This window comes from Bradyrhizobium sp. SRL28, from assembly GCF_018596315.1.
Lineage (GTDB): Bacteria > Pseudomonadota > Alphaproteobacteria > Rhizobiales > Xanthobacteraceae > Bradyrhizobium.
On the sequence record NZ_JAHEAG010000018.1, the window covers coordinates 1 to 52,434 of the forward strand.

Annotated in this window: 66 protein-coding genes and 1 pseudogene (1 of these 67 only partly in view); 38 read left to right on the plus strand and 29 right to left on the minus strand. The window is 62.6% G+C overall.

Annotated elements, in window-relative coordinates; all coding sequences use genetic code 11:
- Positions 1-19 precede the first annotated feature (19 nt).
- Positions 20-799 carry a cobalamin-binding protein gene (locus tag KIP88_RS27730; RefSeq protein WP_214491428.1) on the minus strand — a complete coding sequence of 260 codons (780 nt, stop codon included), beginning with the start codon at positions 797-799 and terminating at the stop codon, positions 20-22.
- A gap of 103 nt (positions 800-902) precedes the next feature.
- On the opposite strand from KIP88_RS27730, the gene KIP88_RS27735 reads away from it, so the two are divergent.
- A complete protein-coding gene (locus KIP88_RS27735; protein ID WP_214491245.1) occupies positions 903-1,301 on the plus strand; it encodes a PaaI family thioesterase in 399 nt (132 codons plus the stop codon).
- A 2-nt stretch (positions 1,302-1,303) separates the two neighbouring features.
- Here KIP88_RS27735 and KIP88_RS27740 read toward each other — a convergent pair whose 3' ends face one another.
- The 3 genes from KIP88_RS27740 to KIP88_RS27750 all read right to left on the minus strand — a co-directional run bounded on the left by KIP88_RS27740 (position 1,304) and on the right by KIP88_RS27750 (position 4,512).
- Positions 1,304-2,353 carry a phenylacetaldoxime dehydratase family protein gene (locus KIP88_RS27740; protein ID WP_214491246.1) on the minus strand — a complete coding sequence of 350 codons (1,050 nt, stop codon included), beginning with the start codon at positions 2,351-2,353 and terminating at the stop codon, positions 1,304-1,306.
- Positions 2,354-2,381: 28 nt separating this feature from the next.
- Positions 2,382-3,395 carry a carbon-nitrogen hydrolase family protein gene (locus tag KIP88_RS27745; RefSeq protein ID WP_214491247.1) on the minus strand — a complete coding sequence of 338 codons (1,014 nt, stop codon included), beginning with the start codon at positions 3,393-3,395 and terminating at the stop codon, positions 2,382-2,384.
- Positions 3,396-3,558: 163 nt separating this feature from the next.
- Complete coding sequence (locus KIP88_RS27750; protein WP_308163652.1) at positions 3,559-4,512, minus strand: helix-turn-helix domain-containing protein; 954 nt, start codon at positions 4,510-4,512, stop codon at positions 3,559-3,561.
- 250 nt (positions 4,513-4,762) lie between these two features.
- Here KIP88_RS27750 and KIP88_RS27755 point away from each other — a divergent pair, with 250 nt between their 5' ends.
- Positions 4,763-5,383, plus strand: a complete 621-nt coding sequence (locus KIP88_RS27755; protein ID WP_214491248.1) for a GNAT family N-acetyltransferase — start codon at positions 4,763-4,765, stop codon at positions 5,381-5,383.
- Between the two features lie 178 nt (positions 5,384-5,561).
- Here KIP88_RS27755 and KIP88_RS27760 read toward each other — a convergent pair whose 3' ends face one another.
- The 3 genes from KIP88_RS27760 to KIP88_RS27770 all read right to left on the minus strand — a co-directional run bounded on the left by KIP88_RS27760 (position 5,562) and on the right by KIP88_RS27770 (position 6,958).
- Positions 5,562-5,864 carry a hypothetical protein gene (locus KIP88_RS27760; protein ID WP_214491249.1) on the minus strand — a complete coding sequence of 101 codons (303 nt, stop codon included), beginning with the start codon at positions 5,862-5,864 and terminating at the stop codon, positions 5,562-5,564.
- 86 nt (positions 5,865-5,950) lie between these two features.
- A complete protein-coding gene (locus KIP88_RS27765; protein ID WP_214491250.1) occupies positions 5,951-6,250 on the minus strand; it encodes a putative quinol monooxygenase in 300 nt (99 codons plus the stop codon).
- A 21-nt stretch (positions 6,251-6,271) separates the two neighbouring features.
- Complete coding sequence (locus KIP88_RS27770; protein WP_214491251.1) at positions 6,272-6,958, minus strand: DUF2161 domain-containing phosphodiesterase; 687 nt, start codon at positions 6,956-6,958, stop codon at positions 6,272-6,274.
- 193 nt (positions 6,959-7,151) lie between these two features.
- On the opposite strand from KIP88_RS27770, the gene KIP88_RS27775 reads away from it, so the two are divergent.
- Positions 7,152-7,865: a hypothetical protein gene (locus KIP88_RS27775; protein WP_214491252.1), complete on the plus strand. Its 714-nt coding sequence runs from the start codon at positions 7,152-7,154 to the stop codon at positions 7,863-7,865.
- Here KIP88_RS27775 and fabG read toward each other — a convergent pair.
- Positions 7,862-8,542: a 3-oxoacyl-ACP reductase FabG gene (fabG, locus tag KIP88_RS27780; protein ID WP_214491253.1), complete on the minus strand. Its 681-nt coding sequence runs from the start codon at positions 8,540-8,542 to the stop codon at positions 7,862-7,864. The two genes, KIP88_RS27775 and fabG, sit on opposite strands and share 4 nt — an antisense overlap.
- A 233-nt stretch (positions 8,543-8,775) precedes the next feature.
- On the opposite strand from fabG, the gene KIP88_RS27785 reads away from it, so the two are divergent.
- Together KIP88_RS27785 and KIP88_RS27790 are read left to right on the plus strand one after the other, a co-directional pair.
- Positions 8,776-8,976, plus strand: coding sequence for a hypothetical protein (locus KIP88_RS27785; protein ID WP_214491254.1), 201 nt, complete (start codon positions 8,776-8,778; stop codon positions 8,974-8,976).
- 67 nt (positions 8,977-9,043) lie between these two features.
- The gene (locus KIP88_RS27790) at positions 9,044-9,730 is read left to right on the plus strand and encodes a hypothetical protein (RefSeq protein ID WP_214491255.1); all 687 of its coding nucleotides are present in this window, start codon (positions 9,044-9,046) and stop codon (positions 9,728-9,730) included.
- A 14-nt stretch (positions 9,731-9,744) separates the two neighbouring features.
- Here KIP88_RS27790 and KIP88_RS27795 read toward each other — a convergent pair whose 3' ends face one another.
- Positions 9,745-10,491, minus strand: coding sequence for a tyrosine-protein phosphatase (locus KIP88_RS27795; RefSeq protein WP_214491256.1), 747 nt, complete (start codon positions 10,489-10,491; stop codon positions 9,745-9,747).
- A 92-nt stretch (positions 10,492-10,583) separates the two neighbouring features.
- On the opposite strand from KIP88_RS27795, the gene KIP88_RS27800 reads away from it, so the two are divergent.
- Positions 10,584-10,901 (plus strand): MliC family protein, encoded by a 318-nt coding sequence (locus tag KIP88_RS27800; protein ID WP_214491257.1) that lies wholly within the window; start codon positions 10,584-10,586, stop codon positions 10,899-10,901.
- A gap of 92 nt (positions 10,902-10,993) precedes the next feature.
- Here KIP88_RS27800 and KIP88_RS27805 read toward each other — a convergent pair whose 3' ends face one another.
- Positions 10,994-11,191 carry a DUF2735 domain-containing protein gene (locus KIP88_RS27805; protein ID WP_214491258.1) on the minus strand — a complete coding sequence of 66 codons (198 nt, stop codon included), beginning with the start codon at positions 11,189-11,191 and terminating at the stop codon, positions 10,994-10,996.
- Between the two features lie 571 nt (positions 11,192-11,762).
- Between KIP88_RS27805 and KIP88_RS27810 the strand changes: the two genes are divergently transcribed.
- The 3 genes from KIP88_RS27810 to KIP88_RS27820 all read left to right on the plus strand — a co-directional run bounded on the left by KIP88_RS27810 (position 11,763) and on the right by KIP88_RS27820 (position 14,392).
- Positions 11,763-12,800: a glutamine synthetase beta-grasp domain-containing protein gene (locus tag KIP88_RS27810; RefSeq protein ID WP_214491259.1), complete on the plus strand. Its 1,038-nt coding sequence runs from the start codon at positions 11,763-11,765 to the stop codon at positions 12,798-12,800.
- Between the two features lie 195 nt (positions 12,801-12,995).
- Positions 12,996-13,700, plus strand: coding sequence for a GrlR family regulatory protein (locus KIP88_RS27815; protein WP_214491260.1), 705 nt, complete (start codon positions 12,996-12,998; stop codon positions 13,698-13,700).
- A gap of 5 nt (positions 13,701-13,705) precedes the next feature.
- Positions 13,706-14,392: a substrate-binding domain-containing protein gene (locus KIP88_RS27820; RefSeq protein WP_214491261.1), complete on the plus strand. Its 687-nt coding sequence runs from the start codon at positions 13,706-13,708 to the stop codon at positions 14,390-14,392.
- Positions 14,393-14,395: 3 nt separating this feature from the next.
- Here KIP88_RS27820 and KIP88_RS27825 read toward each other — a convergent pair whose 3' ends face one another.
- The gene (locus tag KIP88_RS27825) at positions 14,396-14,839 is read right to left on the minus strand and encodes a DMT family transporter (RefSeq protein ID WP_308163653.1); all 444 of its coding nucleotides are present in this window, start codon (positions 14,837-14,839) and stop codon (positions 14,396-14,398) included.
- A 14-nt stretch (positions 14,840-14,853) separates the two neighbouring features.
- Between KIP88_RS27825 and KIP88_RS27830 the strand changes: the two genes are divergently transcribed.
- Complete coding sequence (locus tag KIP88_RS27830) at positions 14,854-15,126, plus strand: hypothetical protein (RefSeq protein ID WP_214491438.1); 273 nt, start codon at positions 14,854-14,856, stop codon at positions 15,124-15,126.
- A gap of 82 nt (positions 15,127-15,208) precedes the next feature.
- Complete coding sequence (locus KIP88_RS27835; RefSeq protein ID WP_214491263.1) at positions 15,209-15,913, plus strand: hypothetical protein; 705 nt, start codon at positions 15,209-15,211, stop codon at positions 15,911-15,913.
- Here KIP88_RS27835 and KIP88_RS27840 read toward each other — a convergent pair.
- The 3 genes from KIP88_RS27840 to KIP88_RS27850 form a co-directional block, all read right to left on the minus strand.
- Positions 15,910-16,113: a hypothetical protein gene (locus KIP88_RS27840; RefSeq protein ID WP_214491264.1), complete on the minus strand. Its 204-nt coding sequence runs from the start codon at positions 16,111-16,113 to the stop codon at positions 15,910-15,912. The genes KIP88_RS27835 and KIP88_RS27840 overlap by 4 nt on opposite strands.
- Positions 16,110-17,213, minus strand: coding sequence for a PepSY-associated TM helix domain-containing protein (locus KIP88_RS27845; protein ID WP_308163654.1), 1,104 nt, complete (start codon positions 17,211-17,213; stop codon positions 16,110-16,112). The genes KIP88_RS27840 and KIP88_RS27845 overlap by 4 nt, the downstream gene beginning before the upstream one ends.
- A gap of 62 nt (positions 17,214-17,275) precedes the next feature.
- Positions 17,276-19,525, minus strand: a complete 2,250-nt coding sequence (locus KIP88_RS27850; RefSeq protein ID WP_214491430.1) for a TonB-dependent siderophore receptor — start codon at positions 19,523-19,525, stop codon at positions 17,276-17,278.
- Between the two features lie 344 nt (positions 19,526-19,869).
- Between KIP88_RS27850 and KIP88_RS27855 the strand changes: the two genes are divergently transcribed.
- The 3 genes from KIP88_RS27855 to KIP88_RS27865 all read left to right on the plus strand — a co-directional run bounded on the left by KIP88_RS27855 (position 19,870) and on the right by KIP88_RS27865 (position 22,902).
- On the plus strand, positions 19,870-20,745 hold the full coding sequence (locus KIP88_RS27855; protein ID WP_214491265.1) for a S1C family serine protease: 876 nt from the start codon (positions 19,870-19,872) through the stop codon (positions 20,743-20,745).
- A complete protein-coding gene (locus KIP88_RS27860; RefSeq protein WP_214491266.1) occupies positions 20,742-21,119 on the plus strand; it encodes a response regulator transcription factor in 378 nt (125 codons plus the stop codon). The genes KIP88_RS27855 and KIP88_RS27860 overlap by 4 nt, the downstream gene beginning before the upstream one ends.
- Positions 21,120-21,279: 160 nt before the next feature.
- Positions 21,280-22,902, plus strand: coding sequence for an ABC-F family ATP-binding cassette domain-containing protein (locus KIP88_RS27865; RefSeq protein WP_214491267.1), 1,623 nt, complete (start codon positions 21,280-21,282; stop codon positions 22,900-22,902).
- Between the two features lie 93 nt (positions 22,903-22,995).
- Here KIP88_RS27865 and KIP88_RS27870 read toward each other — a convergent pair whose 3' ends face one another.
- Positions 22,996-23,970: a glycerophosphodiester phosphodiesterase family protein gene (locus KIP88_RS27870; protein WP_214491268.1), complete on the minus strand. Its 975-nt coding sequence runs from the start codon at positions 23,968-23,970 to the stop codon at positions 22,996-22,998.
- 161 nt (positions 23,971-24,131) lie between these two features.
- Between KIP88_RS27870 and KIP88_RS27875 the strand changes: the two are divergent.
- A pseudogene (locus tag KIP88_RS27875) lies at positions 24,132-24,278 on the plus strand (MBL fold metallo-hydrolase); the annotation flags it as partial.
- A gap of 369 nt (positions 24,279-24,647) precedes the next feature.
- Here KIP88_RS27875 and KIP88_RS27885 read toward each other — a convergent pair.
- The gene (locus KIP88_RS27885) at positions 24,648-26,732 is read right to left on the minus strand and encodes a methyl-accepting chemotaxis protein (RefSeq protein ID WP_214491269.1); all 2,085 of its coding nucleotides are present in this window, start codon (positions 26,730-26,732) and stop codon (positions 24,648-24,650) included.
- A 161-nt stretch (positions 26,733-26,893) separates the two neighbouring features.
- Here KIP88_RS27885 and KIP88_RS27890 point away from each other — a divergent pair, with 161 nt between their 5' ends.
- Positions 26,894-27,643, plus strand: coding sequence for an SDR family oxidoreductase (locus KIP88_RS27890; protein WP_214491270.1), 750 nt, complete (start codon positions 26,894-26,896; stop codon positions 27,641-27,643).
- A gap of 858 nt (positions 27,644-28,501) precedes the next feature.
- Here the strand turns inward: KIP88_RS27890 and KIP88_RS27895 are convergent.
- A complete protein-coding gene (locus KIP88_RS27895; RefSeq protein WP_214491271.1) occupies positions 28,502-28,756 on the minus strand; it encodes a hypothetical protein in 255 nt (84 codons plus the stop codon).
- A 216-nt stretch (positions 28,757-28,972) separates the two neighbouring features.
- On the opposite strand from KIP88_RS27895, the gene KIP88_RS27900 reads away from it, so the two are divergent.
- Positions 28,973-29,212, plus strand: coding sequence for a hypothetical protein (locus tag KIP88_RS27900; RefSeq protein ID WP_214491272.1), 240 nt, complete (start codon positions 28,973-28,975; stop codon positions 29,210-29,212).
- 20 nt (positions 29,213-29,232) lie between these two features.
- On the opposite strand, the gene KIP88_RS27905 is transcribed toward KIP88_RS27900, so the two are convergent.
- Complete coding sequence (locus KIP88_RS27905; RefSeq protein ID WP_214491273.1) at positions 29,233-29,667, minus strand: hypothetical protein; 435 nt, start codon at positions 29,665-29,667, stop codon at positions 29,233-29,235.
- A 433-nt stretch (positions 29,668-30,100) separates the two neighbouring features.
- Here KIP88_RS27905 and KIP88_RS27910 point away from each other — a divergent pair, with 433 nt between their 5' ends.
- From KIP88_RS27910 to KIP88_RS27920, 3 genes are all read left to right on the plus strand, one after another.
- Positions 30,101-30,301 (plus strand): hypothetical protein, encoded by a 201-nt coding sequence (locus KIP88_RS27910; protein ID WP_214491274.1) that lies wholly within the window; start codon positions 30,101-30,103, stop codon positions 30,299-30,301.
- A gap of 35 nt (positions 30,302-30,336) precedes the next feature.
- On the plus strand, positions 30,337-31,296 hold the full coding sequence (locus tag KIP88_RS27915) for an aliphatic sulfonate ABC transporter substrate-binding protein (RefSeq protein ID WP_214491275.1): 960 nt from the start codon (positions 30,337-30,339) through the stop codon (positions 31,294-31,296).
- A 159-nt stretch (positions 31,297-31,455) separates the two neighbouring features.
- Positions 31,456-32,241: an SDR family NAD(P)-dependent oxidoreductase gene (locus tag KIP88_RS27920; RefSeq protein WP_214491276.1), complete on the plus strand. Its 786-nt coding sequence runs from the start codon at positions 31,456-31,458 to the stop codon at positions 32,239-32,241.
- A 111-nt stretch (positions 32,242-32,352) separates the two neighbouring features.
- On the opposite strand, the gene KIP88_RS27925 is transcribed toward KIP88_RS27920, so the two are convergent.
- Positions 32,353-33,039: a Crp/Fnr family transcriptional regulator gene (locus KIP88_RS27925; RefSeq protein WP_308163655.1), complete on the minus strand. Its 687-nt coding sequence runs from the start codon at positions 33,037-33,039 to the stop codon at positions 32,353-32,355.
- A 666-nt stretch (positions 33,040-33,705) separates the two neighbouring features.
- Between KIP88_RS27925 and KIP88_RS27930 the strand changes: the two genes are divergently transcribed.
- From KIP88_RS27930 to KIP88_RS27940, 3 genes are all read left to right on the plus strand, one after another.
- Positions 33,706-33,897: a hypothetical protein gene (locus KIP88_RS27930; RefSeq protein ID WP_214491277.1), complete on the plus strand. Its 192-nt coding sequence runs from the start codon at positions 33,706-33,708 to the stop codon at positions 33,895-33,897.
- Between the two features lie 26 nt (positions 33,898-33,923).
- Complete coding sequence (locus KIP88_RS27935) at positions 33,924-35,042, plus strand: sensor histidine kinase (RefSeq protein WP_214491278.1); 1,119 nt, start codon at positions 33,924-33,926, stop codon at positions 35,040-35,042.
- Positions 35,043-35,392: 350 nt separating this feature from the next.
- Complete coding sequence (locus KIP88_RS27940; protein WP_214491279.1) at positions 35,393-35,605, plus strand: hypothetical protein; 213 nt, start codon at positions 35,393-35,395, stop codon at positions 35,603-35,605.
- Here the strand turns inward: KIP88_RS27940 and KIP88_RS27945 are convergent.
- The 3 genes from KIP88_RS27945 to KIP88_RS27955 all read right to left on the minus strand — a co-directional run bounded on the left by KIP88_RS27945 (position 35,582) and on the right by KIP88_RS27955 (position 36,785).
- Positions 35,582-35,926, minus strand: a complete 345-nt coding sequence (locus KIP88_RS27945; protein ID WP_214491280.1) for a response regulator — start codon at positions 35,924-35,926, stop codon at positions 35,582-35,584. The genes KIP88_RS27940 and KIP88_RS27945 overlap by 24 nt on opposite strands.
- A 457-nt stretch (positions 35,927-36,383) precedes the next feature.
- Complete coding sequence (locus KIP88_RS27950) at positions 36,384-36,542, minus strand: hypothetical protein (RefSeq protein ID WP_214491281.1); 159 nt, start codon at positions 36,540-36,542, stop codon at positions 36,384-36,386.
- Positions 36,543-36,551: 9 nt separating this feature from the next.
- Positions 36,552-36,785: a hypothetical protein gene (locus tag KIP88_RS27955; protein ID WP_214491282.1), complete on the minus strand. Its 234-nt coding sequence runs from the start codon at positions 36,783-36,785 to the stop codon at positions 36,552-36,554.
- 247 nt (positions 36,786-37,032) lie between these two features.
- Here KIP88_RS27955 and KIP88_RS27960 point away from each other — a divergent pair, with 247 nt between their 5' ends.
- The gene (locus KIP88_RS27960; RefSeq protein WP_214491432.1) at positions 37,033-37,218 is read left to right on the plus strand and encodes a hypothetical protein; all 186 of its coding nucleotides are present in this window, start codon (positions 37,033-37,035) and stop codon (positions 37,216-37,218) included.
- A 105-nt stretch (positions 37,219-37,323) separates the two neighbouring features.
- On the opposite strand, the gene KIP88_RS27965 is transcribed toward KIP88_RS27960, so the two are convergent.
- The 3 genes from KIP88_RS27965 to KIP88_RS27975 all read right to left on the minus strand — a co-directional run bounded on the left by KIP88_RS27965 (position 37,324) and on the right by KIP88_RS27975 (position 38,954).
- On the minus strand, positions 37,324-38,319 hold the full coding sequence (locus KIP88_RS27965; RefSeq protein WP_214491283.1) for a hypothetical protein: 996 nt from the start codon (positions 38,317-38,319) through the stop codon (positions 37,324-37,326).
- 209 nt (positions 38,320-38,528) lie between these two features.
- Entirely contained in the window at positions 38,529-38,711 is a 183-nt protein-coding gene (locus KIP88_RS27970) for a hypothetical protein (RefSeq protein WP_214491439.1), read from the minus strand.
- 9 nt (positions 38,712-38,720) lie between these two features.
- Positions 38,721-38,954 (minus strand): hypothetical protein, encoded by a 234-nt coding sequence (locus tag KIP88_RS27975; protein ID WP_214491284.1) that lies wholly within the window; start codon positions 38,952-38,954, stop codon positions 38,721-38,723.
- Between the two features lie 329 nt (positions 38,955-39,283).
- Here KIP88_RS27975 and KIP88_RS27980 point away from each other — a divergent pair, with 329 nt between their 5' ends.
- From KIP88_RS27980 to KIP88_RS27995, 4 genes are all read left to right on the plus strand, one after another.
- Positions 39,284-39,622 (plus strand): hypothetical protein, encoded by a 339-nt coding sequence (locus KIP88_RS27980; protein WP_214491285.1) that lies wholly within the window; start codon positions 39,284-39,286, stop codon positions 39,620-39,622.
- A 214-nt stretch (positions 39,623-39,836) separates the two neighbouring features.
- Entirely contained in the window at positions 39,837-40,427 is a 591-nt protein-coding gene (locus tag KIP88_RS27985; RefSeq protein WP_214491286.1) for an NADPH-dependent FMN reductase, read from the plus strand.
- Between the two features lie 160 nt (positions 40,428-40,587).
- Positions 40,588-40,944, plus strand: a complete 357-nt coding sequence (locus KIP88_RS27990; protein ID WP_214491288.1) for a hypothetical protein — start codon at positions 40,588-40,590, stop codon at positions 40,942-40,944.
- A 123-nt stretch (positions 40,945-41,067) separates the two neighbouring features.
- Complete coding sequence (locus tag KIP88_RS27995) at positions 41,068-41,250, plus strand: hypothetical protein (protein ID WP_214491290.1); 183 nt, start codon at positions 41,068-41,070, stop codon at positions 41,248-41,250.
- Positions 41,251-41,334: 84 nt separating this feature from the next.
- On the opposite strand, the gene KIP88_RS28000 is transcribed toward KIP88_RS27995, so the two are convergent.
- Positions 41,335-42,240 (minus strand): ketopantoate reductase family protein, encoded by a 906-nt coding sequence (locus tag KIP88_RS28000; RefSeq protein ID WP_214491292.1) that lies wholly within the window; start codon positions 42,238-42,240, stop codon positions 41,335-41,337.
- A gap of 323 nt (positions 42,241-42,563) precedes the next feature.
- On the opposite strand from KIP88_RS28000, the gene KIP88_RS28005 reads away from it, so the two are divergent.
- The 5 genes from KIP88_RS28005 (at position 42,564) to KIP88_RS28025 (ending at position 46,372) form a co-directional block, all read left to right on the plus strand.
- Positions 42,564-42,836 carry a hypothetical protein gene (locus KIP88_RS28005; protein ID WP_214491294.1) on the plus strand — a complete coding sequence of 91 codons (273 nt, stop codon included), beginning with the start codon at positions 42,564-42,566 and terminating at the stop codon, positions 42,834-42,836.
- A 176-nt stretch (positions 42,837-43,012) separates the two neighbouring features.
- Positions 43,013-44,419, plus strand: a complete 1,407-nt coding sequence (locus tag KIP88_RS28010) for an adenylate/guanylate cyclase domain-containing protein (protein WP_214491296.1) — start codon at positions 43,013-43,015, stop codon at positions 44,417-44,419.
- Between the two features lie 490 nt (positions 44,420-44,909).
- Entirely contained in the window at positions 44,910-45,251 is a 342-nt protein-coding gene (locus tag KIP88_RS28015) for a septal ring lytic transglycosylase RlpA family protein (protein ID WP_308163656.1), read from the plus strand.
- A 231-nt stretch (positions 45,252-45,482) separates the two neighbouring features.
- Positions 45,483-45,848 carry an MbcA/ParS/Xre antitoxin family protein gene (locus tag KIP88_RS28020; RefSeq protein WP_214491433.1) on the plus strand — a complete coding sequence of 122 codons (366 nt, stop codon included), beginning with the start codon at positions 45,483-45,485 and terminating at the stop codon, positions 45,846-45,848.
- Positions 45,845-46,372, plus strand: coding sequence for an RES family NAD+ phosphorylase (locus KIP88_RS28025; protein ID WP_214491300.1), 528 nt, complete (start codon positions 45,845-45,847; stop codon positions 46,370-46,372). The genes KIP88_RS28020 and KIP88_RS28025 overlap by 4 nt, the downstream gene beginning before the upstream one ends.
- A 25-nt stretch (positions 46,373-46,397) precedes the next feature.
- Here KIP88_RS28025 and hisC read toward each other — a convergent pair whose 3' ends face one another.
- Positions 46,398-47,462 carry a histidinol-phosphate transaminase gene (gene hisC, locus KIP88_RS28030; RefSeq protein WP_214491301.1) on the minus strand — a complete coding sequence of 355 codons (1,065 nt, stop codon included), beginning with the start codon at positions 47,460-47,462 and terminating at the stop codon, positions 46,398-46,400.
- Positions 47,463-47,553: 91 nt separating this feature from the next.
- A complete protein-coding gene (pdxY, locus tag KIP88_RS28035; RefSeq protein WP_214491303.1) occupies positions 47,554-48,402 on the minus strand; it encodes a pyridoxal kinase PdxY in 849 nt (282 codons plus the stop codon).
- Positions 48,403-48,511: 109 nt separating this feature from the next.
- Between pdxY and KIP88_RS28040 the strand changes: the two genes are divergently transcribed.
- Positions 48,512-48,781 (plus strand): DUF2312 domain-containing protein, encoded by a 270-nt coding sequence (locus tag KIP88_RS28040; protein ID WP_214491304.1) that lies wholly within the window; start codon positions 48,512-48,514, stop codon positions 48,779-48,781.
- A gap of 183 nt (positions 48,782-48,964) precedes the next feature.
- Here the strand turns inward: KIP88_RS28040 and KIP88_RS28045 are convergent, their stop codons facing one another.
- On the minus strand, positions 48,965-49,309 hold the full coding sequence (locus KIP88_RS28045; protein WP_214491306.1) for a tRNA-binding protein: 345 nt from the start codon (positions 49,307-49,309) through the stop codon (positions 48,965-48,967).
- Between the two features lie 174 nt (positions 49,310-49,483).
- Here KIP88_RS28045 and KIP88_RS28050 point away from each other — a divergent pair, with 174 nt between their 5' ends.
- The 4 genes from KIP88_RS28050 to KIP88_RS28065 all read left to right on the plus strand — a co-directional run.
- Positions 49,484-50,137, plus strand: a complete 654-nt coding sequence (locus KIP88_RS28050) for an FMN-binding negative transcriptional regulator (protein WP_214491308.1) — start codon at positions 49,484-49,486, stop codon at positions 50,135-50,137.
- Positions 50,138-50,340: 203 nt separating this feature from the next.
- On the plus strand, positions 50,341-51,051 hold the full coding sequence (locus KIP88_RS28055; protein WP_374226523.1) for an ROK family protein: 711 nt from the start codon (positions 50,341-50,343) through the stop codon (positions 51,049-51,051).
- Between the two features lie 125 nt (positions 51,052-51,176).
- Positions 51,177-52,112, plus strand: coding sequence for an oxygenase MpaB family protein (locus tag KIP88_RS28060; RefSeq protein WP_214491434.1), 936 nt, complete (start codon positions 51,177-51,179; stop codon positions 52,110-52,112).
- 257 nt (positions 52,113-52,369) lie between these two features.
- Positions 52,370-52,434, plus strand: partial view of a tripartite tricarboxylate transporter substrate binding protein gene (locus KIP88_RS28065; RefSeq protein WP_214491311.1) — the start only. The gene runs 937 nt beyond the window's last position; 65 of the gene's 1,002 nt are visible here — the first part of the coding sequence; its start codon is at positions 52,370-52,372; its stop codon lies beyond the right edge, outside the window.

Consider the following 52,434-nt stretch of genomic DNA (forward strand, 5'->3'; position numbering starts at 1 on the left):
GCGGAGAGTTCGCGGCCGGTCACCCCCACAACGCTTTCACGATCGCATCAATCCCATCGGTCAGCGCCGCCGGTCCCGGCTGCAGGATGACCGTCGACTTGATCTCCACAATGCGATTGGCGCGCACCGCCGGAATTTCGCTCCAGCCCGGGCGCTGCCGGATGCGATCGGGCACCACCTTCTTGCCGCACCAGGAGGCGAGGATCACATCGGGCGCGGCATCGCGCACCACATCCGGCGCAATGATGCGGTCCTTGGCTGCCTGCTGAAACCGCAGCTTTGGAAGCGCGTCCTCGCCGCCAGCGATCTCGATCAGTTCGGACACCCAGCCGATGCCGGAGATCAGTGGATCGTCCCATTCCTCGAAATAGACTTTTGGCTTGGGCGAGGGCCGGGGCGTTGCCGCGATGCGCGCAAGACGTTCTTCAAAGCTCCGAGCCAGCTGATCGGCGCGCTCGGCGGCGCCGACAATGGCGCCCAGCGTGCGGATCATCGCGAAAATGCCCGCGATGTCGCGCTGATTGAAGACGTGGATAGCGACGCCCGCGCGCACCAGATCGGCGACGATGCCGGCTTGCAGATCGGAGAAGGCGAGCACGAGATCGGGCTCGAGCGCGAGAATTTTCGGGATGTCCGCGGAGATGAAGGCGGAAACCCGCGGCTTCTCGCGGCGGACTCCCGGTGGACGTACGGCATAGCCGGAGACGCCGACGATGCGGTCCTGCTCGCCGAGCAGGTACAGCGTCTCGACGGTCTCTTCGGTCAGGCAGACGATCCGGCGGGGTGGGAACTGGCGCATGTCGCCGGTATGCCGAATTCCGGCCCGCACAGAGGTCATTGCCTGATTTACCGGGGCCATCCATTCTGTCTGAGAAATCGCTTCAAGAAGAACCGGAGGACGAATGACGCCGCTCGAAAAAATCCAGTCGATGAAGATGCCGTTTGCCGAGCTGAAGGGCGTGACCTTCACCGAAGCCGGAATGGATCGGGTGGTGGCCAAGATGCTGGTGCGGCCGGATCTCTGCACGCTGCGGAACACAATTCATGGCGGCGCGATCATGGCATTCGCGGATTCGGTCGGCGCTGCGGCGACCGTCATCAACCTGCCTGCGGACGCCAAGGGCACTACCACGATCGAGAGCAAGACCAATTTCATCGGCGGCGCCAAGGAAGGGTCGACGGTAATCGCCACCGCGACCCCGGTGCACCGGGGGCGCCGCACCCAGGTCTGGCAGACCCGGCTGGAGACCGAGGACGGCAAGCTGGTCGCAGTCGTTACGCAAACGCAGATGGTGCTGTAGCTTCAGGCGGCGTCCACCGTCTGCACGGCGTTCAGCATTCCGGTTTGCGGATGACAATCCACATATTCGAAAAGCTGTTCGTCGGCGCGGGCGACGGTGACCTCGTGGTAGAGCCGCAGTTTCGCGGCCGGCCCGAGCGTCGACAAATATTTCATGGCGGCGCCGAATATCCTGACATGGGTCGGGTGCGATTCAGCCCAGCGTTCCAGCGCCGACAGGCTCTTCCACCAGCTCATGCCGTAGGATTTTTCGGTCGCCGCGCCGTCGGGGTCGACGACGGTCATGTAGCGGTTGGCGTAGCAGCCGATCGAACGTCCCTGGTCGCGCAGGAAGTCCATGCCTTCGCGCAGCACCGGCTCGACATCGCCGAGGTACATCTTGCGTTCGGCGGCTTCGGTGTCGCCCCAGTCCTGACCCGAGCGGATCAGGCAGACATTGTCATGCGGGATGATGCGGATGCGCGCCCCGTCGCGGATCGCGCGGGCGGCGCCTGAAGGCGCCATCTCGCTGGTCTGGGACAACGGGATGCGGTCGCGCATGCCACCCCAATAGGCGTGCTCCAAAACCTCGCCGCTCATGCCGTCGGCGAGAACCGCGACACCTTCGGGTCTTCCGAGGGATGAGAACAGCGTCTCATAGCCTTCCACGGACGGGTAAAGTGCCTCGATGAAGGTTCCGAACCCGCCGTTGGTCCGCTGCTCGCCGGTCCAATGCTCGCGCGCGGCCGGAAACCAGCGATCGAATTTTTGCCGGTCGTCCCAATAGGCCACCGTGACGACGTTGGTGAAACCGGCCTCGTCGACATAGCTCGCGCGGTCCCAATGCGTTGGGCCGTCAGCCGTTGCGAAATCCGACGCGAGCCGCGCCAACGCCTGTTCCGCGGCGGCCGGGGGCGCGCCGCGGGATTGGAGGCCGAAATAGGCCATCACCACCCGCGTCACGCTTGGCTTGTGCCGCGCCACGAAGGACGGATAAGGCGGCGCATAATCGTCGCCGACCCGGCGGTGACGCGTTCGTGCGGTTCGCAGATGCTCGGGGATCGCGGATTCCATCGGCCTGCTCCTTCGGAATTGAAGCGCGTCAGGCCTGCAGCCTGATTTCGCTCATGACCTCGGCATCGACGGGAAGCGAGAAATGTTCGACGCGGTTGGCGCGCGTGGTGTTGAGCAACAGCCGCGTGACGTCCGGCCGCGAATAATGCCCGGCCGGGTCGGCGGCATTCTTCGCCACCCCGATCATGCCGAGATCGATATCGGCATACAGAATGCCTTCCTGGTCGGGTGGGAGCTTATCGGCAAGCGAACTGCCGTCCGGCCCGTAGATCACGGCGTGGCCGCCGCCGGTATGCAGGAAGGCGTGCTTTTCGGGGGAGTCGCAGAGCTCGTCGATCATCGCCTGCGAGACGACCGCGCAGGGGCCGAGGAAGAAGCACGAGCCTTCGACCGCATAGACCTTGCTGGCGGCGTTGTTGACCTCATGGCCGAGCGCATGCGCGAACGGGTCGTACAGCGAAAAACTCGGCCAGGCGCCGACATGCACCTGTTCGTTCTGGGCGTACATCGCGTATTTCGACAGCGGCTGCAGGTGCTCCCAGCAGCACAGCGCGCCGATCCGTCCGACGTCGGCGCGATCGTGGACCGCAAGATCGCTGCCGTCGCCTTCGCCGAACACGGTGCGTTCGGCATGGGTCGGACGCAGTTTCCGGCGCTTGGCGATGGTTTCGCCGTCGGGGCCGATCAGCCACTGCGCGATGTAGAGACTGCCGCCGTCGCGTTCGGATAGCCCGAGCACGGCGGTCAGCTTGGCGCGCTTCACGGCGTTGCGGATCTTTTCCGCCTGCGGGCTGTCGAAGGCGAGGGAATTGTCGAAATTGCGCTGCACAAAGCCGCGGCCGATCGCCCAGGCGGGGGCGCCGAGCCAGATCTGCCACGGGTATCCGGGAATGAAGGTTTCGGGAAACGCGATCAGCTTGGCGCCTTTCACGGAAGCTTCCTCGATCAGCGCGATGGTCTTGTCCACGGTTGCATCGAGATCGAGAAAAACCGGCGCCGCCTGAACCACCGCCACCTTGTATTTCTGATGAACCAGACCCATCGCACCATTCCTTTCGCATTGGAGGCCGACACTCGCTGATCCCGAGCCTACAGCCATGGCAACGCGCGCCGCTTGTCTGCAGCGGAACGAAAACTTGTCTTAACGCGCAGATAGACGCCGGATGCCTGGGACGTGGCAGGAAGGAGATGCCGGCGGGAAGGCGTTATTGGCGCGGCTGCTCGCGCCATTCGCGCGGCGAGACGCCGAACCGCTGCTTGAAGATGCGGCTAAAATGGGCGAGGTCGTTAAAGCCCCATGCGAAGGCGATCTCACCGATGTGCCGGGCCTGGTAGGCAGGGTCGCCAAGATCGCGCTTGCAGCGCTCCAGCCGCTGCATCTGCACGTAACCGCGGAACGAGGTCTGCTCGGCGGCCATCAGATCGCTGGCGTAACGTGGCGAGATTCCTGTCGCCGCCGCGGCGCGCGGCAGCGATAGCTCGGGATCGGCGAGATGCGTCAGGATATGATTCTTGAGGCGATAGAGCAGCGCCGATCGGTGGACCGACTGGTCCGGCAAGCGCGAGTGCAGCCTGTCGGCCAGCGTCATCGCGAGCAGGTCAAGCACCTGGTCGAGCAGGCGGCTTGCGGCTGCGGGATCGATCAGCTCGATCGTCCTGCTCACATTGCGCGCGAAATCATAGGTCAGCCGTTCGAGCGGACGATCGCCTGTAAATGCAGTCGCAGTTAAGCTGTCGAACGAGCCGACGCGCTGTTGCAGCAGCTTGCGCGGCATCTGGAAGATGGTCTGCGAAAAACTGTCGTCGAAGCGCAATTCGTAGGGGCGCGTGGTGTCGTAAAGGACGAATTGTCCGGCGGAGACGATCGCCTCGCGGCCATCCTGGTAGACGCCGTTTACGCCGTGGTTGCCCAGCGCCATCAGCACGTAATCTTCGCTGGCGCGGGCTATTCGCGATGGCGTGCGGAAGACGCGCTGTGCTGTGGAATCGACCTGCGTGAGCGCTACCGGCCCGATTCTGGATTGCGACACCGCGCCCCAGAACGCGCCCCGCATGTCCGATTTGCAGTCAAGGCCGACGAAAGTGTCGCAGACGATGTCCTGCCACACCGCAAGCCGGCGCTCCGGAAGGCACGAACTCGTGTCGAGCACGACAGCCACGACGGACCTCCACGAACCATCCGAATGTGTCGCCTAAAGCCAGAAATAAGCAATCCCCGTGCCCAGTCTGCGCCGGGCGGCCAACCTTAACAATTGGTTAATGAATGTGCCGCTAAGTCGCTGCAATTACTGCCATTATTTAAGGCAGCATACGGACAATCCGGGCTTGAATTTCATGTTGCGATGCACAATATAGGTGGTCTAGGGATTCGACGCCTCCTCGAGGGCTTCTCTCAGAGGAGTTTTGGATATGTACCTCACCCATATTGCGGCCGCGCTCGCCAATAGTAGCGTGCGCACGCTGAGCCAGCAGGAAGAATTGCCGCTGTTGCGCGATCACCTGCTGCGGCTCGACCGCACCAGCCGCCATGACCGCTTCCATGGCTTCATGGACGACAGCTTCATCGAGCGCTACGCCGAGAAATGCGCCAATGACGGCACGACCATCATCGCCTTCTTTGAAAACGGCGTGGTTCGGGGTGCGGCGGAGCTGCATCCGCCGGACCAGTCACCGGATTCGCTCCCCGAGATCGCCTTCAGCGTCGAATCGTCGGTGCGCCGCCGGGGCGTCGGCAGCATTCTCTTCAGAAAACTGATCACGGAGGCGCGCGCCAAGGGTTACAAGAGCCTGCGGATCACCACCGGCGCGCAGAACGAGGCGATGCGGGCGCTTGCCAACAAGTTCGGCGCGCAGCTTGTGTTCCGCCACGGCGAATCCACCGGCACCATCGACCTGACGAAACAGGATCAGACGGAGCTTGCAACCACCTGGGCGGACAGCACGCTGAATGCCGCGCGCACGGTCGCGAATATGAACCGTGCCTATTGGCGGATGCTGCTTCGGATGTATGGCGGGAGCCGCGCCGCCTGAGCAGCGCGTTCAATCATGCCAATTCGCTGATCCAGCGAATTGCCCAAAACCTTTAGAGCCCGGTTCTGATTGAATCAGAACCGGGCTCTAGTCTTTTGTTTTGACGCGTTTTTACGCGAAACGGTCTCCACGCCGGATCAAGTCCGCGGCAGGCTTTCGCTCAAAAACGCTATGGGCTTCAGGTGCCGGTGCGCTTGTCGTTGCCGAACCGCCTGATAACGCGGCGCTCGACCACGACGGCGCGCTGGGCGCCTTGCTCGCCTGCGATGATGCGGGTGGCCGATCGCGCTACCGCGCGGCCGGTCTTCTTCACTTCAGCCAGCACTTCCTCGTAGGGCAGTCCCATCAGCGCGGAAGCGATTTCCGCCTGCTGCTGCTGATCATCGGTGATCCCCACCGCGGCGAAGATTGCCTCTTCCAGCGTCGGCGGATCCCGCCGGACGCGTCGTGTGCCGTATTTCGTGTTCCAGTCTTCGCTCATAGGGGCCTCGCATCTGATGCGGAGATACCTAAGTGCCCTCATGTTGCATTGCAATATGAATTTCACATGTCATTACAGCCATGCATCTACAATTTCTCCAGCCTGGTAGCGTCGTACAGTTCGATGGTCGTGGCCTGATCGGCGAGCTTTTGCAGCGATCGGACGAAATCGCGCGAGGCGGGGACGGCAAAATGGGCCAATAGTGCGGCGCGATCGGCCCATTGCTCGAAAAACACCAGCCGCAACGGATTTTCGCAATCGACATGCACGGCATGCGAGATGCAGCCGGGCTCGGTGCGCGAACGACGGACGTGCTCGAGGCTCAATCGGCGGACTTCGTCAAAACTGTCCGCGCGCGCGGTCACGCTGCCGGTCACCACGATCATGATATCCTCCCGTTCTCGCCGTCATGGCGCGGGATTGCCGGCGGCGGTCAGATCCAACGGCTGCTGCGGCCAGCGTTTCAGCGCGGCATGTCCGGCATCGGTCAGCACATAGATGCCGCGCTCGGCGCGGTCGAACCAGCCATAGACATTATGCAGCAGGATTTTTCCGGCGTCGGGAATTTCGATCCGCAAATCCTTCACACGTCGCGGCCCGCCTGACAGCGCCGAGGCGCAGGCCAGCGCCTGTTGCCGGTAAGCCGTCATGATCGGCGCGCGCGTCGAGCCGCCCATCGCAGGATCGCCCTTACGCTTCTGATGCTCCGCGACCAGCCGTGACCGCTTTTTTGGATTGCGCCGCGGGGCTGCCGTCGCAGGCTGGACGATCACCTCGACATCGCCCGTGTTGGTGACGGCGAGCATGCCGAAACCAAGGTGGCGGCAGAGATTGCGATAGCGCGCGTCGCTTTCGCGGCCCTTGCCGCGGGCAGACAGTTTGGCCGCGAGCCAGACCTCGTCGGCCGCGCCGGCGCGATCGACCGCCTGCAGAATCAGTTCCAGGTTGAAGGCAAGCTTCAGTTCGCCGATCACCACGATCGGCGGATCGTCGCCGCTCAACGCCACCAGATCGCAGCCCCCGACCTCGCCCTTGACGGTGAAGCCGAGCTTTTCGAGGAAGCGTTTGACGGGAAGATAAAGCGCGGTTTCCAAATTTCGCTCCAGCGGCGGACGCAGCCGCGACTCAATCCCGCGGGACTCTAGCCGAATTCCGGCAAAGCGTTTGATTGGATAGCACGGCAGCGGCTATTGTCGGAGCGGGGACAAGGCCAACGGCAATTGAGGGAACCTGCGATCGATCGTTCGCGGGGCACTGGTATTTGCCAATTTCCGGAGTGAGCAGGGCGTGCTGCAGGGGTTATACAAATTCCGTTTCACGACGGAGCGCGGGGAAGGTTCCGGCGTGATGTTCGCCACCGCGGGCGGCGGGCTCTACGGCGGCGATTCCGGGTCTTCATTCGTTGGCCATTTCACCGAGGCCGACGGCATCATCTCCGCCGAATGCATGATGTCGCGCCACTACCACGATCCCGCCTATGTCCCGATGTTCGACGTCGACAATATCGCGATGAATTTCACGGGTGTGGGCCGCGGGGAGGAGGTTCATTTCGAGGGCGGCAGCGCGGCCTTGCCGGGAGTCCGGTTCACGACCGTCCTGAGCCCGATCAACGACGTCGACGCGCCGCCGCCCGGTGTGGTCGGACCTGACGGGATCGGCAACGGGCTCTATTCCATCCACATCCGCATGCTCGACGGTATCGACGCCGGCAACACCGGCGTCATGATGCTGCGTGATGGCAGCATCAGGGGCGGCGACGCGTTCTTCGACTATATCGGGGCCTACTCGGCGGCGAACGGCAGATGGAAAGGCGAACTCATCAACCGCGAGCATACGTCGGCCAGGAGCGAGCGGCCGCTGTTCAGCGGCCATGAAGTCGGCATCGGCTTTTCCGGCACCTACGACGACGATGGCGCGGAAGGCGAAGCCACCGCGCTCGCCGGCAAGCGCAGCATCCGCTTCAAGGCCGTGCTGCGAAAGCTGGTGGAGGTGGAGGGTTAAACCCTCCCGTTCACCGGCAGCAGGGCGCCGGTGACGGCGCTGGCCGCATCGCTGGCGAGGAACAGGATCACGTCGGCCAACTCCCTCGGCGTCACCCATTTTGCGAAGTCGGCTTTGGGCATGCTGGCGCGGTTGGCCGCGGTGTCGATGATCGACGGCAGCACGGCATTGACCGTGACCTTGCCCTTGAGTTCGGCAGCGAGCGCCTCGGTGAGGCGATGCACGCCGGCCTTGGAGGCCGCGTAGGCGCCCATGCCACTGCCTGCCTGCAGCGCGCCCATCGCGCCGATATTGACGATGCGGCCGGTGCCCGACGAGACGAGATGCGGGATCGCCGCGCGCGAGGCATTGAGCGCGGTCATGACGTTGAGCGCGTACATCCGTTGCCAGGTTTTGGGATCGCCGTCCGCCACCGTTTCGAAGGCGAAGCCGCCGGCAATGTTGATCAGCGCGTCGAGCTTGCCGAAATGCGACGCGGCGGCAGCGATCGCCTTGCCGGCCTGGGCCGCATCGGTCAGGTCGATGCCGCCGAGCTCGAACAGATCAGCCGTGGCCGGGGCCTGCGTCGGCGCGTGATCGACGCTTGCAATTTGGGCGCCCCGCGCAAGAGCCTCGTCCACCACCACCCGGCCGAGCGCACCCAGCGCGCCCGTCACGACAATGACTTTTCCGTCCATTGAGGGCCTCCACATGCCGGGGAAAGGGAGCGCACTCTATCAGGAGTTTTTCACTGGCAATGAGGCGAATTTCTGCATGAGACGGTCGGTCTCGCGAGCCCAAATTGCCGCGGCTGCGTCTGTGCGGACTACGGAACGGGGCGGAATCGATAAAATTTGCCGGAGTTCTGTAAGCCGTTTGCAGACTCCGCTCGATAGAACCGGGATACCAACAAAAGGCAGGGGAATTCGTCATGGGTTTGGTGGATCATGGTTTACCGCTTGTTCAGCTTAAGGAGCAGCGGCGCGACCTGGTCGTAGCGTTGCAGAATCGCAGCGGTCCGGTCTCGAGCTGGGAATTGATGCAGATCGCGGCGATCCAGCAGGCGATCTCGGCGTTCGAGGACGTCATCGCCGATCTCGATGCCGAACTGGAAATGGAAGCGGCGGCCTAAGCCAGCAACGTGCCGCGAGATCCGTGTGCAGCTTTACGGAGCAGGCGCCGGAGCGTAGGATCGAGCGGTGCGCTCCGCTCTGACATTGCCGGTCGTGCTCCTCGCATTGTACGCACTGCAAACGGTTGCGGTGCGGGCACAGGCCTGTGTCGCCGATCAAGGTGGCGACCTTGTCTGTGGTGCGGGCAATAGCGCGTCGCGCGTATTCGCCGACACCACTTCGCCATCCAAGAATTATGCATTCGCCTGGCGGACCGCGCAGGGCCTGCCGTCCGGCCGCGATGCTCCCAACGGCGTCGAAAACGTCCTGATCCGTGTGACCGATGGCGCGGTGCTTGCCACGCTCGGCGGCACCCATTGGGAGACTGGCGAGATGCGGGCTAACCGCTCCGAATTGATGGCAGCGTGGTCGCCGGATAGCCGGGCCGTCGTCGAGGTCGCGAACAGCCGCTGGGACAGCGATTCCTTTGCGTATTACCGGATTGATGGAGCAACGGCGACCAAGCTCGATCTGCGCGCGCTGGTCGAGCCTGTCTTGACAGCCAGGCTGCCGCCGCGAAATCGCGAGGGCAATTCGTTCCGGGTGCATGAGGATCTGCCCGTGACACTTGATGCGCGGGGCCGCCTTCGTTTTACCGCGATGCTCTATGTGCCCAAGGGCGAAACCAGCAACGACTACGTGGTGCAGGTCAACGTCAGGGATCGAGGCGGCAAGCTGTCCGCGCAGGTCGTGTCGGTGCGGCGGGCAAATTAGGTACGCCTTGCAGATCAGTCTTGCAGGTAACGCGCTTCGAGATGGGCGCGTTCGGCTTTGCCGAGGCCGAGGCCATCGCGAAGATAAGTTTCGAGATCGCCATAGTCGGTATCGATGGCCTCGAACGCGGCGGCAAGGAACGATGCCTGCACTGACCCCAGCACCTGCCTGATCTCGTCGGGCAGGTCGGTGCTGTGATTGGGATCCCTGCGGTAGAAACGGTTGGTCAGGAGATAGTCTTCCGAGATGATGTCGTCGGAAACGCCGAGCGTATGCAGGATCAGCGCGCAGGCAAAACCGGTGCGGTCCTTGCCGGCGGTGCAATGGATCACCAGCGGCGCGCGATCTTCCAGGAGATGCGCAAACAGCGTGCGGAAATGCTGCGTGTTGTTCTGAACATAGCCGCTGTAGGAATCGCGCATCACGTCGACGGCGTGGTCCGTCGATAGCGGCGTGCCGGCGGCCGCGATGGCGCGCAGCGCCGCGACAACAGTGGGTTCGACCGGCAGCGAATGAACGGTGATTTCAGGCATGCCGCACAAGGCGGCGGCGCGTTCCTCGGTGCCGCGAAAGTCGAACGCGCTGCGGACGCCCAGCTCCCGCAGGACGGAGACATCGTCATCGGTGAGATGGCCGAGATGGTTGGAGCGGAAGATCTGCCGCCAGCGCACGGTCCGGCCGTCGCTTGTCGGGTAGCCGCCGAGATCGCGGAAATTGCTAGCGCCGGAGAGCTTGAGATGGCGGGTGGGAGAGGTGGACATTGGCTGGTTCGGACGATCTCGAGCGGCGGACGGGGGAGGGGCATGTTGTCCGCTCCCGTCTCGTCTATACTGAACCCAGCAGGGGGCGAAACATGAATTGTCGCAGAAACACGATTTTTGGCGCGGCGCTATGCGTGGCGGCGATTGTAGCCGTACCGTCGGCCGCGTTCGCGCAGTCGACTTTCCGGAACTATCGCTGCGCGGATGGCGCGCAATTCATGGTCGGGTTTTTCCAGTACGACAAGCGCGCCCATCTGCAGCTCGACGGCAAGGCCATCACACTGCCCAAGCGGGTGGCGCTGTCGGGATCGCGTTATCAGGGGAAGGGCGTCACCTTGCGGATCACCAAGGCCGGGGTCACGACGCTCAAGCATGCCAAGCGGCCGGTCACCACATGCGAGCAGACATGAAAAAGGGCCGAAACGATATCGTTTCGACCCTTTTCAGTTCACCGTCCGCGCCCCATTGAGCGGGCGCGTCCCTGCTAAACACCTCCCGGACATCAGTGGTCACGCCCGTTCTTTTCGTCCTCGATGGCGGCTGCGTGGTACCAGCTGTCGCAGCAAGCCGCGAGGTTGGCCGGCGGGGCGGCAAACTCGGTCTTGGCCTCGCCATAGCGACGTCCCCCGAGAGCCGCGCGGCCCCCGGTCGGGAATTGGTAGATCCTTGCGGACCCCTGATTTACACCTGTATTCATCATGTCAGTCTCTCCTTGCGCCGAAGCAACAGCCTCCATGGTGCGCCCGACTCGTTCTCTAGTGGTTACATAAGTCGATATTGTCGGTGCTCCGAGCGGGAGGAAGGTGACTAAGAGAGCGCCACTTTCTGTCTAATTCGTAGGCATTCTGGGCATTGCTTCCTGCAAGGCAGCGGGCGGATGACCAACGCATGAGCCGGCGCTATGGTTGCCTGGCTAGGTCGGTGTCCCCCACGGATGCCTCGAAGGGGTGCCGCAGCTTTAATCGCAGAGCGGCCTGGAAGCGAAAATGCTGGAGAAATGGGCTGGATTCGGACAGCAAACCTGCCGCTGCGTCGCCCGATTTGTGGGCCTGCCGCGCTTCTATGTCGCAGCTTTTATTTTAGCCTGCGGCCAAGCCGCCCTGTGGATAGCCTCTCCCGCAGTGCAGCGATTGGCACGTTAAATGCTTAGTAAGACGTGGCCTGACGTGGCCGGGTACACGTATGCGGAGACTTCCAGGGGGCTGGGCGTCAAAATCCAGATTTCAAGGCTTCGGTCTTCCGCATTCCACTAGCAACTCAAGAGAGGCTCAATGACCAAGTACAAGCTCGAGTATATTTGGCTCGACGGCTATACGCCGACGCCGAATCTGCGCGGCAAAACGCAGATCAAGGAATTCGACAAGTTCCCGACGCTGGAACAGCTTCCGCTGTGGGGCTTTGACGGCTCGTCGACCATGCAGGCCGAAGGCCACAGCTCCGATTGCGTGCTGAAGCCGGTCGCCGTCTATCCGGATGCCGCGCGGGAAAACGGCGCGCTGGTGATGTGCGAAGTCATGATGCCCGATGGCAAGACCCCGCACGCCTCGAACAAGCGCGCGACGATCCTCGACGATGAAGGCGCCTGGTTCGGCTTCGAGCAGGAATACTTCTTCTACAAGGACGGCCGTCCGCTCGGCTTTCCGTCCGATGGCTATCCGGCGCCGCAGGGCCCGTACTACACCGGCGTCGGTTATTCGAACGTCGGTAGCGTCGCGCGCAAGATCGTGGAAGAGCACCTCAACCTCTGCCTCGCCGCCGGCATCAACCACGAAGGCATCAACGCCGAAGTGGCGAAAGGCCAGTGGGAATTCCAGATTTTCGGCAAGGGCTCCAAGAAGGCCGCTGACGAAATGTGGATGGCGCGCTACCTGATGCTGCGTCTCACCGAATCTTACGGCATCGACATCGAATTCCACTGCAAGCCGCTCGGCGACACCGACTGGAACGGCTCCGGCATGCACGCCAACTTCTCGACCAAGTTCATGCGTGAAGTCGGCGGCAAGGAGTATTTCGAGAAGCTGATGGCGGCCTTTGACAAGAATCTCATGGACCACATTGCTGTCTACGGGCCGGATAACGACAAGCGCCTGACCGGCAAGCACGAGACCGCCCCCTGGAACAAGTTCAGCTACGGCATTGCCGACCGCGGCGCCTCGATCCGCGTTCCGCACTCCTTCGCCAACAACGGATACAAGGGCTATCTGGAAGACCGCCGCCCGAACTCGCAGGGCGACCCATACCAGATCGCTTCCCAGATCCTGAAGACCATCGCGGAAGTTCCGACCGGCGCCAAGGCGGCCGCGGCCTAAAGGGACCTACGATATGACCCGGGACGCCCCGGGGCAGCTAAGCTGATCCGCCAAGGCGAAACCGCCTTGGCGGATCATTGCGTTTTGATGACACGGCGTCTTGATGCGTTTGATTCAAATACGCCAGTTCAAGGCCGTTCCCCTGCGTTATGAAGCGCGCTAGACAACGGCCTTGGGCTTGCCGGGGACGCGGCATTGTTTGAGGGATTTTACAAAGTCAGGTTTCAGCTTGGCGCAGCGGTCGGCCGCAGCGTGATGTATGCGCGCGACGGCAGGATGCTGGGCGGCAATTCGGCCTTTGCCCATATCGGCACGTACGAAAAGCGGGACGACGGCGTCGACATCGTGATCCAGACCGTCCGCCATAACCCGGACCCGAGCTACCGCGCGATGGCCGGCACCGACGATGCCACCCTGCTGGCGAAGGGCAGGGCTGACGGAGACCTCTACCGTTTTGAAGGGGGCTTGAAGGAACTGCCCGGCGTGGCGTTCCACTCGGTGATGACGCCGATCGAGCAGGACGCCGTGCCGATCGCCGGTGGTGTCGGCGAAGGGGGCGTCGTCAATGGCCTCTATTCCATTCACATCCGCATGCTTGACGGTGTCGAGGGCGGCCTGACCGGCGTGATGTTGCTCAATGACGGCCGTATCCTGGGCGGCGACGCCTCGTTCTATTATCTCGGTACCTACACCTCGGAGAAGGGCCGCTGGAAGGGCCAGATCCTGAATCAGGAACACACGCCGGCCATGGGGGAGAACCCCATCTTCGGCGGCCATGAAGTCGGCATCGGCTTTTCCGGTACCTGCGACGAGGAGGGCGCGATGCTTGAGGCGACCGCGCTCGCCGGCAAGCGCAGCCTTCGCATGACCGCGGTGCTCAAGCTGATGCGCCGGGTGTAGCTGTCATGAGCGACGCCATTCGCGTGCTCTCGACGCTGGCGTTGAAGGGCGCCGTGCACAGCTTGGCGGGCCGGTATCAAACGGCCGGTGGCGCGCGTATCGATGCCGATTTCGCTCCGACATTGGCGCTGCTGGAGCGGTTGCGCGTCGGTGAGGCCGCCGACATTGTGATCCTGACCCGCGAGGGGCTCAACGAAGTCGCACGCGAGGGGCGGGTGGCGGCGGAAAGTTGCGTGGATCTCGCGCGCTCATGGGTCGGCATCGCTGTGAAAGCCGGCGCGGCCCATCCGGATATATCAACCGAGGCTGCGCTGCGCGCGGCGTTGCTCGGCGCGCGCTCGGTGGCCTATTCGCGGCTCGGCGCCATCGGCATTCTGTTCGCAAAGCTGATCGAGCGGCTCGGCATTGCCTCCGAGATCAATGCAAAGGCGCAGATCATCCCGCAGGGCTTTACCGCCGAGCGGCTCGTCACCGGCGAGGCCGATCTCGCGGTTCAGCAGATCAGCGAGTTGAAGCAGGTCGGCGGCATCGAGGTCGTAGATCCCATTCCGCGCCAACTGCAGACGCCTGCCGTGTTTTCCGCAGGACGAATGGCGGCGACGAACAGGCCTGCCGAGGCAGACCGGTTGCTGCGGTTTCTCGCTTCGCCAGAGGCCGCACCGGCGCTGCGCGCGAGCGGGCTGGAGCCTTGAATTTCACTCTCTGATCAAGACGACGCCGGCGATCAGGAGAGCGGCGCCCGCCAGCCGCGCGGCGCTGATCGGATGCGGCGTCAAGCCGAATGCGCCGAAATGATCGAGCGTCACCGCGGCGAGCACCTGGCCGGCAATCACCAGCGCGAACAGCGTCGCCGCGCCGATGGAAGGCAGCAGGAGGATCGCCAGCAGGATGAAGGCGGCGCCGAACACGCCGCCGGACCACGCATACCACGGCACATCGGCCATTGTTTTCCAGGAAGGCACCCGCTCGCCGAGCGCGATCACCACAACGATCATGGTGATGAGGCCGCCGGCATAGCTGATCAGCCCTGCCCATGCCGGCGAACCCAAAGCCGTGCGCAGGCTGCCATTGAGCACCTGTTGCGTGGTGACGCTGATCCCGCCGCCGAGCGCGAGGACATAGAGGAAGAAATGTTGCACCAAGGCCTCCATTCATGCCGCGCCGGCAAGCGATCCGGCATTGCAGGCCTCAAGACAACGCGAATGGCCGGCCCGGAACAAGAGGCCCCACGGCGCAATTGTTGCGGACGGGGGCTCGCCAACAAGCGGTGCTTTCCATGATCCGAAAACTGCAATCGGGCGAATACCGGCTCTATTCCCGCAAGATCAACCCGAAAACGGGCAAACGCCGTAACCTTGGAACCTTCAAATCCCGCGCGGCAGCGGAAAAGCACGAGCGCGCCGTGCAGTATTTCAAACGGCACTGAACCCGCCCTAAAACGCGGCTGGTTCCGGGCTCGCGGCGGTGCTAAGCCCCGCCGGACGGATTCAACAAGCGGGACACCTTCGTTGCTGAACGGGCTCTACAAGGTCGAGTATGGCGTGAACGACGCGTTCGGCCGCAGCATCATGTGCATGCACAACGGTAAAATGCTGGGTGGAAACTCCGCCTTCGCCCATCTCGGCACCTATCAGGAGAGTGGCGGTGAAATTCTCGGTGAGGTCATCACCCAGCGCCACAATGACGACCCCTACTACAAGCCGCTGATGGACACCGACATCGCCGCCATCAGCGTGCGGGGCAAGCTGCAAGGCAACAGGATTCGTTTTGAAGGCAGCGCCGCGCCGCGGCCGGGCGCGCTGTTCTGGGCCGAGCTGACACGGCTCGACGACGAGGGATTGCCGCCGGTCGGTACCGTCGGGCAGGGCGGCATCGTCAACGGACTCTATTCCCACCAGCTTCGAGCGCTCGACGGTGTCAAGGCCGGGTTGTCGGGTGTCATGCTGCTGCTGGACGGGCGCATCCTCGGCGGCGACGCTTTCTTCTATTACCTCGGCGCCTATTCCTCGGCCAACGGCCGCTGGAAGGGCGAGATCCTCAACCAGGAGCACACGCCGGCTAAGGGCGAAAACCCCGTGTTCGGCGGTCATGAGGTCGGCATCGGCTTTACCGGCACCTGCGACGAGGCGGGTGCTGAACTCGAAGCCATTGCGCTGGCGGGCAAGCGCAGTCTGCGGCTGGCCGCCACGCTGAAACTGATGCGGCCGGCCTAGCCCTGCTTGCGCCGCGCGAAAAACCACGCGGTGATGGCGATGGGCGCACCAACGCCGATCCAGGAAAAATAACGGCCGGCGCCTTCGGAGAGCAGCGCCGTCAATAGCCCCGCGACCGACAGCACGCCGAGCAGGAGCGGACCGCCATACACGGTCCACCAATTGCCGCTGGATCGTGGTTTGCGTGCAGCGGTGGTCATTCAGACGGCTGCAACAAAGGCTGTCCCGCGATGGCGTGGCTGCGGTGCTTGCGGCGTTTGACGATCCACAGATACAGCCCGCTGCCGATCACGACGATGGTCATGATATCGAGCAGCGCCCAGATGACCTTCAGCGGCATGCCGCCATAGTCCCCGAAATGCAGCGGCTGCGAGACCAGCAGCGCCTTGAGATAGACGGGAAGGTCGCGCGCATCGGACACGTCGCCGGTTTTGCCATCCAGCAGCACCGGCTTGAGAAGCCGCGATGTCAGCGGCGTGTGGCCGCGCATGAAGACTGCGAAATGATGCGAGCTCGTAAAGGGCGTGCCTGGAAAGGCGACGAACGAGACATTCATGTCGGGCGCGATCTTCCGCGCTTTATCGAGCGTGGCGTCAAGCGAGGCGAGATGCACCGGCGGCGGCTTGCCGGCATAGGGCTTGACCATGTCAGCGAGTTCGTTGGCTTTCCACTGGCTCAGCATTATCTCGGCGAGCGTATTGATGACGCCGGTGGCGCCGACCACCAGCGCCCATGCGATGGTTATGGCGCCGAGCAGATTGTGCCAGTCGAACCAGGCAATACGGCGCGACTTGTCCCTCAGCGTGCCAAAGCTCAGGCGGCGCGTGAACGGCCAGTACAGCACCACGCCGGAAATGATCGCGACCAGGAACAGGAATCCCATCGCGCCGAGGAACAGCTTGCCGGGCTGGCCCGCAAACATGTCGACGTGGAGCTTGAGGAAGATCAGCATCGGACCGCCGCCGACCGAGCCGAGCGGCTTGGCGGTGTGGGCATCGTACGCCCTGAGCGTCGCCGCGTCCGGATCGCCATCGACCTTGTTGTTGGTAAAGGCGATCACCGTGTTCGGTTCGTCCTTGTCCCACAAGATATACTGCAGGACACGGCCGGGATCATGCGCGAGCGCCGTGCGGGCGATCTCGTCGATGCTCCGCTTCACCGCGCCCGGCTGGGCGATCTCGGGCTTCGGATCGTAGCCGAGCAGTTCGTCGATCTCGTGATGGAAGATCAGCGGCAGGCCAGTGATGCACAACATTAGCAGGAACAGCGTCGATATCAGGCTGCTCCAGGTGTGAACCACCGACCAGATGCGAACGGTTCTGGCTTTCAGCGTGGCCTCCTTTCACTCGACCCTGGACGCGGCTACCACTTATACGACAGGCTCGCCGTCGCCCGGCGCCGATCGCCATAGAAGCAGGCGTTCGCCGACGAGCAGTTCGCGACGTAGACCGTATCGGCGACGTTGATGACGTTGAGTGCTGCGCGCCAGTTCTTCCATTCGTAGTGGATGGCGGCGTCGCCGAGTACGACGGAAGGGACCGGCAGCAGGTTCGCCTGGTCGGCAAAGGACGAGCCGATATAGCGGACGCCGCCGCCGAAGCCAAATCCGGTCAGCGGACCTTCCTGGAAGGTGTAGTCCATCCAGCCCGAGGTGAGCTGGCGCGGCGTGGCGGTCGGGACCTTGCCGATCAGCGCCGGATTCAGATCCTTGCTGATGAAAAGATCGTAAGTCGTGAACGCGCCGATCACCTTGAACCCGGGGGCGAGATTGGCGACGGCTTCCAGTTCGAGACCGCGCGACGTGACTTCGCCGCTCTGGGTCGGTTGAAATACATTGGTCGGATCGAACGTCAGCGCATTCTGTCGCTTCAAGTCGAACCAAGCCAAGCCGATGTGACCATTGAAACCGACTGGCTGGAATTTGAAGCCCACTTCGGTTTGCTGGCCGGTTTCCGGCAACAGCAATTGACCGGAATTTTGGCCGATGACCGGATTGTAACTGGTGGCGTAGGAGACGTAGGGCGCAAGGCCGAAATCGAAATTGTAGATCAGCCCGGCGCGCCCGCTGAACTTGCTGTCTTCGCGGCTCTGGCCGACTCCGATGTGATTGTCATTCGTGGTTGCTACCCAGTCGTTGCGACCGCTGAGCACCAGCGTGAACCGATCGAGCTTGATCTGATCCTGCACGTAGGCGCCGAGCTGCTTCTGGGTCAGCGTCGTATCCGGGTTGAACGGACCGTTGTAGTAAGCGGTGGGTGCGTAGACCGGATTCACCAGATTGAGTGGGAGGACGCCGGCAGTAGTAAACCCTTGCCGATCGTCGATACGGTAATGCCTGAGGTCGAGGCCGAATAGCGCGGTATGGCTGAGAATGCCGGTGTTGAAGCGATATTCGAGCTGGCTATCGAGATTGGCCTGATTGGCGACGCCACGAGCGAGGAAGTTGCCGCGGAACAGGGACGCCGTAGCGGGATCTGCATTGACGTAACCCAGGCCGAATAGCGTGGAGAGGGTAACGTCGACGTGCGCGAAACGGGCGTTCTGCCGGAAAGTTACGTCATCGGAGAGATTTCGCTCGAGCTGGTAGCCCAGCATTTCCTGTTCGCGCTTGAACTTATCGACGCTCGGATCGCTGGCGAACAGACTGGTCGGGATCCGGCCGAATGGCGCTGATACGACGGTGCCGATATAGGGCAGGAAGTTCTGGCTGCGGGTGTCGTTCTTCGAGGCTGACGCCAGCACGGTGAAGGTTGTATCCGCGTCGGGCTTCCAGGTCAGCGATGGCGCGATGAAATAGTTATTGTCGGGCGTGAAATCGACCTGGGTGCCGCCGTTCTGGACCTGCCCGACCACGCGGTAGAACAGCTTGCCGTTTTCGGGCGAGGTCGCGACCGGACCGCCGAAATCGAACGAAAGATAGGCATTGCCGAAATTATTGACCCCGGTTTCGAGATAGCGGATCGGCTCTGTCGGGGGCGTCTTGCTGACCGCGTTGACGATGCCGCTCGGGCTGGAGCCGCCATACAGTACGGCGGAGGGACCGCGGAGCACCTCGACGCGGGCGAGGTTGAATGGCTGAAGCTTCCAGCTCGCAAAGGACGTGTAGAAGAGCTGCAGCCCGTCGAGGAACAGGCCGACATCGTCGGATTTGAAGCCGCGGATCAGAAACCAGTCGTTGCGCGGATCGGCACCGAAGGTTCCGCCGAGAACGCCCGGCGTGTAGCGCAGGATCTCGTCGAACTTGCCGGGTTTCTGGTCGCGGATCTGTTCGCTGCCGATCACCGAAAGCGACTGCGGCGTCTCCATGATCGGCGTGTTGGTCTTGGTGCCCGCCATCGAACGGCCGGCAACATAACCTTGAACCGCGCCACGCGGGTTCTCGACGACGGCGGCCGCCGGCGCCTCGCGCTTCGGTTGGGGCCTTCGGGAAGCAGCCGCGCTTTGCGCCGCTGGGCGACGGCTGCGCCGCGTCGTCGTGGCCGCGGTGCGTTTCTCTGGCGAGGTGACCACGACTGACGGGAGAGGTTGCGCCGCGGAGCCGGAATTCGACTGCGCGAATGTCGACTGCGGCCACGACACCAATACGGACGCGGTCGCCGACGCGGCGACCATCAACAAATCACGAGACTTCAAAGCGTCACCCCAACCTGCGAGCACTTGTCGCGCTTTCAGGAAAACTTGGCAGCGCAACCCCAGTGGGACGCATAACGCGCGGGATGACGATTCCTCTAATAGAAAGGTTCTTAGAGCGGCTCTTAGAAAGTTTCCAAGAATGCATGAGAAAAATTGTTCGATGCTACAACGACACGCAGTAGCTGAGAGGTCGGAACATTGCCGCGATGTTGGTTCCTTGATGATGCGCTCGTCGTCAAAAGCATCCGCGCCTCCCCATCAGGCTAGTTCCCGAACGCGATCGGAGCTCCCAGATTGGATCAGACAATCCAGGAGTTCCTGTCATGACCGACCCGAGCGCAGCTATCCTTTCCTCGTTCTCCTCCGCCCTAGCCGAAGTCGTCGCGCGGACAAAGCCGGCGATCGTCTCGGTGCATTCGCACCGCTTGCGGGCCTCCGGCTTCATCTGGAAACCCGGTTTGATCGTGACCGCCGACGAGGCGTTGGCCGACGAGGGCGAAGTCTCGGTCAAGCTTGCCGACGGCACAACGCGGCCAGCCAGCATCGCGGGACGCGATCACACAACCGACATCGCGCTGTTGCGATTTGATGCCCAGAATATTTCCCCGGTCGCGCTTGCATCCGTCGTTCCGGATCTTGGCTCGCTGTCGGTTGTGGTCGCCGCCGAGCACGGCGTTCCCACCGCCGCGCTGGGTACCGTATCGCTGGTTGGCGGCCGCTGGCGAAGCCTGCGCGGTGGTGAGATAGACGCCCGGATCGAACTCGGTGTGCGGCTGCGACCCAGCCACGAGGGGGGCCTTGCCCTCACTGCCTCCGGCGAAGCGATTGGCATGGCTGTCCAGGGGGTGCGACGTGTTCTTGTCATTCCCAGCGCGACGATCGGCCGGGTCGCGGGAAGACTTGAAACCCATGGCCGGATCGCGCGGGGCTATCTCGGGGTTGGGCTGCAGCCCGTCAAGCTTGACGATGGGATCGGCGCGATGGTGATGAGCGTCGATAGATCGGGCCCATCGGCCGCCGCCGGCATCCGGCAAGGCGATATTATTATCGGCTGGAACGACGAGAAGCTCTCCGGCGTGCGTTCGTTGTTAAGCGCGCTCGGGCCCGACAGCGTCGGCTCGGTCGTTGACGTCACGATTCGGCGCGGCGGCGAACCGGTGCGGATCAAGCTCACGATCGGCGAAAGGGCGGACGCGTGAGCGAGGAGGTAGCACCGGTCGTTGTCGTCGCCATCGAGATTTCCGATTCCGCGTTGGCGGACCGGCTTGCATCGCTGCTCGGCGGCGTTACCGGCATCCGACTGGCGACACCGGGGGAGGCCGCCGCGGTTGCGCTCGTGTCACGTGAGGCGCAAGCGGTCCTCCAACCTGACGACATCGAACTTACGCCGCGCGAGCGCGACGTGCTGGTGCTGATGGCCGAAGGCGCATCGAACAAGGCTATTGCGAGACAGCTTGGAATATCTGTTCACACGGCCAAATTCCACGTCGGATCGCTGCTCGACAAGCTCGACGCCACCGGCCGCACCGACGCCGTGGCACACGCTGCGCGTCGGGGCGTAATCCATTTGTAACACCGTGCGCCCGGCGGCGAGGGACCAGTTGCAGACCCTTGGTATACAATCCTAAAGGCGGCGGGAATCTGCTCCGGGAGAGCGGTCCGGAACCGCTTCCACTAGCGCGCCGGATGTCCTAAGCAGCGGGCCGCAGCGATTTCCTCCTTTTCAGGCCCCAATGATCCGTCTCGATAACGTCAGCAAGCAAGTCGGCCACCAGATCCTCTTCATCGAAGCCTCCGCGGCCCTTCAGAAGGGCGAAAAGATCGGCTTGGTCGGCCCGAACGGGGCCGGCAAGACCACGCTTTTCCGGATGATTTCAGGCCAGGAACTGCCCGATGAGGGCCAGGTCTCCCTCGATCGCGGCATTACGATTGGCTATTTCAGCCAGGACGTCGGCGAGATGTCGGGCCGGAGCGCCGTGGCCGAGGTCATGGACGGGGCGGGGCCCGTGAGCGTCGTGGCGGGCGAGTTGAGGGAACTCGAGGCTGCGATGGCCGATCCTGCCCGTGCCGATGACATGGACGAGATCATCGCGCGCTATGGCGAGGTGCAGCACCGCTTCGAGGAACTCGACGGCTATGCCCTCGATGGCCGCGCGCGCGAGGCGCTGTCGGGTCTCGGCTTCAGCCAGGAAATGATGGAAGGCGACGTCGGCGCGCTGTCGGGCGGCTGGAAGATGCGGGTGGCGCTGGCGCGCATTCTCCTGATGCGGCCCGACGTGATGCTGCTGGACGAGCCGAGCAACCATCTCGACCTGGAAAGCCTGATCTGGCTCGAGCAATTTCTGAAGGGATACGAAGGCGCGCTATTGATGACGTCGCATGATCGCGAGTTCATCAACCGCATCATCAACAAGGTCGTCGAGATCGACGGCGGCACGCTTTCGACCTATTCCGGCAATTACGCATTCTACGAGCAGCAGCGTGCGCTGAACGAAAAGCAGCAGCAGGCCCAGTTCGAGCGCCAGCAGGCGATGCTGGCCAAGGAAATCAAGTTCATCGAACGTTTCAAGGCGCGCGCCTCGCATGCAGCCCAGGTGCAGAGCCGGGTCAAGAAGCTAGACAAGATCGAGCGCGTCGAGCCGCCGAAGCGCCGCCAGACGGTGGCGTTCGAATTCATGCCGGCGCCGCGCTCGGGCGAGGACGTCGTCAGTCTGAAGAACGTCCACAAGGGTTATGGCAGCCGTACCATCTATCAGGGGCTCGATTTCATGATCCGCCGCAAGGAGCGGTGGTGCGTGATGGGCATCAATGGCGCCGGCAAGTCGACGTTGTTGAAGCTGGTGGCAGGCTCGACCGAGCCCGACGACGGCACGGTGGCGATCGGTGGCAGCGTCAAGATGGGCTATTTCGCCCAGCACGCGATGGATCTGCTCGACGGCGAACGCACGGTGTTCCAGTCGCTGGAAGATTCCTTCCCGCAGGCCGGCCAAGGCTCGCTCCGCGCGTTGGCGGGCTGCTTCGGCTTCTCCGGCGACGATGTCGAGAAAAGATGCCGGGTGCTCTCAGGTGGCGAGAAGGCGCGGCTGGTCATGGCAAAAATGCTCTACGATCCGCCGAATTTCCTGGTGCTGGACGAGCCGACCAACCATCTGGACCTCGCGACCAAGGAAATGCTGATCAACGCGCTCTCCGAGTTCGAGGGCACCATGCTGTTCGTCTCCCACGACCGGCATTTTCTGGCCGCGCTTTCCAACCGCTTGCTCGAGTTGACGCCGGAGGGCCCCCATCAATATGGCGGCGGGTACACCGAATATGTCGCGCGCACCGGGCAGGAAGCGCCGGGATTGCGGAGCTAGCTTGTCGTAGCCCGGATGAAGCGAAGCGCAATCCGGGAACAGTCGACCCAGGAGAGAGTCCCGGATTGCGCTGCGCTCCATCCGGGCTACAAACTATTTGCGTGTGAGCGGGGCGATCGCCTCGATCTCATTGGTCCAGATGCCGCCGGAATAGTTTTGCGGCAGCCGTGCAAACTGCTCGGGCGTATCTATTCCGGTCGAGAACTCGCCGCCGCGATAGGGGCCGAGCACGAATACCTCGCTGTTGGCGGATTTCATGCGGTTCAGGAAACGATCGGGCCAGCCCCATAGCCAAGGCGCCGCATTGACCGGAACCAGTACCATCGCGTTGTGGCAGGCCCCCGGCACGATGCCGCTCCACCCGTAGCCGATGTAGCTGAGCAGGCAGCGCTTGATCGCGCCACGCGAGATCGTCCTGATATCGCTCGCGCGCTGGCGCACGATCTCGACCGGTTCATCGCCGCCATAGACCATGATCTGTGCCCGGCGTTCGGCGGGAAGCTTGTTCAGCACGGCCGCGAGTTTCTCTCCTTCGGAAGGGTCGCGGCTCTTGACGTTGATCAGCAGCCGCGCTTGCGGGAAGGCCGCCAGCACTTCGGCAAGCGTCGGCATCAGGCCGATACCCTTGCCACGAAAGGGAAAGGTCTTGCCGCCATCGGCGGTATAGCCATGGCCAATGTCGAGCTTCTTCAAATAGGCCATGGAGTGTTCGCGCGCGACGCCGCGCCCGTCGGTGCGGCAATCCAGCGTCCAGTCATGAAACACCGCAAACTCGCCGTCGGTCGTGGGATGAACGTCGAGCTCGACGACATCGGCCCCGGCCGCAAAACCGGCTCGCATCGATTCGATCGTGTTCTCCAGATACTGGTGGCTGGGCGGCAGCATTCTTGCCGCCGTACAGGTGTCGTTCTTCAACTCGCGTTCGTCGAACCGCTGGGCAATGCCGCGATGCGCGAGCAGGGCGGGTTTGCCGTCCCGATGGGTGGCGAGATGATTGGTGTTGTTGATGTAGATGGCTGCGGCGAAGACGACGATTGTCACCGCGGCATATTTGAGTTTCTTGTTCAAGGCTTGCCCCCGCGCACAGGACGCATTCGCTAGGCAGCATTTCTGTTCGATTTGCGGCGAAGGGCAGAGGAAACCGAAACGCATGGCGCTACAACTTGTGCGCGGCTTGTCGGTGCTGAACTCGCCCGTTACGCTGCTTCGAAAAAGGGAGCGAAGCGAGGATGAAGCAGCTCAGGATCGGCGACATCACCATCGACGCGGTGATCGAGCGCGAGGGGCCGTGGCGACGGCCGCAGGATTTCTTCCCGGCTTATGACGATGCCGTCTTCAAGCATCACCTCGCTGGCATGGAGCCGGAGGTATTCGACTTCGATTCTCGTTTCAAAAGGGACTGACCATGGGAATGCAACGGACCGACGGAATGCAACGGATGGATTTCGGGACGCTGGTTCAGACCCGCAAAAGCGTGCGCGGGTTCACCAGGGAGCCGGTCGCCCCACGGTCATTGAGGACATCATCGAGGACGAGGTCATCATGACCTGCGTCGCCATGGGCTATCCCGACGACAGCTTTCCGGCCAATGCCGTGCGCTCCGATCGCGAGTCCAACGGCGATTTCGTCCGCTATGTCGGGTTCAACGACTGAGGGCTTTTTTTGTTTGAGCATGATCTCCGCGCAAACGCGTTCCGCGTTTGTCGCGAGGGAAAACCGGTGCCCACTTTTCCGGATCATGCTCCCTACGCCGCACGGACCTCCGACAGGAAGCGGTTGACCTGTCCGGCGAGATCCTTGGACTGCGAGGACAATTGCTCGGCCGCGCCGAGCACCTGATTGGCGGCGGCGCCGGTGTCGTCGGCGGCCTTCTGCACGCCGGTGATGTTGGAATTGACCTCTTGGGTGCCGCGCGCGGCTTCCTGCACGCTGCGGGAGATTTCCTTGGTCGCGGAGCCTTGTTCCTCGATCGCGGCCGCAATCGCGGTGCCGATCTGGTCGATCTCGGCGATCACGTTGGCGACGTTCTGGATCGCCGTCACGGTCTGGTCGCTCGCCGCCTGGATCGAGGCGATCTGCTCGGAGATTTCGGTGGTGGCCTTTGCGGTCTGGCCGGCCAGCGATTTGACTTCGGAGGCGACGACGGCAAAGCCGCGGCCGGCATCGCCGGCGCGTGCGGCCTCGATGGTCGCGTTCAGCGCCAGCAGGTTGGTCTGCGCGGCAATGCTCTGGATCAGCGTCACGACGTCGCCGATCTTCTGCGCGCCCTCGGCGAGCGAGCGGGCGCTGTCGCCGGTGCGCCGCGCATTGTCGACCGCGCGGGCGGCGATCTCGGTCGATTGCGCGACCTGGCGGCCGATTTCCGAGATCGAGGAGGCCAGTTCCTCGGTGGCGCTCGCCACCGTCTGCACGTTGGCGGAAGTCTGTTCGGAAGCGGCGGCGACGATGGCTGCCTGACGATTGGTGAGGGTTGCGGTCGATGACATCGACTGCGCGGTGTCTTCCATGACTGACGATGCCGACGACAGCCCGCCGACGAGTTCGGTGACCTTGGCTTCGAACACGCGGGTGAGTTCGTCGAGCACCTGGGCGCGGCGCATCTTGCCGTCGCTCTCGGCGGCCTTTTCGGCGGCGAGCCGTTCCGCCTCGATCATGCTTTCCTTGAAGACACCGACGGCAGCAGCCATCGCTCCGATCTCATCGCCGCGCCCGGCGCCGGCGATTTCTCCGGATACGTCACCGCTGGCCAGCCGCGTCATCGTGGCGGTGAGGTCGACGATCGGCTTGCAGACACGGCGGCGCATCATCACGATCAGCGCGGCGCTGGCGGTGACAACCGCGACCAGCCCTGCGAGCGCGATCAGGAAGCTGAACCGTGCTGCGGAATAGTTTGTGCCGAGGATGTGTTCGGCGTTGTCGTAAAAGGCGTTGCGCAGCTCGACCACCGAGCCGAGGCCGATTTGCGACTCCGCGTAAAAAACGTCGACATCGTGCTCGTATTTGCCGGTGGCCGCGCCATCCTTGACGAGCTTCACTTCCTTGCCAAAACGCTCGACATAGAGCTCGTTCATCTTGTTGAGCGCCGCCGCCACGTTGGAGGGCGTCGCGGGATTCCCGCGCAATTCCTGCAGCGACATCAGGATCTGGTCGGCGCGGCCCTGCGAGCGGCTGAATTCCATCTTTTCGGCCTCGGTGGCGGCGCGCTTGGCGCCGACGAGGTTCTTGTGGATGCTGGCGTTGTAGCCGCCGACGTCGCGCAGGTTCCAGGCGACGTTGGCGTAAACCGCCTGCCGATAGGCGTCGCCGTCGAGCAGCGCCATACGGCGGACCTGCTCGTCGAGCAGCTTGGTGACCGCGGCGTTGAACACGGCATTGTCGGCGACGATTTTTCTGGCGGCATCCTTGCGCGCTTCGGCCGGACCGTCGATCGCCTTGTCGATGGCGTCACGCAGCGCGTTGAATTTCACGTTCAGCTCGTCGATGCCGGTGCCGATCGCAGCGGCATCATCGAGTGCGCCGGACAGGTTCTTGCGGACCGCATTCATCTTGTCGCGCGCATTGTCGGTGTTCTTGCGGAGTTTTTCGTTGAGCTCCTTGCGGACCGCCGGATCGACGGCGGGCGGGCCATAGAGGATATTGGTGGAAAAGCCGCGCTCGGAATTCATGTAGCGCGGGATGTCGCCGACGGCGCGCACCACCTCCAGCCGGCTCTGCGCGACCGAGACCTTCTCCATGGTCTGATATTTTGATACCGCCACATAGACGGCGAGGCCGCCACCGACGGCGGAAAGCGAGACAATGGCAGCGGTGAGGAGGGTGCCGATTTTCATGAGATTTCAGACCATTTGCGCTGGCGCGGACGTGCGGGCCACCAGTATAGGTGGTGCAACTTAATCCAGGGTTTACGGTGGGGCATGTCACACCGGCCCGTTGCATTTCGTCTTGGTGACATGGCGCGGGATGCCGCGGCTTCAGAGAGAGGAGCGAGGCAATGAAGATCGTTATCATCGGCGGTACGGGCTTGATCGGCTCGAAACTGGCCGCGTTGCTCCGGACGCGTGGCCATGAGGTGCTGCAGGCGTCGCCGAGCAGGGGCGTCAACGCGGTGACCGGGGAGGGCCTGCAAGCGGCGCTTGCGGGCGCCGACATCGTCGTCGACGTGTCGAATTCGCCCTCGTTCGAGGACAAGGCGGTGCTGAACTTCTTCGAGACGGGGACGCGCAACCTGATCGCGGCTGTGCAGCAGGCCGGCGTACGGCATTGCGTCGCGCTGTCGATCGTCGGCACCGACCGGCTCGAGAGCAGCGGCTATTTCCGTGCCAAACTGGCACAGGAGCGGCTGATCGCGAATTCCGGCCTGGCCTATACGATCCTGCGCGCCACCCAGTTTTTCGAATTCGTCGGCGCGATCGCGGATTCCGGGCGCAGGGATGGCGCGGTCCATGCCTCCAGCCAGTTGATGCAGCCGTTGCTTTCCGACGATGTCGCCGCAGCGCTCGCCGATGTGACCCTCGGCGAGCCTGCCAACGGCATATGCGAGGTCGCAGGTCCCGAAGCGGCGCCGCTTGCGGACTTCGTCGGCCGCTGGCTCCGCAAGCAGGGCGATACCAGCAGGATCGTGGCGGGCGCTGACGTGCCGTATTACGGCGCACCGCTCGCGTTGCGCACGCTGGTGCCGGACGACGGCGCGCGGATCATGCCGACGCGTTTCGACGATTGGCTGGACAGGGCGGCGGCGTGAGTGCGGGCCGGCTGTCTGCGTGGTGACGATGTGCGCAATGCGCCACGCGGAAGTCGTCGTCCCCCGCGCATGCGGGGGATCCAGTACGCCGCGGCTTCTCGATTCAATCACTTCTGTCTCTGGGATACTGGGTCACCCGCATTCGCGGGTGACGACGAGTGAATACGCGTTCGCGATCTCGCGACATGAACTGTCCGAGGTTTGCCTGAAACTTCCCACCCTCTTGAAGAGGGCGCAGGGAAGACCGGGTGCTTGCTGCACCCGCGGTCTCGCGTGCGATTTGCGCAAACAAAAGTGCACACGAGCATACAGGGCAGCGGGAGCATTCCGGCCTTCCCTGCGCAATGGCTTTACGGCTTACTTCGTGCTCTCCCCGGAGAACGGCTCTCTTGCCTCCGTCGCCCCCGAGAAGCTTCGCTTCTCTGGGACTTAGCGCCAGCACCGCGGCGCCCGAACCACACGACTTCGCCGTACGCTTGAGCCACACACGTCAGTCGCAGCTCTCGCGTCCATCGCATCTCACCGCGCGTTCGTGACGATGGCCAACGCCCCTCATCCGCCGTGAGACGGGCGGAGTTATGCCGGTGATTTGGTCTGCAAGTTAAGCGGAATATTTTTGCAAATGGGGCTGGACAGGTTTTGGGTGATTTGCCCGACAAGTGATTTTTGTCACACCGTTGCCTCCATTTCGTCATTGCGAGCGCAGCGAAGCAATCCATAGCGCGGCTTGCTGAGACGTGGATTGCTTCGCTTCGCTCGCAATGACGTTTGGGGAGCAGCGCGCGCGCCATCAAAGAACATGACCGGCGATAGATGGTGGGCACGGCGCAAACGCGCCTTTGCCCACCCTACGACGCATCATTGCGTTTCTTCGGTCGCGCTCTTTGCGGCGGAATGGGGTTGAGCTGACGCCTTGGCACCCGTCTCCTGACAGGGCAGTTGCGCCCACGAACCGTCGGCCGCCTGCTGATAGGCATGGCAGGTGGCGACCGCGGGCGCCTCGGTTGCCTTCGCCGCAGGGGAATTCGTGCTGGAGTTCCTGGCGAGCGTCGGCGCCGCCAAAGTGAGGAGGGCGGCCGCCGCACCGAAGAAGATCGCTTGCCCTAACCGCATGGGAGTTCTCCTTATCTCGAAAGCGAATGCCTTCTTCTTCCTAAAGAGGATTGTGGAAATTTTTGGAAATGCTGGGGAGTGTTGGCAGTGCTTGCTTAACGCTTTGCAAACGCGCGGGGCTGATGCGCCGCAGCGACGAATTCTGTTCTCGTGCTCGGGAACCAGTTCCATCGGCCGTGCGTTGGCTTGGCATCATGGCGAAGGCGAGGGGCGTCCATGCGTCCGGGAAAGTCACTCTTCAACGCACTGCTTACCCATTTCCTGATGGGCGTGGCCCTTGGGCTGTCGCTGGTCCTGTTGCTTGGCCTGATCGATGCCTTCCATGTCAGGGACCTCGTTGCCAAAAGCGGCGCACCTGTTCAGACCACGCTGATGCTGGTCACGACCTACGGGCTGATGTTCGGCATCGGCGCGGCGCTGACCGGCCTGGTGCTGACGTTGGAAGACGAGAGCTGAAGCTAAGGCGGTCTGCCTGATCAACGGCGCAGGCGGGCGATCGTGCCGGCGATGATCTGCATGGCGACGCCGACCACCCATCCGGCCATGATCATCAATATCCATGCCAGATGCGGATCGTGGCGCAGCACGATCACGCCGACGCTAGCGAACGCCGAGAACGCTGCGAGGAAGGTGCCGATCGCGCTGAGCAGTTCCGGCGTATCGATCTTGCCGACCCAGGCGCCATCGGCGGGCCGACCGGTCGATGCGGTGAAGGGCAAGGGCGGCGTATCGATGCCTAGGTAAAAGCCGACGGCGCCGCCGATCATCATCAGGAGCAGGAAGGCCTGATTGGTGAGTGCGGAATGGCTCGTTCCCACCAGAGCCGCCACAAACAACCCGCTCGCCGCGCCTGCCATGGCAAGACCAAGGCGTTCCAGAACGTGGGCGACTTTTCGAACGCGGGTTCTCATGGTGGTGGGCCCGCCGGTTACAAGCCAAGGTTAGGACGATTTTGGGCGAGGTGGAAGCAACCTGACGGTGCAGCAATGAGCGGAATTGATCCAGCGCAAGGCGCGGAACGCGCCTCGCGACTTCGCGCTTGCAGCTCGCGCAAGATGGATCCGTCCGTATTGCAGCGCCTGTGGAGAAAAGCACTGATGTCGCGGTGAAAAGATTGGACACCCATTTCATTGACCAATTCGGCGAACCGCCGGATATTTGATGCACCATGTTCAGGGTCACCGCATGAGATTGAATCCAAAGCCAGCCGTGGGCGATATGCGCAAGCGCATCACCCGTCGCTGCGTCTCGGCGGCGACCGGCGCCTGTTGCTGATCCTCCCGTAGCAAACCCAGAGATCACGCACTCGACAGGAGCGCCGACATTGTCGGCGAATGAGCACCCATGTCCAAAGCCTACATCATCGAAGTTCACAACCGCACCGCCGGTATCGTCGCAGGCGACGAGCGCGGGTTCACCTTCTTCTCCTCCGATCGCGCTTTCGATCGTCTCGATGGCCGCGATTTCCGCTCGGCCCGCGAGGCGGAGCGCGCGGCGAGGGCGGTACTGGGCGGCAGGCAAACTAGCACGCATTCGCCGTCGTGAATCGACGGCTCGATCAAACCGGAAAGGAAGAACGCATGACCACGAGAAGAAATATCATCGCCGGCGCGTTGATCTTCGCATCGCTCGCGATGTCGCCCGCACAAGCGCAGGCACAGGACAAGCCAACGGAAATCCGCATCGGCACGCAGAAGGGCGGGTTCTTTCCGGCTGTGCGGCAGCGCCGCACGGTCGAGGATGCCTTCAAGCCGCTCGGCATCGAGATCAAGTGGGTGGATTTCCAGTTTGGTCCGCCGCTGCTGGAGGCAATCAATGTCGGCAGCGTCGACTTCGGTTTCGTCGGCGATTCCCCGCCGATCTTTGCCCAGGCGGGTGGCGCGAGGATACGATACGTGGCCGCCGTCAAATCTGACGGCAACAATCAGGCGATCATCGTTCCCAAGGACTCGCCGATCAAAAGGATTGCCGATCTCAAGGGCAAACGTATCGCCTTCGCCAAGGGATCGAGCGCGAATAATCTGCTGGTCGCGGCGCTGGAGAAGGCCGGGCTTTCCTATGGCGATATTTCGCCGGCGCCGCTCGCGCCGGCCGATGCGACGGCAGCCTTCCTCAAGGGCTCGGTCGAAGCATGGTCGATCTGGGATCCCTACCTGGCGCTCGCCGAGCTGAAGGAGAATGCGCGGGTTATCGTTTTCGACAAGGACGTGCACAAGCCCAATGCGTTCTATATCGCGGGATCGGACTTCGTGGACAAGCATCCGACACTGGTAGCGAAGCTCAACGCCGTCTTTGCCTCGGAGGGACGGTGGGCGGATAGCCATCACGACGAGGTGGCGAAGGCGCAGGCTGAGGCGACCGGTGTCGATATCGACGCGGTCAAGCGCTTCGTCTCTCGCTCGAGCTACCGCGTCGTGCCTGTCGACGACGAGGCCGTCAGGAGCCAGCAGGCGATTGCCGACCGTTTTGCGAAGCTCGGCCTGATTCCGAAACCGGTCAACGTGTCTGACATCATCTGGAAATGGTCGCCGGGGTCCTGATCCCGAGCGCATCTATTCCGGATATCCGGGCACGTATGGGGCGGACATGGCGGGTCCGCCCCATTTTGTTGGAGGGCGTTCCGTCGGAGATGGGTTGCGCCGAACCGCAATTGATGGCGGACTGCGGGCCGCTTGCAACGCCTTCGGGAGCCGACCGTCATGAGCATCTTCGACAATCCATTCGATCCCGCGCGCGAGGCAGCGCTCGTCACCGGTGCGGGCAACGGGATCGGCCGCGCGATTGCGCAGGCGCTGGTGGGCGAGGGCGTGCGCACGTTGTTTGCGGACGTGAATCCGGAAACGGTAACTGCGGCGATCAAAGCGTCGCCGCGACCGGAGCTCGCCGTGCCCTGGGTCGGCGATCTCGCCGATCCTGCCGCGCGCGAGGCGCTGCTGGCGGAAGCAGCCAGCGCGCTGGGGCGCGTGACGCATTTCGTGCACAGCGCCTCGCCGCCGCGGCGCGAAGCCGATCACGTGCTTGGCGTCAGCACGGAGACCTGGGCGCAGATGCATGCGGTGAACCTTGAAGCCGGATTCCATCTCGCGCGCGAACTGGCGCGAAAGCTGATCGCCGGCAAACAGCCCGGCTCGTTCCTGCTGCTGACGTCGCTGCATGCCGGCACCCCGCGCAACCTGCCGCATTACTCGACGTCGAAGGCGGGGCTTTCGATGCTGGTGAAGGAATTGGCCAAGACGTTCGGCCGCTTCGACATCCGCGTCAACGCGCTGGTGCCCGGCGCGATCGCGGCCGGCGGCTTCGTCGCCGATCCCGCGCTCGCAAGACACATTCCGCTCGGGCGGCTCGGGCAGGCCGGGGATCTTGCGCCGCTGGCGCTGGCGGTGCTGTCGAACCGGATATCGGCTTACGTCACGGGCGCCGCGATCGTGATCGACGGCGGCCTGTCGCTGACGAACTGGTTCGAGCCGCCGGAGTTGGATTTGTAGTTGGATGGCGGATTAGCGATAGCGTAATCCGCCATCCGCCGCGTCTTGCTTGTCTGGCGGATTACGCCTTCGGCTAATCCGCCCTACGGTCCTTGCGCGCAATCACCCGATCTATTCAGTTGGCTTTTCGTCTCGTTCTAGCTGGGGTTTTTCATATAAGACGGCGTTCAACAAAGAACGGTGCACCTCGATCTTTCCGTTGTAGCTGATCAATCCAAGCTTGCGAAATTTATTCAGAAAATAACTCACCCGGGGTCGGGTCGTTCCGATCATCTCCGCCAGGGTTCCTTGATTGATCGAAGCATCGATTGGCGTTGGCTTTTCATCTTTTCCGAAATTGGCCAGCAGTAGAAGAAGGCGCGCGAGCCGCTTCTCGCTCGAATTGAATAGCTGATCGATCAAATCTTCTTCAATGCGATTGCTTCGGGTCACCAGGTAAGTCACGAAAAGTTCTGAAAACCTTGGCTCCTTCCGGAGCGCCGCCAGCATCGCCTTCCGCGTTATCGAGGTGACAATGCACTCCTCCAATGCCCTCGCGGTTCCAACGCGGATCGCCTGGCCATTCAAACATCCCTCGCCGAAAAATTGCGCAGTCTCCAATATGCCGACGACCGCTTCTTTGCCCTGCTCGGAAACAACGGTCACCTTGACCTTGCCCGATTGGATGTAAAAAATCTGATCAGCCTCTTCGCCCTGGGCGAAGATGATCCGGCCTTTACGGTACTTCTGTATCGTTTTGCCGGTCCCGACTTTGGCTAGAAAAGCCTGAGGATCGAACGGTCGCTTTGCTGACTTCACAAGCCCCTCCTTTGGACCAGTGATGCCTAAATATTAAAAAGGGTGCGTGGTGGTCAATATTGACCAGCGGACCAGTTTCCCAGGTGAGAAAATCACCCGGTCAGTAGCCGGTGTCCGGCAGCGTGTCGTGCACCAGCCTGATCCAAGAGGGGTGCCCGCATGCTTGGCTCTCATGCGTTACCAACCGGCCCGCCGCTTAGCGTTATAGAGCGCCCGCGCTGTCAGCACTGCCAGACCCGCACGGTTCTGGCTCGCATTGCGCCCGGCCCAGCGGGTTACGAACTCCGCACTTTCGCGTGCCCCAGGTGTGATCGTTTCCAGCGAACCCTGGTGGTCAGCGACCCCATGAGCGGCGACGCGAGCGGGTGGCTTCGCGGCGAGCTTAAATCCCCGGACTAGATTTTGGCAATCTCATGGAAGATTAAAAATGTCCGCTGAAGTAGCCCCCTTACCACCCCGGGTCCTATCAAGTTCACGATGCGACCGTTGCTGCGGCGTTACCATGGTGCAGCGCATCACGCCTTCGCGACCGGGGTACGAGCATTGGACGTTGCGTTGCACACGCTGTGGCCACACCCAGCAACTGCAAGCTGTATCCAGTACGTCGCACGCCGAACCGCTAGATTGGTTTGATAGCAATCTGTACTCACCGAAATGAGGCCCGGCATGCGTAACAGGAACAAGGTCGGCTATTTGACGCCGGACCATCTGGAAGAGCAGGCAGATGCGCGCGCCAGCGAGGCAAAGCAATTGCCTGAAGGAGAGGCGAGACAAAACGCGCTTCGTAATGCAGCGCAATTGAGGGTGTATGCCTCCATGAAGCGCGCATTCGCACCGCAAGCCGCCAAGTCGAAATAGTAGACGCGGATCGGGAGAGTTACAGAATGTCGGATACTGAGCCTACCCCACCTGACAGGCATTTGTTCACAACGAACAATGTGCCTTCCGACGCGCCACGCTCCTTCCGGCGCAAATCCATGAGAAGGTCCATCGAGGTGGTCGCAAAAGCGGCCCGTGTCGCCCTTGGTTTGAGTAATGACGAACCGACCTTCGAATTGCCCGGGCGGCTGTTCGAACAACTGCCGTTTGCCGTTTATGTTTGTGACCGGGACGGTCTCGTTCTCCGATACAACCGCCGCGCCGCCGAACTATGGGGCCGGTCACCTAAACTCAGCGATCCCGATGAACGGTTTTGCGGATCGTATCGAATGTTCCGGCCCGACGGGAGTCTGTTGCCGCACCACCAATGCCCCATGGCAGACGTGCCGCGCACCGGTGTTTCCGTGCGCGAACGGGAAGTACACATCGAGCGACCTGACGGCTTGCGCGGCATCGCGCTCGTTGACATCGAGGCAATCAAGGATAGCGGTGGAAACGTTGTCGGTGCCGTCAACTGCTTCCAGGATATAACGGAGCGCAAACGGATCGAGGCGCAGATCGTCAATCTAGCGCACGAGGCCGAGCATCGAACGAAGAATATCTTGGCCACTGTGCTGGCGACGGTGCGTCTTTCCAATTCCGATACGTCTGATAATCTGAAGCAACTGATCGAAGGGCGCATTGGTGCGCTCGCAAAGGTCCATACGCTGTTCGTAGAATCCCGCTGGGCGGGAGCCGAGCTTCACCGTCTGGCCACGCAGGAGCTTATGGCTTACGGCGGAGAGAGTAAGGCGCGCGTGCGAATTGACGGGCCAGCCGTTATGCTGGAGCCGAGTACGGCTCAGACCGCTGCAATCACCTTGCACGAACTCGCGACCAACGCTGCAAAATACGGATCGCTATCGGCAGTGGGCGGTCACGTTGAAATCACATGGCGCCTTACAGTAGACCGACGGCTCATTTTACGCTGGATCGAGTCGGGTGGGCCGGCCGCCACGCCGCCCACGCATCGCGGGTTCGGCACACGCATCATGGAAAATATGATTGGCCAGCTCAAGGGTGAGGTGCGTTTTGATTGGCGCGACCAAGGGCTAACGTGCGAAATCACCTTACCGCTTGCATAGGCCACATGCCGATCTTCGTAGCTGACGTCGAATAGCGCGACATCACCTCGGAAGGTGTTTGAGGGCAAGTTCGTTTAAGAGACTGTCCCGCCGGAAATAGGAGTGGCGAGAGGGCTATCAGCCCATCTGCTCGGCTCCGCCATCTCCATCGGATCCAGTCTATCGCAGAAGACGCACTTCAATTCGGTGCGTCCCGTGTAGCTGGGGGTCGGTACCATCCTCTTACCGCAGTGCAAACAGCGGGTGACACGGTCCATCGCACCCTCCTATCGTTCCCGCCTTAACGAGCATTAGGAACCTAAGTTCCAATGGGAGTTGCATGTCCCACCGCGTTAGTGAGGAGATTACAAATGCAGGCTGCGATTGATCGTGTAATGCAAACCTATGGCATGATGGTCAATCTCACGGCGGAGCAAGAAAGCGATGCCCGAGCAAAAGTCTGCAGATTTTTGCAAGACAAGGGTGACGACGAGCACAGATTGGCCGTTGAAGGACTCAAGCATCTGTTAGGTCATGCCACGAAGCGTCGTCGTGCAGCTTCAGCACAGGACTGCGTCGAGTAGCTCCCGTGCCTGATAGGGCTTCATGAGGAAGAGAGCATCCTGCGGTACGTAGGGCGGATCGCGGCCGGAGATGATTACGACGTTCAGGGCCGGGAATTTGCGTTTGGCGTATTGCGCTAGTTCGAGGCCGGATGGCCCTTCGCCAAGCTCTACATCGATCACCAAGGCCCGGAGTTCGGTGCCGGTTGAAACCAGTACCAGTTCCGCGACTGCCCCGGTGGCACACTCCACCACCTCCAGCCCTTCGCTTCTGAGCAGTTCGGCCAGGATCTCGCGCTGGAAGGTGTCGTCTTCCACAACAAGGGCCACAAACTTCGACATTTCAGCGCCTCCAGAAGGCCAATCCCGCAATGTCGCTTTTGTTCATTCTCCGCGAGCTTTGCCGGCCCATGGGCCGCGCCGATCATGTTTGGCAGGGTGCCCTGAGACATTATTGCGGCTGGCTGCGCGGTCGCGATAGGCGCATGATCAAGAAATGTCCGAATCGCAACACCGATCCTGCATGTGCGGCGCGGTCTATCGCCGGACCGAGCGAATGGCTCCGTCGCGAGAGATCGCGAGCTTCGAGTGCGTCATTTGCGATCAAACTCTGGAAAGCTGGAATACGGCTTGGGTCCCCAGCTTCCGTTTGATTGTTGGTCACGTCGGGATACCGAAGGCAAACCTGCAAACCGATTGAGCCCGGGAATGGGTCAGCCCTTGGCCAACTTCGATGAGCCAGGAACCTTCCCTCACATCCGCTCCGGTGCTTCCCGCCACGTGGTTTTGAGCATGCAGCCTAAATGGCGCGTCCCTGATGCTTCGCGTGCCATTTCGGGCCGGGGCCGCGCATGTAGTGCAGCTCGGGGCGATAGCGGTTGTGGGCAAGACCGACCAGACTGTGCCAGTGGATCACGATCTCTGTCAGGCGTCGGAGCAGCGATTGCATGACCAGCATGGTGACCTCTCAATGCAGCTTGCCGAGCATGGACGAAAACGGCAGGACGAAGATTTCGTCGTTGAGATCGTCGCTGACATGCAGCGTCCAGTCGCGCCAGTCTTCCGGGCCCTGCGTCGTTATCAGCGACTGCACGACGCGGGTGGCGTGGTCGCAGGCTTCGGCCAGATTTCCGACGGCGGTGCCGCGCTGGTCGACGCATACGCCCTCGGAATTGGAGTAGTGGAAATAGAGTCTTGCCATGTCCGACTCCCGCGATTGCGACTCACAGCGAAAAATAACAGGCGGGAGATCGACTTGATATTCGGGGAGATTGCGGCCGGGATACTACGGGAGGTGTCGCGACCACAGGTGGAACCGGTCCGTCAACTTGTCTGAAAATTATCTATCGCTGCGCGCGGAACGAGACTTTCGGTTCGGCAGTTTTCACGAGGAAGCCGCGACGATCGGAACGCTGCGGCGTGGACTGGTGGAACCCTGGGAGAGCGACATGATGTCGGAAATGCAGATCCACACGATTGCACGCCAGATGATGGAGAAGCACGGCCTCACCGCGATCGCGCAGGCCGCCCACAATGCGCAGGCTTGCGAGAGCAAGGGCGATGACGAGGAAGCCAGGGAGTGGCGTCATATCGAGGACGCGATGAAGATGATGCGGGGACCGCATCAGAGCTGAGTTCGGCACGAAGGCCTGATGGAGCCAACGGGGCGCGCGATGCGCGCCCCGCGACGAGCGCCATCGCGCTCGCGCTGGGATAACAGCTTCGTGTAGTCCGGCTTGCTACCGCAGCGGCATCGGCGGGCGCACCACCGGCTCGCCGTCATCGGCGATCGTTTGCTGAGGCGGTGGCGGCAACGGTGCGGCGGCCTGCGCCGGCGGGAGCGGCGCTGCTGGGGCGGCAATCGGCGCGGGCGAGTAGGAATAGGCCGGTTTCGGCTTGCGCACGGGCGGCGGGGCCGCCGGCCGGGGCGCAGGCGGCGTCAGCGCCGACACCCTGGGCCGCAGGTTCTGCTCGGCAGGCCTGGTTTCAGCCGATTTGGCCTCTGAAGCTTTGGCAAACTCACGCGCCATTTGGGCCTGGCTCGCCTTGAGCTGCGCGATGGTGGTTTTCAGCTCCTCGACCTGCTGGCTGATCGCGGCGAGATCCTGCGCCATCGATTGCAACTGGGACGATTCCGCAGAAGGGGCGGGCGCGGCAGCGGCGGGTTCGGGCTGAGCCGGTGCTGCCGCTGTCGCTGCTGTCGGTTGCGCGGCGGCCTGATCCGATGCGGCGGCGTCAGTGGCCGGTGCACTCGGCTGCTCCGCGACGGCAGGCCTGGCTGCCGAGGGCAATGCCGCCAGCACGAAGGGTGGCGTCCACTCGGCGGCCATCGCCTTGGCGTCATCGCCATAATGCTGCCAGGCGGCGGCGGCCACGGCGCCGCACAGGCCGAGCAGCGCCATGATCACGCGCTTCGTCCATTTGGCCATCGGCGGTTCGCCGAGAGGCTTGAGGCCATCCACCTTGATCTCGCTTGGCCCGATATTCTCGATCTGGATATCGCGGACATCGCTGGCCCGAAACGTCGGTTCGACCTGCGGAATCGGCGCGCCGGCCGAAACCGGCGGCGTGCCCTCGATTTGCGGCTTCACCGCTACTTGGACTTGCGGCGCCGCTGGAGGGGCGGCCGGATCGTGCGCCAGCGATGGCGCCTTTTCGGCATGCGCGTGCAGCAGCGATTCGATCGCAAAGACGTCGTGCGGATCGGTGTCTTTCAGCGGTGGCGTGGTTTGCATTGGCGGTCCCTTGCTCAGTCCAATGTCACCCGCATCGGGCGGCGAGCATGCTTTGGCAGGGTTGAAAAACCTCTGCCCGTAAAACCCCTGCCTCTGCCGCCACACGGCCAGCGAGGTTTGACCAAAGCAAGGCAACCTCGTGGAGAGGTTGAGGCCGTGGGTTCCGGGCGCTGGAACTGGAGGCGCGCCGGTGCGCGGTCGGCCCAGGCCTAGAGGGCAGCCCCTGCGACGTCAGCGCGATGCCTGGCGCGCCACTTCGGGCCGGGGCCGCGCATGTAGTGGCGCTCGGGACGATAGGGGTCGCGGGCGCGCTCGATCAGGCGGTGGCACCGCGCCACGATCGCATCGAGGCGGCGGAGCAGCAGCATGAAAGGCGGTCGCGCCGGCAGCATGGCAACCTCTCAGTGCGGCTTGCCGAGGACGAAGGCGAACGGCAGAACGAAGATCTCTTCGTCGAAATCGTCGTTCACGTGCACGACCCAGTCGCGCCAGTCTTCCGCGTCGCGTCCCATGATCAGCGACCGGACGATGCAGGCTGCGCGGTCGCGCGCCTCGGCGAGGTCGCTCACCGCTTCTCCGGAGCGATCGAGGCGGACTTCCCGGGAGTTCGAGCAGTGGAAATAAACCTGGGCCATGTCGGCCTCCTGTAAGCGGAGCTACTCTTATTGGTACGAAGCTAGCGTCAGAAGGTTCTGCCCATCCGTGATGCACCTCACATCCAGTCGTTAAGATTTTATTAATGCTGTAGTGGTCAAACTTTAGGCATGGAATCGCAGCGGAACCGGACCTCCCGAGCCGGCAGTTGCAAGAGAAGGCCGGCGGCGTAATGCCCGCCGGCCTTTTCTCTTGGCGGCGACATGTCTCTTAGCGGCGAAATGGCTGAAATCACGGCGCTGTGAATCGACTGCGGGAACAAGCATCTCGCCTCGCTCGTTCGCTCTTCATATGAAATGGAGAATGCGCAATGATGAAATTGACAATGCTTGGCGCGGCCGCTGTTCTTGCGACGGCGCTTGCGACGCCTGCGATGTCGCAGGAAGCGACCCAGGAACCCGGTATGATCGGGTTCAACTACCCGAACTCCAACTATCTGCGCGGCGGATATGGCGTTCGCCTGCCGAGCCGCTATGACCGCAGCTATTACGGGCCGCACGTGTATTACGGTCCGGGCTATTACCGTCCAGGCTATGTCGGCGGCCCGGTTGGTGTAGCTGCCGGTGTGATCGGAGCGGCGGGCGCCATCGCAACCGCGCCGTACGCCGATTCATATGCCTATTACGGCGACGAACCCGGCTATTGGTAAGCTGGGATTGTCACCTCATTAAAGCGGCCTCATGGCCGCTTTTTTGTTGGCTGTTTGCTTCAGCACGCGGCGGCAGCGTAGGACGACGGCAATGAAGCTCGGCCTTAGGTGTCGCGTTGCGGCCTTCAGGTTGATTTGCCGCGGGGCCGAGCCTTGCATGGGAAGGGCCTGCATGGTTCGAGTGCATCATCCAATGTCTTAAGGGACAGGTGTCATGAGCAACCGCATTCTCGTCTTTTACGGCTCCTACCGTTCCGACCGCATGGGCATCCGGCTGGCGCAATTCGTCGTCGAGGGGTTTGCCGGCCGAGGCGACGATGTCGAGTTGATCGACGCCAAGGCGATCGGGCTGCCGATGCTGGACCGGATGTACAAGGAACATCCGAAAGGCGGTGCGCCGGCGGTGCTGGAAAAACTTGCCGAGCAGATTCGCACCGCTGACGGCTTTGTGTTCGTGACCGGCGAATACAATTGGGGCATGCAGCCCGGGCTGAAAAACCTCACCGACCATTTCCTCGAAGAATGGTTCTGGCGGCCTGCCGCGATCGCCAGCTATTCAGCCGGCCGCTTCTCCGGCGCGCGCGCAGCCATCGCGTGGCACGGCACGCTTTCGGAAATGGGCATGGTGGTGATTTCGAGCTCCATCGCCGTCGGGCCGATCGCGCAGACGCTGACCGAAGACGGCAAGCCGGCCGGCGAGGGCGGCAAGGCGCTGTCACACGCGTTTCCGCGCTTTGCCGACGATCTCGTGTGGTGGATGGAAGCGGCAAGGGGGCAGCGGGAAAAAAGGAAGCCGCCGTATTAGAGGCTACTCCGACGCCCAGATTGAAACGCAATGATGGCGGAAGCGCACCCACTTTTCGCCACGCCTGGACAGCAGATTGCGTTCCGCCTGCCATCTTCCGCCTTCCTCCCCGAGCCGCCGCAGGCAGCTCGCTCATCCACTGCGTCTACCGGAAAAACTGATGTCGCCAATCAAAGCGCGCTGCGGTCTGCTTGTTGTTGCCTTGATAGTCGCGCTGGGCGGATCGGTGGCCGTCGCGCAGAATCTCGATCAGGGCAAGCCGGCGACAAAACTGTTCGCCGAAAGTTGTGCGTCCTGCCATCGCAGCCCGCGCGGGCTCGCCAAGGGCCGCTTTCACCTCACGCTCTATCTGTTTCTGCAAAAACACTATTCCAGCGGCTCGAGCTCGGCCTGGGCGCTGACGTCCTATCTGGAATCCATCGACAGCGGAAAGCGCGTCGCAGCAAAGCCTGCGGCCAAGACCGGCGCGGCGCGGTCACGCCTGTTGCGGCCGCCGGCGCCGGTGCCGGCACGATAGGCGCTCTGCGCGATCAGTCACGACTTGCTCACGGCTGCGCTACGAAATCTCCTCAGCCCGGCCATCTTTTCGACCTTTGCCGGCCTAGCATCCTTGGCGTGCGTGTGGCGGGGAGTAGCGACGATGGTGGTGGCAGAGCTTAAGACCAAGGTGGAGAAGTACGAGACGAAAGCCTCGCGCTGCGAACAGCAGGCGCGGGAAGCGACCGATAAGGCCGAGCAGAGCTTTTACGAGGTGCTCGCCGGTTACTACGGCAGCCTGGCAACGGATTTTCGGAAGATTCTCGAGAAGCGAGTGATCGCATAAGCGGTTGCCCGTAGCCCGGATGAGCGTCAGTGAAATCCGGGGCGGTGGTGGCGTGGTCCCGGATGTCGCTAACGCGCATCCGGGCTACCGCCGTGACAACTCCTTGCCCCGTTGCGCCAGCTTCACCATGACCTGCAGGGCGTTATTGGTTGGGGTGGGAATGCCGAGCTCGGCGCCCTTGCGCACCACATAGCCGTTGAGAAAGTCGATCTCGCTGGGCTTGCCGCGCGCAAGATCCTGCGCGGTTGATGACATCTGGTTGGGCATGGCGGCGGGGATTTTCAGTATGTGTTCAATGATATCTTCGGGGATCGATACGCCGCAGGCACGCGCGACAGACCTTGCTTCCTGCACCGCGCTTGCGACGACGTTCCGGGTGCCTTCGACTTCCAGCATCGGTCCGTAGGAAATATCAGCCACGGCGGAAAGCGCGTTGAACGCGCAGTTGATGATCAGCTTGCTCCATAGCGTGACCTCGATATCGTCAGCGATCGTGGCGTGGATGCCGGCGGCCGCAAGGGTTTGCACCAGCGCTTCGCTCGCGGCAGAGGCGCCGATGGCGAGGTCGCCGCCGCCGTGATGCCTGACGTGGCCGGGCCCGGCCATCTCGCTGCCGACATAGACCACCACGGGAATAACGGCGTGGCCGGTGACCGCGGCAAGACGCGGCGCATTGTCGACGCCGTTCTGCAGGCTGAGAACGGAGGTTTCCGGCAGCAAGCGTCCGGCGAGCGACTGGCCAGCTTGCTCGGTATCGGCCGATTTCACGCAAACCAGCACCAGATCGGGCGAGGCAAGCGCAGTTGCGTCGGTGGCGGCTTTGGCGGGCAGGTGGCCGTTGAAAGTCTTGGTGTCCAGCAGCAGGCCATGGGCGTTGATGGCGTCGACATGTGGCTGCCTGCCGATGAACGTTACGTCATGGCCGGCCTTGAGCAGCAGTCCGCCATAGTAGCATCCGACCGCTCCGGCACCGACGACTGCGACTTGCATGCTTTTCTCCCGTTCGGCTGACGCAGCGAGTAGGGCGGTGACGCCTTCTGCCTTCGCTCGTTGAGCAACAGTGGACGGGGTCGGCTAATCCGCCCCACGGCCCCTACTTACTACGTGCCAGTCCCAATGTGCGCGGCGTTACCGCCGTGCTGCCCGGCTCGCCGCATGCCTTCCGAACGAATGACTGCCTTTCTGCTAACTGGTTGGCCTCTCACTATTAATTGAGGGCAACGCGCTGCATTGTTGCAATGCAATATCGTGATATCGCAATGCAACAAAAGAGGTATAGGTTGTGGCCTCGAATCGTACCCCGGAGAATTGAAGTGAAGAAGACTTACCTTTCCATCGCCGCCGCCGCACTCTCGATTGCGGGGGCCACTGCCGGTTTTGCGGCGGAGTTGCCGAGCTATGAAGCGAAGGGGCTGCCGATATCGGCGGCGCAGGTGAGCGTGCTGGGAGCCGCTGATGTCAGGGAACAGTCGCCGGCGCTGACCTCTACAGCCACCGCGCATCAACTGGGCGTCCTGACACCGCGGACGACACGGACGGCCGAGACGGCCGCGCCAGCCCCGACCACCGGTCTCGCCATTCGCTGACCGGCATCTCTATCGCCGCTTGAGCAAAAGCCCGCGACATCGTCGCGGGCTTCTTGTCTTGAATGACAGGCTCCGCCGATTGCGCCGTACGCAAGCCGACCGGCGAGGGCTACGACGACGCGCATGTGATGGGTTAGCGGGTGTTCGCGCTGCCTTATTTCAGGTAGCATTGTCGCATGAGCGAAACCGAGACCTTGTTTGCGGCTCTGCGGCAGTCGTCCGACGAAGCCGTTGTCGACATGCTCGAGCGCATGGTGCGGGATGCCCCCGATCATGCCTTGAACAAGATGAACGCGCTTGATCTCGCAGGCACGGAGGGGCTCGACGAAGATCGGGTCATCGCAGCACTGCTGAATGCCGTGGGGCTCGGCATGTTCGAGATGACATGGAACGTGATGTGCCCGAGCTGCGCCGGCGTTCTTTCCGCCAACAAGAGCCTGAAGACGCTAAATAGCGCGCAGTATAATTGCGCTTTCTGCGCCGCGGGCTACGAGACGACGCTCGACAATCTGGTCGAGGTGACCTTCACGGTAAGCCCGCGCGTGCGCAAGATCGCGGCCCATAATCCCGACGAACTGTCCGCGGCCGAATATTATCGCCAGATCTTCTGGAGTTCGGCGATCGATCTTCCGGACGATCTGGAGAAGCTGCTGGAGGACGTCACGCTCGAAATCGTCGACTTGCCGGCAGGGGAGCGGGCCATCCTTTCCCTGCAGGTGCCGCAGGGCACGTTGATCGTGTTCGATCCCGTGACGCATGCGGCCCAGTTCCTGGAGGTCAGCGGCGAAGAGACCAGCGAGCGCCAGAACCTGTCGGTGATCTTCAACAGGGTTCAGGTTCCCGTCGACACTGTTACCTTGCGCCCCGGGCCGCTGCGCGTCGCCCTGGACAACCGCACCGACGGTCGCGTGTTGCCGGCGGTATGGGTCGCGAACCCGGCGCTGGACGACATCCTCAGGCGACGCAAGTCCGTTCTCACGGCAGCGCGCCTCCTCACCAATCAGACGTTTCGCGATATCTACCGGACCGACACGCTCGCCATCGGCCAGCGTCTCAAGATCTTGAGCCTGACGTTCCTGTTCAGCGATCTCAAGGATTCCACCGAGCTCTATGAGCGCGTCGGTGACCTCACGGCCTTCGATCTCGTCAACGAGCATTTCAGGCTGCTGCAGGAGATCATCGCGTCCGAACGGGGGGCGATCGTGAAGACCATTGGCGATGCCGTCATGGCGACCTTCGAGACACCCGACCGCGCCATTGCCGCGGCGATCCGCATGCGCGAGGCGATGAGCGATCTTGGCGCCGAGCGTCAGCATCAGAGCCTGCGCCTGAAGATGGGCATCCACGAAGGCTCATGCCTCGCGGTCACGCTCAATGGCCAGCAGGACTATTTTGGCCAGACGGTCAATATCGCCTCGCGCGTCCAGGGCCTTGCTGCCTCACGTTCGATCGTGGTGACGGAATCGGTGGTGGAGAACGCCCATGCCCGGGCGCTGCTCGAGACCAACGGGCTGAAGCCGGCGCCCCGACGCGTGGCGTTGAGCGGAATCGCGGACAAGGTGTCGGTCTACGAGATTTCCTGACGGCGCGTAGGGCGGATTAGCGAAGCGTAATCCGCCGATTTGGTCGCGGATGGATGGCGGATTACGCTTCGCTAATCCGCCCTACGAGCTAATCCTGTGTCGCAATCACCACACTCGAACGGAATCGCGCTGTGGAAACCGTGCCTGATCGCGTCCGGCCACGCTTCCGCCCGGATTCGGTCCCGCCATTGCCGCGTGTTGGTTTTCGGCTTGGGCTGGGGCGCGAGCGGGGGATTGCAACATGTCTTCCATTGGCTGCACCAGTATTTCGTGCGTCGACGTCAGAGCCGGCCGTACTCAATTTGAACCGCCGTTGATCCCGGCCGCGCGTGCAGGGAAATTCATACGGCTGCTTGCTGTCTCGCTCGCAGCCGCATCCCTTGCGGCCTGCGCGCAGTCCTCGGTCGTCACTCAGAAATCCGAACTTCGCGCCAGCAGGCAGGCGTCGCTGGATCAGGATCGAATGGCAACGCCCATGATGAAGAGGCGCGTGGCCGCAGTGAAAAAGCGTACCTCGGTCGCATCGCGCAGGGATGCGGGCGACAACAAGACGCCCTCGCATGGAGTTGCGAGCTTCTACACTGAGGGAACGAAGACCGCGAGCGGCGAAAAGTTCAACACGCTCGACATGACCGCCGCGCATCCGACGTTGCCGTTCGGCACCAAGTTGCGCGTGACAAACGTCGCGAGCGGCCAGTCGGTGACGGTACGCGTCAATGACCGCGGTCCCTATATTCGGGGGCGTGTTGTCGACGTCTCCTATTCCGCGGCCGACGCGCTGGGAATGGTGGGGAAGGGTGTTGCCAAGGTCAAACTCGACGTCGTGCAGTAGCGGGTAGCGCGCGGGGCCTTGGCCGGGCTCGGGAGCCTGGCCGGCGAAAGGTGGACAAAACCAGGAATCCGTGCCATATAGAATGCCATATATTTATGGCATCAGGTAGCTACCATGACTGCATCAAAACACCCAACGCGCGGCGGCAAAACCGTACGCGGGATTGCCGCGCGAGCCAAATCGCTGCGCAAGGGCAGCGCCGCTGCCGCTCACAAGTCAGATAAGCCCTTGATGCTGAGCAAGCCTCTCGTCTCCCAATTCTTCGATCCCAAGGGCTTTGTGATCGTCGATCGTGTCGCGGAACGCTTTGGCATGTCCAAGCAGCAGTTCGCCGAAACTATCGGCGTCAAGCCCGAGACGGTGTATCGCGTGACACGTGTTTCGGCCCCGAAAACGCAGGCCCGCGCCACCGAAATGCTGGAAATCGTCGGCCGCATCACGGGTTGGGCTGGCGGCGAAAAACAAGCGATGGCGTGGTATCGCGCGGAGCCGATCGCTGCCTTTGGCGGTCGCACCGCCGAATCCCTAGTGAAGGAAGGCAAGGCGGCTGCCGTCCGCGATTATCTCGATCACATCGCCACTGGTGGCTTTGCTTGAGATGGCAGAGCGTTTGCTATCGCGGACATGATCCGAGGTGGGCGTGGTCGCCGACGTCGGGCGATGGTGCGGCGGCGAAGGGCGGACGGTTCAATCCGGTCGGCACGCCCGCGCTTTACCTGGCGCTGACGATTGAGGGAATGTTGACCGAGATGGGCCATGGCTTCGGGCATCGCATCGACCCGCTCACCATCTGCTCCTACAACGTAGACGTCGAAGATATCATCGATCTGCGAACGGACGCGGCGCGCGCCACCGAGGATATCGATCTCGCGGCGTTGTCATGTGCATGGGCTTACGATCGCGCCAACGGTCGGACGCCCGCGTCGTGGAACATTTCCACGCGGCTGATTGCAAAAGGCGCTGCCGGAGTTCTGGTGCCATCCTTCGCAAATGGCGCTCGGCCGGACATGTCGAATCTTGTCCTGTGGCGGTGGGGGGCGTCTCTTCCCCATCTGGTTCAAGTGCACGATCCAGCCGGACGTTTGCCAAAGGACCAGTCGTCCTGGCCTGCTTCAAGTTGACCAGCGACCCATTGGCTCGTCCGGGCTACGGGCTACCCAGGATGTCCGATAGCGCCGACAGCAGCCGGTCGATTTGCCCGTCGGTGCCCACTGTAATCCGCAGATAGTCGGAGATACGAGGCGCGGAAAAATGGCGGACGATCACCGCCCGTTGGCGCAATGCCGTGGCCAGCGCCGCGCCCTCGTGCGCCGGATGACGCGCGAAGACGAAGTTGGCGGAGGACGGCAGCACTTCGAAACCGAGCCCGACCAGTCCGCGGTTCAGCCGCTCGCGGCCTTCGATCACGCGAGCGCGGCTCCGTTGAAAATAGGTTTCGTCCTCCAGCGAGGCGATGGCGCCGGCCTGGGCGGGCCGGCCAAGGGGATAGGAATTGAAGCTGTCCTTCACCCGGGTGAGCGCCTCGATCAGGTCGGCGTCGCCGATCGCATAGCCAACCCGCAAACCCGCCAGGGCCCGGGACTTGGACATGGTTTGAACGACCAGAAGGTTCGGGTGGGAGGCGATCAGCGGTATCGCGGTCTCGGCGCCGAAATCGACATAGGCCTCGTCGATGACGACGGGAGCGTCAGGATGCTCCTCCAGCAGGGTAACGATCTCGGCCCGCGACAGCGCAACGCCTGTCGGCGCATTGGGATTGGGCACGATGAGCGCGCCGGCCGGCCGGCGATAGTCGGAACTGCGGATTTGCATGGCCTGATCGAGCGGCACGGCCTCGTAGGCGATGCCGAACAGCCGGCAATAGACCGGGTAGAAACTGTAGGTGATATCAGGGAAGAGCAACGGCGCATCATGCTTCAGCAGAGCGGCGAAGGCGTGCGCTAGCACCTCGTCCGAGCCGTTGCCGACGAACACTTGCTCTGACTGTACCTGGTGGTAGGTGGCCAAGGCAGCCCGCAGCGTAGTGGCCTGTGGGTCCGGATATAGACGCAGCGCATCAGTCGCCTCGCCGCGGATCGCTTCCAGAGCGCGCGGGGAAGGACCAAACGGACTTTCATTGGTGTTGAGCTTGACCAACTCCGCCATGCGGGGCTGTTCGCCTGGCACATAGGGCTTCAGGTCGTGCGTCAAGCGGCTCCAGAAGCGGCTCATTTTTTGTCCTGCGGATAGTAGCCCGGATGGAGCGAAGCGAAATCCGGGGTGGTGTTAGAGTGATCCCGGATTGCGCTGCGCTTCATCCGGGCTACGGGGTGATCGAGATACATTCGAACTTGCGCTCCGGGTTAACGAGCAACTCCGCGCTCTCGACGATGCGCATCTCCTCGGTACCGCTGGTCGCGGTGCGTTCCAGTACGGCGAAGATGGCGGAGGCGGCGTGGCTGAGCGCATCCGGCGTGTCGGCGCCGCTGATACGCGCGGCGACCAATAGCGCGGCAAACAGGTCGCCAGTGCCGTTCGGGCTGATCGGCAGTTTTGGGGTGCGCACGCGAAAGGACCTTGCGCGTTCGACGGCGAGCGTCTCGATCTCGCCCTCGGGTGTATCGGCGAGCTCGGCGCTGGTGATCACCACCGTCCCGCGCGCCATGAACGCGCGCGCCGCCTTGAGCACCTGATCGATCGTCGCAGCCTTCGCTCCGCTCAACCATTCGAATTCGAAATGATTGGGCGTGATGATATCGGCAAGCGGACACAAAAGGTCGCGCACCAGCGGCGGGATGTCGGTATGGACGAACAGGCCGCGGTCGCGGTCCCCGAGCACGGGGTCGCAGCAATAAAGCAGCGCGGGATTTTTGGCCTTGGCGCGCGCGACAAAATCCGCGACCACGGCGGCGTTGTCGGCCGAGCCGAGATAGCCCGACAGGATCATTTGCGCCGCATCGACCGCGCCGCGCTCCTCGATCCCGCGCAGCAGATCGGCAACGAGCTCTGCATCGAGCACCCGGCCGCGGACGGTCGGGTAGCCCGGCCGGTTGCTTAGCAAGGTGGTTGGCACCGCCACCACGTCGATCCCGTGCATCTGCATGGGAAAGACCGCGGCGCTGTTGCCGACGTGGCCGTAGGCGACCTGTGACTGAATCGAAATTACGTTCATGGTTAAGTCTGGGGATTATCTGATTTGGCGGGGCGGGAACCTTCCGAGGTTAACACATTGGTTATTTGTTTGCGGGCATTTTCACAACCTCATTAAACAGGGAGGCACCATGTCTGACGTCACCATTCCCGGCGGCCGGATTCGTTCTTTCGTTGAGCGCATCGAGAACATCGACACCGAATTGCAGGAATTGAACGAGCAGAAGAAGGAAGTATTTTCGGAGGCCAAGGGCGAAGGGTTCGATGTAAAGATCCTGAGGGAGATCATCAAGCTGCGAAAGCAGGACCAGGACGAGCGCGACGAGCGCGAAAGCCTGCTCGATCTGTACATGCGCGCAATGGAAACCGCGCCGCCGGAGAAGGTGGCGAAGGCGGCCTGAGCGAAGCGATTGTAGCCCGGATGAGCCAACGGGTCGCGCGAATGCGCGCCCCGCGACGAGCGCAATTGCGCTCGCCCAGTGATGACAGGCTCCGCGATATCCGGGGCGGTGTAGAGTGGTCCCGGATGTCGCTACGCTCATCCGGGCTACTCGCCGTCTCCTTCGTCCGCGTAACACGCAGCCTCAAAACACCGGCTCGCCGGTCGCGACCTCGCTGCGTGGGCCGAGCACGATCACGTTGCCTTCCGCATCCTTTGCGCCGAGGATCAGCAGTTCGGACGTGAAGCCCGCGATGTTCTTCGCCCCGAGATTGCAGACGCACACGACCAGGGAGCCGAGCAGGGCGGCGGGTTCATAATTCGTGATCTGCGCGCTCGACCACATGATCCGCTCAGTGCCGACGTCGACGCCAACCTTGTAGGATGGGTTGCGCGCGCGGGGAAATGGCTGCACGTCCACGACCTTGCCGATCCGGATGTCGAGGCGGGCGAAATCGTCGTAGGTGGCCTGGGGCTTTAGCGGGGACATGGCATCGGGCTCGATTGGCAAGCTGGATCAGGGAACAGTTGAATGAGGCGGCACGTAGCCTCATATCGCAGTTGCCTTGCGGTTGGAACGCGCCCTGGAGCAGGTTGGTGATATCAGGACGAATGGGTTAGCCTTCACGGAAGCCCTCCATCCCTGCCGTCCGAGCGCCTGGCCATGCATATTCTTCGACCCCAGTTTCGCATCGAGGAGCAGCGCGCGCTCGCATTCGCGGCCGGCCGCGGTTTTGGCGCGATCGTTGCGGCGGACGAGCGCGGCCCGCGCGGCTCGCACGTGCCCTTTGTGATCCAGCAGCGCGATGATCGCGTGATCATCCAGATCCATCTCACGGCCAGAAATCCGCTCGTCGAACTCGCCGACGGCGTCAGGCGCTTCCTCCTGATTGTCGCCGGCGACGACGCCTATGTCTCCAATGACTGGTACGCCTCGCGCGACAACGTCTCGACCTGGCTCTACGAGGCCGTGCATCTCGCGGGCGTCGCGCATCTGTGCGAACGCGACGAGAACCGCGCCCACGGCGACGCGCTGCTGGACGTCTCCGAGGCGCGCCTGCCAAAGCAGCCCTGGGATCTTGCACAGATGGAGCCCACCAAGCGCGAGACGATGCTCGCCTCGATCCGCGTCATCGATATCGTCGTCGATGAGATCGAGGGCCAGTCAAAACTCAACCAGCACAAGAGCGATGAGGACCATGTGGCGGTCGCTAACCAGTTGGCCCGCGCGGAGGAGACGGGCAGCCGGCGGCTGGCCGAGAGGATGCGGGCGCTGCGGCCGGGGCTGGGGTATGACGTTGAGCAGCAGCGCGAATGAACCAACGGGTCTAGTATCCGCGCTAAGCAAGCACGAAGCAAACGTGTTGTTAAGAATTGGCTCGCACTGATTTGTACGATTCCGATTCGTTCTTTGCGAACAAAATGGAGTCGGATGGAGAACAAAGCTGTGGTTGTTTCTCTACCTCGGCAGAGTATCGGCTATAGTTGTGCTCGTCCGACAGCGCGGGGCGCGAATTCATGGTGAAGAAAACCGGCAAGCGTACATCGCGACACACGATCCTGGCGATCGACGTCGGCGGTTCGCGCGTGAAGTTCATGACTGACAAAGAGCGAACCAAACGCGCGTTTGCGTCCGGTCCTGATCTTTCTGCGAAAATGTTCGTGAGGAAGGTCAAGGCGCTGACGAAAGACTGGTCCTATGACGTTATCTCGATCGGATATCCGGGGCCAGTGATCAACAACCGGCCCTTGTCGGAGCCTCACAATCTCGGTCGGGGATGGGCCGGTTTCGATTTCCAAAAGGCCTTCGGCCGCCCGACGAAGGTCGTCAACGATGCGCTGATGCAGGCGATCGGCAGCTACCAGGGCGGTCGGATGTTGTTCCTGGGCCTGGGAACGGGGCTTGGCTCCGCGATGATCGTGGATGGCATTCTGGAACCGATGGAACTCGCTCACCTGCCGTACCGCGCCGGCAAGACGTTCGAGCAATGCGTCGGCGCCGCAGCTCTGAAGCGCGTTGGAAAGAAGAAATGGCAACGCGCTGTCGATGATGTCCTGGCGCGTCTGCTAGCCGCACTGGAGCCGGATTACGTCATGCTGGGCGGCGGAAACGTTGACAAGATCGACAATCTGCCGCGCAAGGTCCGGCTCGGCGCCAACACCAACGCGTTCGAGGGCGGATTTCGGCTGTGGAAGAAGGGGGTATTCAAACCGCCCGGCGCACGGCGATAGAGAATGCCGTCCTGGCGGCGTCAGGGGGCGTAGCCCGGATGAGCGAAGCGATATCCGGGGCGGTGTTAGAGGAGTTCCGGATGTCACTGTGCTCATCCGGGCTACGCTTGAGGGATATGCCGTTGTTGTTATCCGCCGATGATTTCGAAAGCAGTCTCGACACCGTTCGCGCGGCGGCGGCCGGACCGATCAAGGGAATCTTTGGCCCGGAGTCACTGACGTGGCGGGTCGACCGCGAGGCGGCGATTTTCCTTGGCGCGGGGCGGGCGCTGTTGCTGCAGCTGGCGCACCCCTGGGTCGCCGCCGCCATATCGGAGCATTCCCGGACCTTTGCCGATCCGGTCGGCCGGTTTCATCGGACATTCAACATCACGTTCACGATGGTGTTCGGCACGCTCGACCAGGCGCTGGCCGCAAGCCGCCGGCTGCATCGACGTCACGCCGTGGTGACCGGAATCTTGCCACAGGCGGCAGGCCGCTTCGAAGCCGGCTCGAGTTACAGCGCCAATGAGGTCTCGGCGCTGCGGTGGGTTCACGCCACGTTGGTGGAGACCGCCTTGCAGACGCATGACCTCGTCTTGCCTGCACTCACGAACAGCGAGCGCGAACAATACTGGGCAGAGGCGAAGCTGTACGCGGCGTTGTTCGGCATTCGACCGGCCGACCTGCCTGCGGACTGGACGTCGTTCGCCGCCTACACGGAGGCGATGGCGCTGTCGGATAGTCTCGCGGTCAGTCCCGCCGCCCGCGCCATTGCGGAGCAAATCTTTTCAGGTCGCGCGACAGGACTGCGCATACCCCGCTGGTATCGCGCGCTGACGGCCTATCTGTTGCCGGAGCGGTTGCGCCAACAATTCGGATTTGAGTTCGGCGAACGCGAACAGCGCAGCATGAGTCTGGCGCTGAAGTGGATCCGCCGCGTCTATCCCCGCCTTCCCATGCGCCTGCGCGCGGTGGGCCCTTATCAGGAAGCGCTAGCGCGCCTGCAGGGCGACAAGCAGCCGGACCTTGCCGTGCGCTGGCTCAACCGACTTTGGATCGGCCGGCCGATGATGGAGTGAGGTAGCTACTCGCTTGAACTGGCGCCGTCGATCGAACATTTTCATCCAGCAGAAAGCCCTCGATGTCCTCGCGGGCTTTTGTCGCGAAAAGCAGGCTTTGCAGTTTCGCTCGCACCTCATAAGCTGAGGTCAGCCGAACGCGTCCCACCTCTGGCCCGCAGATCGTCCCGTCACGCCGATCGAAGACCGGAGCGAAGGAGAAGAGAACAGCGAAAAGCTGCGACGCGGCGCACTGTCTTGGGAAGGGGAGGACACCGATGCCGCTGTCTGCGAACCGCCGTCGCGCGCTTGCGCTCCTTGGCTCTGTCGTGGCCGCGCCATG

Coding starts and splice junctions, on each gene's coding strand:
- KIP88_RS27765 (WP_214491250.1), bottom strand. CDS start 6,250: ATGATCGTGGTGACCGGCAGCGTGACCGCGCGCGCGGACAGTTTTGAC.
- KIP88_RS27795 (WP_214491256.1), bottom strand. CDS start 10,491: ATGTCCACCTCTCCCACCCGCCATCTCAAGCTCTCCGGCGCTAGCAAT.
- KIP88_RS28000 (WP_214491292.1), bottom strand. CDS start 42,240: ATGCAAGTCGCAGTCGTCGGTGCCGGAGCGGTCGGATGCTACTATGGC.
- KIP88_RS27945 (WP_214491280.1), bottom strand. CDS start 35,926: ATGTCGAAGTTTGTGGCCCTTGTTGTGGAAGACGACACCTTCCAGCGC.
- KIP88_RS27850 (WP_214491430.1), bottom strand. CDS start 19,525: ATGGTCGCCGCGTCGGCGACCGCGTCCGTATTGGTGTCGTGGCCGCAG.
- KIP88_RS27950 (WP_214491281.1), bottom strand. CDS start 36,542: ATGCTGGTCATGCAATCGCTGCTCCGACGCCTGACAGAGATCGTGATC.
- KIP88_RS27885 (WP_214491269.1), bottom strand. CDS start 26,732: ATGAAAATCGGCACCCTCCTCACCGCTGCCATTGTCTCGCTTTCCGCC.
- KIP88_RS28010 (WP_214491296.1), top strand. CDS start 43,013: ATGAGCGAAACCGAGACCTTGTTTGCGGCTCTGCGGCAGTCGTCCGAC.
- KIP88_RS27855 (WP_214491265.1), top strand. CDS start 19,870: ATGACCGACCCGAGCGCAGCTATCCTTTCCTCGTTCTCCTCCGCCCTA.
- KIP88_RS27830 (WP_214491438.1), top strand. CDS start 14,854: ATGCCGCGCCGGCAAGCGATCCGGCATTGCAGGCCTCAAGACAACGCG.
- KIP88_RS27745 (WP_214491247.1), bottom strand. CDS start 3,395: ATGGGTCTGGTTCATCAGAAATACAAGGTGGCGGTGGTTCAGGCGGCG.
- KIP88_RS27760 (WP_214491249.1), bottom strand. CDS start 5,864: ATGAGCGAAGACTGGAACACGAAATACGGCACACGACGCGTCCGGCGG.
- KIP88_RS27970 (WP_214491439.1), bottom strand. CDS start 38,711: ATGCTGCCGGCGCGACCGCCTTTCATGCTGCTGCTCCGCCGCCTCGAT.
- pdxY (WP_214491303.1), bottom strand. CDS start 48,402: ATGAACGTAATTTCGATTCAGTCACAGGTCGCCTACGGCCACGTCGGC.
- KIP88_RS27940 (WP_214491279.1), top strand. CDS start 35,393: ATGCAGGCTGCGATTGATCGTGTAATGCAAACCTATGGCATGATGGTC.
- KIP88_RS27960 (WP_214491432.1), top strand. CDS start 37,033: ATGATGTCGGAAATGCAGATCCACACGATTGCACGCCAGATGATGGAG.
- KIP88_RS28020 (WP_214491433.1), top strand. CDS start 45,483: ATGCTGAGCAAGCCTCTCGTCTCCCAATTCTTCGATCCCAAGGGCTTT.
- KIP88_RS27930 (WP_214491277.1), top strand. CDS start 33,706: ATGCGTAACAGGAACAAGGTCGGCTATTTGACGCCGGACCATCTGGAA.
- KIP88_RS27800 (WP_214491257.1), top strand. CDS start 10,584: ATGAATTGTCGCAGAAACACGATTTTTGGCGCGGCGCTATGCGTGGCG.
- KIP88_RS28040 (WP_214491304.1), top strand. CDS start 48,512: ATGTCTGACGTCACCATTCCCGGCGGCCGGATTCGTTCTTTCGTTGAG.
- KIP88_RS27840 (WP_214491264.1), bottom strand. CDS start 16,113: ATGACCACCGCTGCACGCAAACCACGATCCAGCGGCAATTGGTGGACC.
- KIP88_RS27920 (WP_214491276.1), top strand. CDS start 31,456: ATGAGCATCTTCGACAATCCATTCGATCCCGCGCGCGAGGCAGCGCTC.
- KIP88_RS27890 (WP_214491270.1), top strand. CDS start 26,894: ATGAAGATCGTTATCATCGGCGGTACGGGCTTGATCGGCTCGAAACTG.
- KIP88_RS27865 (WP_214491267.1), top strand. CDS start 21,280: ATGATCCGTCTCGATAACGTCAGCAAGCAAGTCGGCCACCAGATCCTC.
- KIP88_RS27740 (WP_214491246.1), bottom strand. CDS start 2,353: ATGGAATCCGCGATCCCCGAGCATCTGCGAACCGCACGAACGCGTCAC.
- KIP88_RS27785 (WP_214491254.1), top strand. CDS start 8,776: ATGGGTTTGGTGGATCATGGTTTACCGCTTGTTCAGCTTAAGGAGCAG.
- KIP88_RS27980 (WP_214491285.1), top strand. CDS start 39,284: ATGATGAAATTGACAATGCTTGGCGCGGCCGCTGTTCTTGCGACGGCG.
- KIP88_RS27810 (WP_214491259.1), top strand. CDS start 11,763: ATGACCAAGTACAAGCTCGAGTATATTTGGCTCGACGGCTATACGCCG.
- KIP88_RS27990 (WP_214491288.1), top strand. CDS start 40,588: ATGTCGCCAATCAAAGCGCGCTGCGGTCTGCTTGTTGTTGCCTTGATA.
- KIP88_RS27820 (WP_214491261.1), top strand. CDS start 13,706: ATGAGCGACGCCATTCGCGTGCTCTCGACGCTGGCGTTGAAGGGCGCC.
- hisC (WP_214491301.1), bottom strand. CDS start 47,462: ATGAGCCGCTTCTGGAGCCGCTTGACGCACGACCTGAAGCCCTATGTG.
- KIP88_RS27895 (WP_214491271.1), bottom strand. CDS start 28,756: ATGCGGTTAGGGCAAGCGATCTTCTTCGGTGCGGCGGCCGCCCTCCTC.
- KIP88_RS27975 (WP_214491284.1), bottom strand. CDS start 38,954: ATGGCCCAGGTTTATTTCCACTGCTCGAACTCCCGGGAAGTCCGCCTC.
- KIP88_RS27900 (WP_214491272.1), top strand. CDS start 28,973: ATGCGTCCGGGAAAGTCACTCTTCAACGCACTGCTTACCCATTTCCTG.
- KIP88_RS28045 (WP_214491306.1), bottom strand. CDS start 49,309: ATGTCCCCGCTAAAGCCCCAGGCCACCTACGACGATTTCGCCCGCCTC.
- KIP88_RS27995 (WP_214491290.1), top strand. CDS start 41,068: ATGGTGGTGGCAGAGCTTAAGACCAAGGTGGAGAAGTACGAGACGAAA.
- KIP88_RS27915 (WP_214491275.1), top strand. CDS start 30,337: ATGACCACGAGAAGAAATATCATCGCCGGCGCGTTGATCTTCGCATCG.
- KIP88_RS27935 (WP_214491278.1), top strand. CDS start 33,924: ATGTCGGATACTGAGCCTACCCCACCTGACAGGCATTTGTTCACAACG.
- KIP88_RS27910 (WP_214491274.1), top strand. CDS start 30,101: ATGTCCAAAGCCTACATCATCGAAGTTCACAACCGCACCGCCGGTATC.
- KIP88_RS27755 (WP_214491248.1), top strand. CDS start 4,763: ATGTACCTCACCCATATTGCGGCCGCGCTCGCCAATAGTAGCGTGCGC.
- KIP88_RS27730 (WP_214491428.1), bottom strand. CDS start 799: ATGCGCCAGTTCCCACCCCGCCGGATCGTCTGCCTGACCGAAGAGACC.
- KIP88_RS27905 (WP_214491273.1), bottom strand. CDS start 29,667: ATGAGAACCCGCGTTCGAAAAGTCGCCCACGTTCTGGAACGCCTTGGT.
- fabG (WP_214491253.1), bottom strand. CDS start 8,542: ATGGACGGAAAAGTCATTGTCGTGACGGGCGCGCTGGGTGCGCTCGGC.
- KIP88_RS27955 (WP_214491282.1), bottom strand. CDS start 36,785: ATGGCAAGACTCTATTTCCACTACTCCAATTCCGAGGGCGTATGCGTC.
- KIP88_RS27805 (WP_214491258.1), bottom strand. CDS start 11,191: ATGATGAATACAGGTGTAAATCAGGGGTCCGCAAGGATCTACCAATTC.
- KIP88_RS27735 (WP_214491245.1), top strand. CDS start 903: ATGACGCCGCTCGAAAAAATCCAGTCGATGAAGATGCCGTTTGCCGAG.
- KIP88_RS27965 (WP_214491283.1), bottom strand. CDS start 38,319: ATGCAAACCACGCCACCGCTGAAAGACACCGATCCGCACGACGTCTTT.
- KIP88_RS27985 (WP_214491286.1), top strand. CDS start 39,837: ATGAGCAACCGCATTCTCGTCTTTTACGGCTCCTACCGTTCCGACCGC.
- KIP88_RS28050 (WP_214491308.1), top strand. CDS start 49,484: ATGCATATTCTTCGACCCCAGTTTCGCATCGAGGAGCAGCGCGCGCTC.